This window comes from Streptomyces sp. NPDC050636, from assembly GCF_040654775.1.
Classification (GTDB): domain Bacteria; phylum Actinomycetota; class Actinomycetes; order Streptomycetales; family Streptomycetaceae; genus Streptomyces.
On the sequence record NZ_JBFAIP010000006.1, the window covers coordinates 57,436 to 112,715 of the forward strand.

General features: G+C 69.7%; 53 protein-coding genes (2 of these 53 only partly in view). 24 read left to right on the plus strand and 29 right to left on the minus strand.

Annotated features, from left to right (window positions below; genetic code table 11):
• From AB0I10_RS08790 to AB0I10_RS08805, 4 genes are all read left to right on the plus strand, one after another.
• Positions 1-1,979: the 3' end of a DUF6531 domain-containing protein gene (locus AB0I10_RS08790; protein WP_363151632.1), read on the plus strand. It extends 2,779 nt beyond the left edge of the window; the window shows 1,979 of its 4,758 coding nt (coding positions 2,780-4,758); its start codon lies beyond the left edge, outside the window; it ends in the stop codon at positions 1,977-1,979.
• A gap of 15 nt (positions 1,980-1,994) precedes the next feature.
• Complete coding sequence (locus AB0I10_RS08795) at positions 1,995-2,552, plus strand: hypothetical protein (RefSeq protein WP_363151772.1); 558 nt, start codon at positions 1,995-1,997, stop codon at positions 2,550-2,552.
• A gap of 1,077 nt (positions 2,553-3,629) precedes the next feature.
• Complete coding sequence (locus tag AB0I10_RS08800; protein WP_363151633.1) at positions 3,630-4,334, plus strand: hypothetical protein; 705 nt, start codon at positions 3,630-3,632, stop codon at positions 4,332-4,334.
• A 110-nt stretch (positions 4,335-4,444) separates the two neighbouring features.
• Positions 4,445-4,999: a GNAT family N-acetyltransferase gene (locus AB0I10_RS08805; RefSeq protein ID WP_363151634.1), complete on the plus strand. Its 555-nt coding sequence runs from the start codon at positions 4,445-4,447 to the stop codon at positions 4,997-4,999.
• A 21-nt stretch (positions 5,000-5,020) separates the two neighbouring features.
• Here AB0I10_RS08805 and AB0I10_RS08810 read toward each other — a convergent pair whose 3' ends face one another.
• From AB0I10_RS08810 to AB0I10_RS08820, 3 genes are all read right to left on the minus strand, one after another.
• The gene (locus AB0I10_RS08810) at positions 5,021-5,878 is read right to left on the minus strand and encodes a GNAT family N-acetyltransferase (protein WP_363151635.1); all 858 of its coding nucleotides are present in this window, start codon (positions 5,876-5,878) and stop codon (positions 5,021-5,023) included.
• A gap of 172 nt (positions 5,879-6,050) precedes the next feature.
• Entirely contained in the window at positions 6,051-6,347 is a 297-nt protein-coding gene (locus AB0I10_RS08815) for a hypothetical protein (RefSeq protein WP_363151636.1), read from the minus strand.
• Positions 6,344-6,562 carry a hypothetical protein gene (locus AB0I10_RS08820; protein WP_363151637.1) on the minus strand — a complete coding sequence of 73 codons (219 nt, stop codon included), beginning with the start codon at positions 6,560-6,562 and terminating at the stop codon, positions 6,344-6,346. The genes AB0I10_RS08815 and AB0I10_RS08820 overlap by 4 nt, the downstream gene beginning before the upstream one ends.
• A gap of 165 nt (positions 6,563-6,727) precedes the next feature.
• On the opposite strand from AB0I10_RS08820, the gene AB0I10_RS08825 reads away from it, so the two are divergent.
• Positions 6,728-6,940 carry a winged helix-turn-helix domain-containing protein gene (locus AB0I10_RS08825; RefSeq protein ID WP_363151638.1) on the plus strand — a complete coding sequence of 71 codons (213 nt, stop codon included), beginning with the start codon at positions 6,728-6,730 and terminating at the stop codon, positions 6,938-6,940.
• Between the two features lie 6 nt (positions 6,941-6,946).
• On the opposite strand, the gene AB0I10_RS08830 is transcribed toward AB0I10_RS08825, so the two are convergent.
• A complete protein-coding gene (locus tag AB0I10_RS08830; RefSeq protein WP_363151639.1) occupies positions 6,947-8,473 on the minus strand; it encodes a PLP-dependent aminotransferase family protein in 1,527 nt (508 codons plus the stop codon).
• A 146-nt stretch (positions 8,474-8,619) separates the two neighbouring features.
• Here AB0I10_RS08830 and AB0I10_RS08835 point away from each other — a divergent pair, with 146 nt between their 5' ends.
• The 3 genes from AB0I10_RS08835 to AB0I10_RS08845 are packed head-to-tail and all read left to right on the plus strand — an operon-like array spanning position 8,620 to position 10,262.
• Positions 8,620-9,051, plus strand: coding sequence for a carboxymuconolactone decarboxylase family protein (locus AB0I10_RS08835; protein WP_363151640.1), 432 nt, complete (start codon positions 8,620-8,622; stop codon positions 9,049-9,051).
• A 3-nt stretch (positions 9,052-9,054) separates the two neighbouring features.
• On the plus strand, positions 9,055-9,504 hold the full coding sequence (locus AB0I10_RS08840; protein WP_363151641.1) for a carboxymuconolactone decarboxylase family protein: 450 nt from the start codon (positions 9,055-9,057) through the stop codon (positions 9,502-9,504).
• Positions 9,501-10,262 carry an isocitrate lyase/phosphoenolpyruvate mutase family protein gene (locus AB0I10_RS08845; RefSeq protein ID WP_363151642.1) on the plus strand — a complete coding sequence of 254 codons (762 nt, stop codon included), beginning with the start codon at positions 9,501-9,503 and terminating at the stop codon, positions 10,260-10,262. The genes AB0I10_RS08840 and AB0I10_RS08845 overlap by 4 nt, the downstream gene beginning before the upstream one ends.
• 136 nt (positions 10,263-10,398) lie before the next feature.
• On the opposite strand, the gene AB0I10_RS08850 is transcribed toward AB0I10_RS08845, so the two are convergent.
• Positions 10,399-10,884 (minus strand): carboxymuconolactone decarboxylase family protein, encoded by a 486-nt coding sequence (locus AB0I10_RS08850; RefSeq protein WP_363151643.1) that lies wholly within the window; start codon positions 10,882-10,884, stop codon positions 10,399-10,401.
• Positions 10,885-10,930: 46 nt separating this feature from the next.
• On the opposite strand from AB0I10_RS08850, the gene AB0I10_RS08855 reads away from it, so the two are divergent.
• The gene (locus AB0I10_RS08855) at positions 10,931-12,385 is read left to right on the plus strand and encodes a PLP-dependent aminotransferase family protein (RefSeq protein ID WP_363151644.1); all 1,455 of its coding nucleotides are present in this window, start codon (positions 10,931-10,933) and stop codon (positions 12,383-12,385) included.
• Positions 12,386-12,440: 55 nt separating this feature from the next.
• On the opposite strand, the gene AB0I10_RS08860 is transcribed toward AB0I10_RS08855, so the two are convergent.
• The 6 genes from AB0I10_RS08860 to AB0I10_RS08885 form a co-directional block, all read right to left on the minus strand.
• Positions 12,441-13,610, minus strand: coding sequence for a hypothetical protein (locus tag AB0I10_RS08860; RefSeq protein WP_363151645.1), 1,170 nt, complete (start codon positions 13,608-13,610; stop codon positions 12,441-12,443).
• Between the two features lie 271 nt (positions 13,611-13,881).
• Positions 13,882-14,859 (minus strand): ABC transporter substrate-binding protein, encoded by a 978-nt coding sequence (locus tag AB0I10_RS08865; protein ID WP_363151646.1) that lies wholly within the window; start codon positions 14,857-14,859, stop codon positions 13,882-13,884.
• A 58-nt stretch (positions 14,860-14,917) separates the two neighbouring features.
• The gene (locus AB0I10_RS08870) at positions 14,918-16,987 is read right to left on the minus strand and encodes an ABC transporter permease subunit (protein WP_363151647.1); all 2,070 of its coding nucleotides are present in this window, start codon (positions 16,985-16,987) and stop codon (positions 14,918-14,920) included.
• Entirely contained in the window at positions 16,984-18,204 is a 1,221-nt protein-coding gene (locus AB0I10_RS08875; protein ID WP_363151648.1) for a glycine betaine/L-proline ABC transporter ATP-binding protein, read from the minus strand. Before AB0I10_RS08875 ends, AB0I10_RS08870 begins: the two co-directional genes overlap by 4 nt.
• Positions 18,204-19,745 carry a GMC oxidoreductase gene (locus AB0I10_RS08880; RefSeq protein WP_363151649.1) on the minus strand — a complete coding sequence of 514 codons (1,542 nt, stop codon included), beginning with the start codon at positions 19,743-19,745 and terminating at the stop codon, positions 18,204-18,206. The genes AB0I10_RS08875 and AB0I10_RS08880 overlap by 1 nt, the downstream gene beginning before the upstream one ends.
• Positions 19,746-19,819: 74 nt before the next feature.
• Entirely contained in the window at positions 19,820-21,295 is a 1,476-nt protein-coding gene (locus AB0I10_RS08885; RefSeq protein ID WP_363151762.1) for an aldehyde dehydrogenase family protein, read from the minus strand.
• Between the two features lie 241 nt (positions 21,296-21,536).
• On the opposite strand from AB0I10_RS08885, the gene AB0I10_RS08890 reads away from it, so the two are divergent.
• Together AB0I10_RS08890 and AB0I10_RS08895 are read left to right on the plus strand one after the other, a co-directional pair.
• Positions 21,537-22,331, plus strand: coding sequence for a hypothetical protein (locus AB0I10_RS08890; RefSeq protein ID WP_363151650.1), 795 nt, complete (start codon positions 21,537-21,539; stop codon positions 22,329-22,331).
• 176 nt (positions 22,332-22,507) lie between these two features.
• Positions 22,508-23,089, plus strand: a complete 582-nt coding sequence (locus AB0I10_RS08895) for a Uma2 family endonuclease (protein WP_363151763.1) — start codon at positions 22,508-22,510, stop codon at positions 23,087-23,089.
• Positions 23,090-23,173: 84 nt separating this feature from the next.
• Here AB0I10_RS08895 and AB0I10_RS08900 read toward each other — a convergent pair whose 3' ends face one another.
• Positions 23,174-24,295 (minus strand): DUF5954 family protein, encoded by a 1,122-nt coding sequence (locus AB0I10_RS08900; RefSeq protein WP_363151764.1) that lies wholly within the window; start codon positions 24,293-24,295, stop codon positions 23,174-23,176.
• Entirely contained in the window at positions 24,285-24,695 is a 411-nt protein-coding gene (locus AB0I10_RS08905) for a DUF6415 family natural product biosynthesis protein (RefSeq protein ID WP_363151651.1), read from the minus strand. Before AB0I10_RS08905 ends, AB0I10_RS08900 begins: the two co-directional genes overlap by 11 nt.
• A gap of 102 nt (positions 24,696-24,797) precedes the next feature.
• On the opposite strand from AB0I10_RS08905, the gene AB0I10_RS08910 reads away from it, so the two are divergent.
• Genes AB0I10_RS08910 through AB0I10_RS08920 form a run of 3 tightly spaced genes read left to right on the plus strand, consistent with a single transcriptional unit; the run spans position 24,798 to position 26,123 of the window.
• Positions 24,798-25,622 (plus strand): helix-turn-helix transcriptional regulator, encoded by an 825-nt coding sequence (locus AB0I10_RS08910; RefSeq protein WP_363151652.1) that lies wholly within the window; start codon positions 24,798-24,800, stop codon positions 25,620-25,622.
• Positions 25,619-25,861 carry a DUF397 domain-containing protein gene (locus AB0I10_RS08915; RefSeq protein ID WP_363151653.1) on the plus strand — a complete coding sequence of 81 codons (243 nt, stop codon included), beginning with the start codon at positions 25,619-25,621 and terminating at the stop codon, positions 25,859-25,861. Before AB0I10_RS08910 ends, AB0I10_RS08915 begins: the two co-directional genes overlap by 4 nt.
• Before the next feature lie 52 nt (positions 25,862-25,913).
• Positions 25,914-26,123 (plus strand): DUF5988 family protein, encoded by a 210-nt coding sequence (locus AB0I10_RS08920; RefSeq protein ID WP_363151654.1) that lies wholly within the window; start codon positions 25,914-25,916, stop codon positions 26,121-26,123.
• Positions 26,124-26,183: 60 nt separating this feature from the next.
• On the opposite strand, the gene AB0I10_RS08925 is transcribed toward AB0I10_RS08920, so the two are convergent.
• The 5 genes from AB0I10_RS08925 to AB0I10_RS08945 all read right to left on the minus strand — a co-directional run bounded on the left by AB0I10_RS08925 (position 26,184) and on the right by AB0I10_RS08945 (position 32,357).
• Positions 26,184-27,071 (minus strand): hypothetical protein, encoded by an 888-nt coding sequence (locus AB0I10_RS08925; RefSeq protein ID WP_363151655.1) that lies wholly within the window; start codon positions 27,069-27,071, stop codon positions 26,184-26,186.
• Between the two features lie 2 nt (positions 27,072-27,073).
• On the minus strand, positions 27,074-27,448 hold the full coding sequence (locus AB0I10_RS08930; RefSeq protein ID WP_363151656.1) for a hypothetical protein: 375 nt from the start codon (positions 27,446-27,448) through the stop codon (positions 27,074-27,076).
• A complete protein-coding gene (locus AB0I10_RS08935) occupies positions 27,435-29,348 on the minus strand; it encodes a hypothetical protein (RefSeq protein WP_363151657.1) in 1,914 nt (637 codons plus the stop codon). Before AB0I10_RS08935 ends, AB0I10_RS08930 begins: the two co-directional genes overlap by 14 nt.
• Before the next feature lie 248 nt (positions 29,349-29,596).
• Complete coding sequence (locus AB0I10_RS08940) at positions 29,597-30,586, minus strand: malate dehydrogenase (RefSeq protein WP_363151658.1); 990 nt, start codon at positions 30,584-30,586, stop codon at positions 29,597-29,599.
• 85 nt (positions 30,587-30,671) lie between these two features.
• Positions 30,672-32,357 (minus strand): IS200/IS605 family accessory protein TnpB-related protein, encoded by a 1,686-nt coding sequence (locus AB0I10_RS08945; RefSeq protein ID WP_363151659.1) that lies wholly within the window; start codon positions 32,355-32,357, stop codon positions 30,672-30,674.
• Between the two features lie 497 nt (positions 32,358-32,854).
• Between AB0I10_RS08945 and AB0I10_RS08950 the strand changes: the two genes are divergently transcribed.
• Complete coding sequence (locus AB0I10_RS08950) at positions 32,855-33,127, plus strand: DUF1876 domain-containing protein (RefSeq protein WP_363151660.1); 273 nt, start codon at positions 32,855-32,857, stop codon at positions 33,125-33,127.
• A gap of 54 nt (positions 33,128-33,181) precedes the next feature.
• Here AB0I10_RS08950 and AB0I10_RS08955 read toward each other — a convergent pair whose 3' ends face one another.
• The 3 genes from AB0I10_RS08955 to AB0I10_RS08965 all read right to left on the minus strand — a co-directional run bounded on the left by AB0I10_RS08955 (position 33,182) and on the right by AB0I10_RS08965 (position 36,076).
• Positions 33,182-34,240 (minus strand): DUF2690 domain-containing protein, encoded by a 1,059-nt coding sequence (locus AB0I10_RS08955; RefSeq protein WP_363151661.1) that lies wholly within the window; start codon positions 34,238-34,240, stop codon positions 33,182-33,184.
• A gap of 250 nt (positions 34,241-34,490) precedes the next feature.
• Positions 34,491-35,312, minus strand: a complete 822-nt coding sequence (locus AB0I10_RS08960) for a DUF2690 domain-containing protein (protein ID WP_363151662.1) — start codon at positions 35,310-35,312, stop codon at positions 34,491-34,493.
• The gene (locus tag AB0I10_RS08965; RefSeq protein ID WP_363151663.1) at positions 35,309-36,076 is read right to left on the minus strand and encodes a helix-turn-helix domain-containing protein; all 768 of its coding nucleotides are present in this window, start codon (positions 36,074-36,076) and stop codon (positions 35,309-35,311) included. Before AB0I10_RS08965 ends, AB0I10_RS08960 begins: the two co-directional genes overlap by 4 nt.
• Before the next feature lie 332 nt (positions 36,077-36,408).
• Here AB0I10_RS08965 and AB0I10_RS08970 point away from each other — a divergent pair, with 332 nt between their 5' ends.
• On the plus strand, positions 36,409-36,816 hold the full coding sequence (locus AB0I10_RS08970) for a peptidase inhibitor family I36 protein (RefSeq protein WP_363151664.1): 408 nt from the start codon (positions 36,409-36,411) through the stop codon (positions 36,814-36,816).
• 74 nt (positions 36,817-36,890) lie between these two features.
• On the opposite strand, the gene AB0I10_RS08975 is transcribed toward AB0I10_RS08970, so the two are convergent.
• The 3 genes from AB0I10_RS08975 to AB0I10_RS08985 form a co-directional block, all read right to left on the minus strand.
• A complete protein-coding gene (locus tag AB0I10_RS08975) occupies positions 36,891-38,108 on the minus strand; it encodes an NADP-dependent isocitrate dehydrogenase (RefSeq protein ID WP_363151665.1) in 1,218 nt (405 codons plus the stop codon).
• A 193-nt stretch (positions 38,109-38,301) separates the two neighbouring features.
• Complete coding sequence (locus AB0I10_RS08980) at positions 38,302-38,739, minus strand: DUF3017 domain-containing protein (RefSeq protein WP_363151666.1); 438 nt, start codon at positions 38,737-38,739, stop codon at positions 38,302-38,304.
• Between the two features lie 55 nt (positions 38,740-38,794).
• Positions 38,795-39,649 carry a bifunctional methylenetetrahydrofolate dehydrogenase/methenyltetrahydrofolate cyclohydrolase gene (locus AB0I10_RS08985; protein WP_363151667.1) on the minus strand — a complete coding sequence of 285 codons (855 nt, stop codon included), beginning with the start codon at positions 39,647-39,649 and terminating at the stop codon, positions 38,795-38,797.
• Positions 39,650-39,893: 244 nt separating this feature from the next.
• On the opposite strand from AB0I10_RS08985, the gene AB0I10_RS08990 reads away from it, so the two are divergent.
• From AB0I10_RS08990 to AB0I10_RS09010, 5 genes are all read left to right on the plus strand, one after another.
• Positions 39,894-40,640 carry an RDD family protein gene (locus AB0I10_RS08990; RefSeq protein WP_363151668.1) on the plus strand — a complete coding sequence of 249 codons (747 nt, stop codon included), beginning with the start codon at positions 39,894-39,896 and terminating at the stop codon, positions 40,638-40,640.
• 190 nt (positions 40,641-40,830) lie between these two features.
• Positions 40,831-41,391: a hypothetical protein gene (locus AB0I10_RS08995; RefSeq protein WP_363151669.1), complete on the plus strand. Its 561-nt coding sequence runs from the start codon at positions 40,831-40,833 to the stop codon at positions 41,389-41,391.
• Positions 41,392-41,644: 253 nt separating this feature from the next.
• Positions 41,645-42,391 (plus strand): FHA domain-containing protein, encoded by a 747-nt coding sequence (locus AB0I10_RS09000; protein WP_363151670.1) that lies wholly within the window; start codon positions 41,645-41,647, stop codon positions 42,389-42,391.
• Positions 42,391-43,986, plus strand: a complete 1,596-nt coding sequence (locus AB0I10_RS09005; RefSeq protein WP_363151671.1) for a protein kinase — start codon at positions 42,391-42,393, stop codon at positions 43,984-43,986. The genes AB0I10_RS09000 and AB0I10_RS09005 overlap by 1 nt, the downstream gene beginning before the upstream one ends.
• A gap of 98 nt (positions 43,987-44,084) precedes the next feature.
• Positions 44,085-44,471 carry a peptidase inhibitor family I36 protein gene (locus tag AB0I10_RS09010; RefSeq protein WP_363151672.1) on the plus strand — a complete coding sequence of 129 codons (387 nt, stop codon included), beginning with the start codon at positions 44,085-44,087 and terminating at the stop codon, positions 44,469-44,471.
• 61 nt (positions 44,472-44,532) lie between these two features.
• On the opposite strand, the gene purH is transcribed toward AB0I10_RS09010, so the two are convergent.
• Together purH and purN are read right to left on the minus strand one after the other, a co-directional pair.
• The gene (gene purH, locus AB0I10_RS09015; RefSeq protein WP_363151673.1) at positions 44,533-46,098 is read right to left on the minus strand and encodes a bifunctional phosphoribosylaminoimidazolecarboxamide formyltransferase/IMP cyclohydrolase; all 1,566 of its coding nucleotides are present in this window, start codon (positions 46,096-46,098) and stop codon (positions 44,533-44,535) included.
• On the minus strand, positions 46,095-46,697 hold the full coding sequence (gene purN / locus AB0I10_RS09020; RefSeq protein ID WP_363151765.1) for a phosphoribosylglycinamide formyltransferase: 603 nt from the start codon (positions 46,695-46,697) through the stop codon (positions 46,095-46,097). Before purN ends, purH begins: the two co-directional genes overlap by 4 nt.
• Positions 46,698-47,150: 453 nt before the next feature.
• On the opposite strand from purN, the gene AB0I10_RS09025 reads away from it, so the two are divergent.
• Positions 47,151-48,020: a hypothetical protein gene (locus AB0I10_RS09025; protein WP_363151766.1), complete on the plus strand. Its 870-nt coding sequence runs from the start codon at positions 47,151-47,153 to the stop codon at positions 48,018-48,020.
• 50 nt (positions 48,021-48,070) lie between these two features.
• Here AB0I10_RS09025 and AB0I10_RS09030 read toward each other — a convergent pair whose 3' ends face one another.
• Positions 48,071-49,831, minus strand: a complete 1,761-nt coding sequence (locus tag AB0I10_RS09030; RefSeq protein ID WP_363151674.1) for a DUF6350 family protein — start codon at positions 49,829-49,831, stop codon at positions 48,071-48,073.
• Between the two features lie 169 nt (positions 49,832-50,000).
• On the opposite strand from AB0I10_RS09030, the gene AB0I10_RS09035 reads away from it, so the two are divergent.
• Complete coding sequence (locus AB0I10_RS09035) at positions 50,001-51,104, plus strand: hypothetical protein (protein WP_363151675.1); 1,104 nt, start codon at positions 50,001-50,003, stop codon at positions 51,102-51,104.
• Positions 51,105-51,255: 151 nt separating this feature from the next.
• On the opposite strand, the gene sucD is transcribed toward AB0I10_RS09035, so the two are convergent.
• Together sucD and sucC are read right to left on the minus strand one after the other, a co-directional pair.
• Complete coding sequence (gene sucD / locus AB0I10_RS09040; RefSeq protein WP_363151676.1) at positions 51,256-52,140, minus strand: succinate--CoA ligase subunit alpha; 885 nt, start codon at positions 52,138-52,140, stop codon at positions 51,256-51,258.
• 20 nt (positions 52,141-52,160) lie between these two features.
• Entirely contained in the window at positions 52,161-53,339 is a 1,179-nt protein-coding gene (gene sucC, locus AB0I10_RS09045) for an ADP-forming succinate--CoA ligase subunit beta (protein WP_363151677.1), read from the minus strand.
• Positions 53,340-54,013: 674 nt separating this feature from the next.
• On the opposite strand from sucC, the gene AB0I10_RS09050 reads away from it, so the two are divergent.
• Positions 54,014-55,280: the 5' portion of a phage tail sheath C-terminal domain-containing protein gene (locus AB0I10_RS09050; protein ID WP_363151678.1), read on the plus strand. The gene runs 581 nt beyond the window's last position; 1,267 of the gene's 1,848 nt are visible here — the first part of the coding sequence; the start codon lies at positions 54,014-54,016; its stop codon lies off the right edge, out of view.

A 55,280-nucleotide genomic window follows, 5' to 3' on the forward strand; every position in this document is an offset into this window, starting at 1 on the left:
TCGTCCACGACACCGAACTCAAGCTCATGAAGGTGACGAATCCCCAGGGACTGACCTGGCGGTATGAGTACGATGCGGCCGGCCGTCTGATCTCCGAGACGGACTTCGACAACCGCACCCAGACGTACACGCACGACGCGGCGGGCCGACTGACCTCACGCACCACAGCACTTGGCCACACGATCCGATTCACCCACGACGCGCTGGGCCGCAGAGCCACCAAGGACGTTGACGGCGAAGTCACCAATTTCATCTACGACGCCGCCGGGCATCTGGCTCAAATAGCCGGTCCGGACAGCCAACTCACCTACAGTCGCGATGAGTTGGGCAGGGCCGTTGCTGAGACGGTGAACGGCCGCACCACCACATTCTCCTACGACGCACTCGGCCGCCGCATATCCCGCACCACCCCCGGGGGCGCGGTGAGCCAATGGACTTACGACGCGGCCGGGCGGAGTACCAGTCTTGACGCCTCTGGCCGCACCCTATCCTTCACACACGACGCGGCTGGCCAGGAACTCTCCCGCAGCCTCGGCGGCATCACCTTCGCCCACGCCTTCGACGCACTCGGCCGCGTCACTGAGCAGCACGTCAGCTCGGCCGCAGAAACCATCCAGCACCGCGCATACACCTACCGCGCCGACGGCTACCTCACGGGCATAGATGATCACCTCAACGGGGTTCGCCGCTTCGAGCTCGACACCGCCGGCCGGGTCACCACCGTCTCTGCCCACAACTGGACCGAGACCTACGCCTACGACGCGGCTGGAAACCAGACCCACGCCACCTGGCCCGACCGCCACCCCACCCCCGAAGCCCGAGGCGAGCGCACCTACACCGGCACCCGCATCGACCGCGCCGGCGGCATCCGCTACGAATACGACGCAGCTGGCCGCACCACCCTGCGCCAGAAAACCCGCCTGTCCCGTAAGCCAGACACCTGGCACTACACCTGGGACGCCGAAGACCGCCTGATCGCCTGCATCACCCCCGACGGCACGACGTGGCGCTACACCTACGACTCCCGCGGCCGCCGCACTGCTAAGCAACGCCTCACCCCGGACGGCCAAAGCATCGCTGAACAGGTGGTCTTCACCTGGGACGGCACCACCCTTTGTGAACAGACCACGTTCGTCCACGGCGACTCTTCGCAAGCGACGATCACCTGGGACCACCAGGGCCTTACGCCCCTGACCCAGCGCGAACGCCGCACCACAGCCCACGCCCCGCAACACGAGATCGATCAGCGCTTCTTCGCCATCGTCACCGACCTCGTCGGCACCCCTACCGAACTCCTCGACGAACAAGGCGCCATCGCCGCCCGCACCCGCACCACCCTGTGGGGCACCACTACCTGGAATGCAGGCGCCGCCGCCTACACCCCCCTTCGCTTCCCCGGTCAATACTTCGACCCTGAAACCGGGCTTCACTACAATTTCCATCGCTACTACGATCCGGAAACCGCCCGATACGCCACCCCCGATCCGCTCGGCCTCGCCCCTGCTCCCAATCCAGCGACCTACGTCCACAATCCGAAAATCTGGAGCGACCCGCTCGGCCTCGCCCCCGAATGCACAGTTACGGTATATCGGAAGCAGGATACTTCAATTCCGGAAACCATGCGTCTCACAGTCGACGAAAACGGAGACGTCTCACTTTCCGGGAGTGGCGCCCTCTACCTCAACATGACGGGCGACATCTCCCATACCGAAGCATTCAAGGGAAACCAGATCATCGCATTCGATGTCCCCAAGTCCTTCGTCGACGAAATCGACCGTGATTCCCTGCCTCAACGTAAACCCAGCTGGTGGGAAGGTAGCGCCCGAGACTGGAACCGAGCGCTCAAGGTTGCCCCTGATAAGTCTGACGGCCCAGGACTGTTCGGCCTTCCGGATAACACCAAACACGGAAAGAACTACTTCGACGCTCTCATGAACGCAGCCATACCGGGTTCCGGTAGAGTGATCGATGCCAGTTAACGTGAAGGGGAACTCATGAGCCGCTACGACCTGACGAATGAACTATCACGTTTGGGAGCACGCACGACGCAGGAACCAATCAACCTGCTGGGACTTCTGATCGTGACCCCTGCATCCAACTCTGCAGAATACACAGCACGCTTGCGGAGCCTCCTTTCCGAAGCCGTCGAAATCTCCCGTCAAGCAGATTTCGACGAGGAAAACGTCGTACCTGATTCCCTCCCATCCTGGTTTTTGGCTCTCACCAATGGGCATCCGGAAGGCGTCGATGACGATCCCGTCGGCAGTGAAGGGAAAAACCGGTATCTCGCAGCGCGGGACAATCGCCCATGGGAGGCTGTGGAGTGGATCTACACCTTCGACCCAGAACTGCGTTCCTGGTCTTGGTGGGACGCCACCGTCAGCGATCAGGGAAATATCGGAATCTGGGTCGACACCAAGGGGGAGCCGCGCGTTCCCATGGAAGAGCTGTGGTGGGCTATGTACTTGGCAGGCGCGCGAAACGTCGAGCCCATGACATTGGAGTACGCCGAAGTCTGGCGTCAGCAGGTGAGCCTCTCAGTGGAGACTTAGACCGTGCCACACGTGGTGGGGTAAGCGTTGAGCAGAACACGTCTAATGAGGCCGTGCTCGCGGCCATCGCCTATGTGTTGGTGAGTGGCTGCGCCTGCCCTGCTTTGCCACCCTGCTCAGAGATATCGAGGTCCACCACCCGCAGACGAGCGAAAAGGGAGCAGTAAGGCATGCCGAGCGACCTGCTCCAAGGAATCTTGGACAAGATCTCTGCCGCTGGCTTCAGATTTCATGAACTGGTGGGCGAAGTAAGGAGCCAAGAGAAGCGACTCTTGGAAGCATGGGGCGTGATTAACGGAGAGGACCCGTCGGATTGCAGGGATGCAGTTCAACATTTCCCGCAGGCGTAAATTAAGGTGGGATTTATCGCTTACGTAGATCACCAGCACATCAAAGAGTGGTTAAGGGAGCACGATGGCGAAATCTTGAGCGTGCAATACTCAGACATCTTGAATGAGCATCTGAATTCACTCCCTTGGGGTTCGAGCAAGATCCGATGGGGGATGATCCACCATGTCAAGTTGAAAATTCCGCAATCCCCCGACGCCGAGTTCATTCAGGAGTGCCTAGAGACTCCAATGGGCTCACATTCGCATGCGTTGATCATGTACAACGGGTCCGAGAAATCCATCCTGTGCCGCTCAGAGGATGCTCTTCGCGATATCGACCTGCTGTATCTTCGGGCCCCCGGGCCGAGGTACTTTTGCGGTGTCGACATGACCGGCAACAGAATTGCGGTGTGCGCGAGAGATTTTGCAGAATATGACATTACTGGGCTCACATTTCGCGCTTCAGGAGACTGAAGTCATCCCTCCCCCCGGTGGCTGCGGTCGGCGCTGATGGCGCTGGTCGAGCCGGATGTACGGCGTGACCCGACTGTCGTGCCTGCGGTGGACGGTGAAATGAAGCAACAGCCGCTCCGGCCGTCCTCATCGTTGACCGAGGACTTAGGAACAGCGATGGCAACCCCGTAGTTATCATCCGAGGGCCCCAAATGATTCACGGCTACCACATGAGGGAATACGACATCCTCCAATACACGACTGGCGACAATCCGAATTGGAGTAGTCCGACACCGTGACGGAAAACGTACGTCCTGGTTACGAGTCATTCAACTACGACAAGAGCGAACGACTCATCTATCCGAAACCCGTTCCTGCCGGTCTGCGCGACATGCATCCGGCGATCCTGGCATCTGACTGGCCCGTCAGAGTCGCAACCCGGAGGTCGACGACTTCGGCGCTCGACCTCTTGTGCAGATGGCATTCACTGCGCGGGCTTGCCTTTGTCAACGCCCTGTCGCTGTCTACCATCTCCGCAGAAATGCGTCGGGACATGGACGTCCACCCAGGTGTCACAGCAACCACTGGATCCGATTTTCGCGAACGACTCGACCGGCTGGAGCGTGAAGCTAGGAATATCCCTGACGAGCTCCTGGAGGACATTGCCCGCAGCTGCACTCCGCTGCTCGCAAATAGCCCTCATTCCGCGTTCATTGTCGCTACCGGACTGACCAAAGATTCCCTTCCATCAACGAATGACGCAATTTTCCGCTCCGCAGCCCTGAGTGGGTCATGGGAAGGCGCCCCGGTGCTCCGCCCGGGTCTCGCCCTGGCATGGGCCGTGAACGAATTCACCAGGAAATGGGTATCTTGGGCAGAGCCTGGCAATCTGAACGACCGTTCAAACAGCCTAGGCATCGGCAGCCATCCCGCCGCAGATCGACCTCAGCTCGAAGACGCGCCTGAGTGGCTGACCTCTCTTCTCTCCTTGAAAGGTTGAATAAGGGGACCGGCCCTGCGATAAGGCCGTGGAAAACCCCTTAGGCGTCGCGGTGTACGGCCCCTTAGGGTGACGGAACAGGAGACGTTGCATCGTTCGAAGGGTCGCTTATGACCGCAGGCACTCAAGGCAGTGAAGGCAGCCCGGAGTTCGCCGCACTGCCCTCTGGTATGACGCTGCGCCATCCGGCCGGATCCGACCACCCGCGACTCCAAGCGGCCCTGGCCGACTGGTGGGGCGGCCAGGGCGGCGCGGCCGGGGCACTCCAACGCCAGCTCCTCGTACCCCGGTTGTTCCTCCAGCACTTCGCCGAGACGAGCTATCTCGTCGAGCGCGCCGACGGAACCCTCCACGCCTTCCTCATCGGGTTCCTGTCCCAGACGGACCCGAAGGCCGCGTATATCCACTTCGTCGGCGTGTGCCCCGAAGGCCAGCGCGGTGGCCTGGGACGCACTCTCTACCACCGCTTCTTCCACACCGTCCGCGCCCTCGGCCGCACCCAGGTCCGCTGCATCACCAGCCCCACAAACCTCAACTCCATTGCGTACCACACCCGTATGGGCTTCCGGATGGAGCCGGGCGACCAGGTGGAGGGCGGCGTGCCGGTGCAACGCGATTACGACGGGCCGGGGTTGGACCGGGTGTCGTTCGTGCGGGAGCTGTGACGGGACGTCAGTTGAAGGGCTTCAGTAGAAGACCGACGGAAGGTACGCCCCGGCAGGCTCGTTGTAGAGCCCGATGGTCATCAGGCTCATCAGCTCCGACACCTTGAGGCCGTTCCGCAGAGCCCATTGGAGCAGGGCGCTGTCGCGTGCGGGGACGAGGATGCCGGGGCCGCCGAAGGCCGGAGCCGAGGCGATCAGCGCCCTGATGTCCTCGGTGGTGTCGCCGACCGCGTGTGCGAAGAAGGACAGGTCCGTGGCGTAGCCGGTGATCCGGTCGTCGTGCACCGTTACGCGTGCCGTGCCCGTCTTGAGGGCGTCGGCGAGCTCCCCGCCGCGGTCGATCCCGTGCACCCTCCGGCACACCTCGTTGCAGGCCGCCAGGTCCGCATCCGTCGCCGGTCGCACCTCGTACCCGGACACCGTCTCGCCGATCGGCGGTCCCTGAAGGCAGGCCATGGTTTCGCGGAACTCGAACCCGAGGCCGGCGTAGAGCGCGAACGACCGGGAGTGGTAGCCGCTTTGCAGCAGCCGGATGCCGGGTGCGTGCCGTTCGTCCGCCCGCTGCATGACGTCCAGCATCAGGCGACGTCCGATGCCGCCGTTCTGGGCGCCGGGGGCCACGGTGACCGGCCCGACGCCGACGACGGGCGACCGTTCGTCGAGGAAGTTGCTGCCCATGATCTCGCCGTCGCGCTCGGCGACGACGCTGTAGATGCCGGGGTGGTTCAGCATCATCTCGACCATTCCCGTGGCCGCGTCCGGGCCAGGGACGGAGGAGGGGAATCCGTGCTCGCGGGCGATTCCGGCGAAGGCCTCGAAGCAGATCCTGCCGCAGTCCGCCGCATCGTCCGCCCGTCCTGGGCGCAGTACGAGATCCACGATCGCCGCTCCCTCCTGGCCGGACGTCCGCCGAGGGCTCTCCTTCCATGAAACGCGCGGGACGCCCCCGGGGCAATCCGGCCGACCGCGCGGGCGCGGCCCGACGGTTACGCGGCACGGGCGGCGCCTCCGGCCCTGCACAAGCCCGGTTACGCGCCGTCAGTCAGGGTCGTCAGCCAGTGTCGTCCGGTTGCGCCGGGATGCTCGCGCCCCGGGCTTCAGCGACCCTCAGTGTGTCTGTGAGGCACTCGATCAGTCTGATCGCCGCGAAACGCACCTCGTCGGGCGCGGCGGCCCTCGTGCCGCCTAGCAGTTCGCGTGCGAGCCGGACGACTGTCTGTGCCGCGTCGAGCTGCCCCTGCTCCACCTCATCTGCCAGCCGGGACAGCAGGGAATGACTGTCGTCCGCCGAGAGGAACGCGGGTTTGCCCTCCGGGCCGTCCCACGGAAGGCGACGAAGGCCGGTCACCAGCCCGCTCCTTCCGCAGTGAGGACGTACGGACGGACCGTTGCCGTCGCGTCCCCGTCGAAGATCTGGATCACCGGCTGTGTCGTCCGTACGAGCCTGCGGACGGGGGCAGCCTCGGGCCAAGTCGGCAGAGGTGCTGTCGGCGGGGTGTCGGCACGGTGCTTCCCGTGCGCGGGGAAGAGCAGCCTTGCCACTAACTCGAATAGCATTCGCATGTCGGTCGCTCCTTACAGCGATCGGCGTTGGCCCCGGGAACCGATAGCGCGGTTCCCGGGGCCTTTCCATGACACAGCCACCATAGGCCACTACATACCGCTGTAGGTAGCCCCATGTCGCCACCTGCGGATGCTGGGGGTAGTGCACGGCCGTATGTTCGGGCTATGGAAATCGGCTACGTCTACATGCGAGTTGCTGACGCCGTGGAAGCGGAGATCAAGTCGGGTCAGCTGCCGAAGGGTGCACGCCTGCCGAATGAGCGGGACATGGGCAGTCAGTACGGGGTTGCCCCCGGAACCGCTCGCCGCGCCGTGGCGGAGCTGAGGGAGCGGGGCCTTGTGGTCACGCTGCCCAACAAGGGGACGTTCGTTCTCTGAAGCCGGTCAGCGCGGGTCGGGCTCAGCCGGCGGCAACGCCCGCAGCAACGCATCCAGCACGCTCGCGAACGAGTGCTCCGGTGGCGTCCCGTACGCCACCACCAGCGCATCGCGCGGTACCGCCGTCCCCGCCGGGTCCGTGAACATGGTCAGGCCCTGGACGGCCAGGCCCTGCCAGCGGGCGGCCTGGACGATGGACTGTTCGGTGCCGGGCGGGAGTTCGAGGATGGCGTGCAGGCCGGCCGCGATGCCGGAGATGCGGACGTGCGGGGCGTGTTCGGACAGGGCCGCCACCAGTTGGTCGCGGCGGCGCCGGTAGCGCAGGCGCATACCGCGCAGATGGCGGTCGTACGCGCCGGAGGACAGGAACTCGGCGAGGGTGAGCTGGTCCAGCGAGCCGGACTGCCATTCGCCGGTGCGTTTGACGGCGAGGACACGGTCGACGAGGCGGTCCGGGAGGACCATCCAGGCCAGGCGTAGCGCGGGAGCGAGGCTCTTGCTGGCGGTGCCCATGTAGACGACGTGGTCGGGGTCCAGGCCCTGGAGGGCGCCGACCGGCTGACGGTCGTAGCGGAGCTCGCCGTCGTAGTCGTCCTCCAGGATGAAACCCCCGGTGGCGCGCGCCCAGTTGACGGCGGCGGCGCGCCGGTCGGGGTGCAGCGGGACGCCGGTCGGGAACTGGTGGGCGGGGGTGAGCAGGGCCGCGCGTACGTCGTCGAGGGCGGTCAACTCCCCCGTGTCGGCGCCGTGTTCGTCGACCGGGAGGGGGACGGTGCGGAGGCCGGCGCGGGTGATGACGTTGCGGTGGAAGTCGAGGCCGTACGACTCGACGGCCAGCTGGCCGTCGCCCTGGCGCCAGACCTCACCGGGGCGGCGGGGGTTCCGGGAACCGTGCGCGGTGCGTCCCCGGCCCGCTCCCTGCCATCCCGTCGGGCCGCCGTCTTCCCCGCGCAGCGCCCGGCTGAGCAGCCCCAGTCCCTGCATGAACCCAGCGCAGACGACGATGCGGTCCGGGTCGGCGCGTACGCCACGGGCGCGGGCGAGGTAGTCGGCGAGGACGGTGCGCAGTTCGGGGCGGCCCGCGGGAGTGCCGTAGCCGAACGCCTCGTTGGGGGCGGCGGTCAGCGCGCGGCGGGCGGCAGCCAGCCAGGCGGTGCGCGGGAAGGAGGAGACGTCGGGGGTGCCGGGGGTGAGGTCGAAGCGCGGCCGGTCGGGGCGGCGGGCCCGGTCGGGGGCGCGCCGGGCCGACGGAGTGGCTCGCGGCAACGTCCGCTCCGCGACGTGGGTGCCGGAGCCCTGGCGGGCGCTCAGCCAGCCCTCCGCGACCAGCTCGGCGTATGCGTCGGCGACGGTGTTACGGGCGATGCCGAGGTCGGCGGCGAGCGAGCGGGAGGACGGCAGACGGGTGCCGGGAGCCAGCCGCCCGGTCCGTACGGCCTCGCGCAGCGCGTGCATCAGGGCGGCCCGCAGACCGCCCGGGCCGGTGAGGTCCAGGTGCAGATCACGCCCGAAAGTGGCCCAGGAATTGTCCATGGAAGTGGACCATACAGCTGTGCCACTGGCGCCGTAGCGTCGTAGCCATGACGACGGAGACACCAAATACGGCAGCGAATGCGGCAGCGAATGCGGCCGCAGGCACGGCAACAGGTACGGCAGCAGGTGCGGCACATGGTCCGCGGATGCACTGGGCGAAGCTCGCGCCCGAGGTTTTCAAGGCCATGATCGCACTGGAGGTGGCGGCGAAGCGAGGGCTCGACCCGACGCTGGTCGAGCTGGTCAAGATCCGTGCGTCGCAGGTCAACCACTGCGCGTTCTGTATCGATATGCATATCAAGGACGCGCGGAAGGCGGGTGAGACGGAGGAGCGGGTCTATCTCCTCAACGCCTGGGAGGAAGCGACCGGCTTCTACACGGAGAAGGAGCAGGCCGCCCTCGCCCTCACCGAGGCGATCACCGTCCTGACGGATGGCTTTGTTCCCGACGACGTGTACGAGCGCGCCGCCGCCCACTTCGAAGAAGCCGAACTGGCCCAGTTGATCGCCCTGATCACCACCATCAACGCCTGGAACCGCTTCGGTGTGAGCACCCGCATGGCTCCGGGGCAGGACTGACCGATGACCCATCGTATGAAGTTCTGGGGCCAGCAGCGCACGTTCTATGAGGCCCAGCTCCGGCTGACGTTGGCCGCCAAGAAGGGCCTGGGCGACCCGGTCCTGAGCGAGCTGGTCGTGCTGCGCGCCTCGCAGCTCAACCGGTGCGCGTTCTGCATCGATATGCACGTCAACAATCTGCACGAGGCGGGCGTGGCGCAGCAGCGGATCGATCTGCTGCCGGCCTGGGAGGAGGCGGGCGCCCTCTACTCAGAGCGTGAGCAGGCGGCCCTCGCCCTCACCGAAGCCGTCACCCTCCTCACCGAAGGGTCCGTCCCCGACGCGGTCTACGAACGCGCCGCCGCCCACTTCGACGAACGCGAACTGGCCCACCTCATAGCGGTGATCGTCGCGATCAACAATTGGAACCGGGTCAATGTCACCGTCCGCCAGCCTCCGGGGCAGTTGCTGTGACCCCGGCCGAGGCGCTGCGCGCCCTGCACCACGGCCCGGAACTGCCGCTGGTCCTGCCGGGCCCCTGGGACGCGGCCAGTGCGAAGGTGTTCGCGGACGCGGGGTTTCCGGCGCTGGCCACCCCCAGCGCGGGCGTGGCCGCGTCGCTCGGTTACGAGGACGGGCAGACGCCGCCCGATGAGATGTTCGCGGCCGTCGCGCGGATCGTGCGGGCCGTGGATGTGCCCGTCACGGCGGATGTGGAGGCCGGATACGGGCTGTCCGCAAAGGAGTTGGTGGGGCGGCTCGCGGACGCCGGGGCGGTGGGCTGCAACCTGGAGGACTCCGACCATGCGTCCGGCGCCCTCCGGGATGCGCAGGAGCAGGCGGACTGGCTGGCGCGGGTACGGGCCGAGGCGGGCGACGCGCTGGTGATCAACGCCCGGATCGATACGTTCCTGCGGGGTGTCGAGGGCGTGAAGGGCGTCGAGGGCGTGGAGAGCGTGGAGGAGGCGGTGCGTCGCGGTCGGCTGTACGCCGAGGCGGGCGCCGACTGCGTCTATCCGATCCTCGCCCCGCCTCCGCTGCTGGCCGAACTGGCCGCCGGTATCGGCCTCCCGGTCAACGCCGTGGTGACGTCGGGCGGCCCCTCACCGCGTGAGCTGGGCGCCCTGGGTGCGTCCCGGGTCACCTTCGGGCCGGGGTTGCAGCGTCAAGCGATGACGGCGGTCGCGGGACTGGCGGAGCGCATACGGGACGGGCTGCGCGCGGAGGGGTGACGGGCGGGCCGGAGATGAGCGAGGTGGAGGGGCGGAGACGAGCAAGTCGGGGGCCGGAGCGGGCCGGGGGCGCGCAGGGGACGCCCCGGATCCGCAACCGGTCGCCCCTCGCCCCCGTCCCCGGTTCCCGGTTCCCTCACCGCTCGTCCGTCCCCGGCACCTTCCCCGTGCTGATCGCGATCCGGTTCCAGGTGTTGATCATGAAGATCAGGGCCAGCAGCCGGGCCAGCTCCGGCTCGTCGAAGTGCCGGGCGGCCCGCTGGTACACCGCGTCCGGGACGCCGCCGTGCGACACCAGCGTCACGGCCTCGGTGAGCGCCAGCGCCGCCCGCTCCTTCGCGCTGAAGAAGTGCGCCGCCTCCTCCCAGACGGCGACCATGTGCAGCCGCTCCTCGCTCTCGCCCGCCTTGCGGGCATCGGTGGTGTGCATGTGCAGGCAGTACGCGCACTTGTTGAGCTGGGAGGAGCGGATCTGGACCAGTTCGACCAGGGCGGGGTCGAGTCCCTCGCGGGCGGCGGCGTCGAACCCTATGAGGGCCTTGAAAGCCTTGGGGGCGGCCTTGGCGAAGTTCACCCGGGGGCTGCGGACCGCTGCGTCGTTGCTGTGCGTTTCGTTCGTCATGCCTTGAATCTATGAGCACAGGCGACCGGCTGTAGGGTGCATTTCCATGCCAGAATCATGGGTCAATCAGGCCAACCAGATCGATCAGGTCCATCTCGCGGAGAGCCTGGGCGCCGATCTGCATCTGGACCTGACCGGCCCCGGCAGCCGCCGCGCCGTCCTCATCCGGGCGCTGCGGGACGCCGTACGGAGCGGCCGGCTGGCCCCCGGCACCCGTCTGCCGGCCTACCGCTCGCTCGCCGCCGACCTCGGCATCGCGCGCAACACCGTCGCCGACGCGTACGCGGAGCTGGTCGCCGAGGGCTGGCTCAGCGCGCGCCAAGGCTCCGGCACCCTGGTCGCCTACCGTGCCGAGCCGCTCGCGCCCGCCCGCGCGCCCGCCCGCCGCGCCCCGGCGAGTCGCCCCGCGTACAGCCTGCTCCAGGGCCAGCCGGACGCCACATCCTTCCCGCGCACCGCCTGGCTCGCCGCCGCCCGTCGTGCGCTGTCCGCCGCCCCGAACGATGCCTTCGGCCCCGGCGACCCGCGCGGCCGCCCCGAGCTGCGCCAGGCCCTCGCCGACTACCTGGCCCGCACGCGTGGCGTACGCACCGACCCCGAACGCATCGTCGTCTGCTCGGGCTTCGCCCATGCGCTGCGGCTGCTGTTCCCCGCCGTACTGCCGGGCCCACTCGCCGTCGAGTCGTACGGCCTCCCCTTCCACCGCTCCCTCCTGGCCACGGCGGGCATCCGGAGCCACCCGGTCAGGGTGGACGAACTGGGCGCGGATTCACGTGAGTTGGCTTCCCTCAGCGGCGTACGGGCGGCGCTCCTCACCCCCGCCCACCAGTTCCCCACCGGCGTCCCCCTGCACCCCGACCGCCGCGCTCAGACCATCAACTGGGCGCGATCCACGGGGAGTTATGTTCTAGAGGACGATTACGACGGCGAGTTCCGCTACGACCGCAAACCGGTCGGCGCCCTCCAGGGCCTGGACCCGGAACACGTCATCCACCTGGGCTCGGTCAGCAAGAGCCTGTCCCCCGCCCTCCGCCTGGGCTGGATGGTGCTGCCCGACCGCCTGGTGGACGCCGTACTGGAGGCGAAGGGCGAACGGGAGGCGTGGGCGGGCGTCACGGACCAGCTGACCCTGGCGGACTTCATCGCCTCCGGCTCGTACGACCGGCACATCCGCCGTATGCGCCAGCGTTACCGCCGACGCCGCGACCAGCTCGTCGAAGCGGTCGCCGGGCACGCCCCCCACCTCCACGTCACCGGCATCGCCGCCGGCCTGCACGCGGTGCTCCAACTCCCGGACGGCGCCACCCGGTCCGACGAAAGCGCCGCCCTGCGCGCCGCCCGCTGGCAGGGCCTGGCCCTGGACACGCTCTCCGAGTACCGCCATCCGGACGCCACCATGCCGCCCCGACACGGCCTGGTCATCGGCTATGCGACGCCGCCCGAGCACACGTACCCCGGCGCCCTGGAAGCCTTGTGCCGGGCGCTGCCGCTGGGGGCGTAGGAACGCCGAACGGGCGGCCCCGCAAGGGACCGCCCCTCCGCACGAGGGTGCCGGCCTACTGCCCCGCGAACTTCCGGCTGATCCCGTTGAACACGCGCTCCGCCTCCGGCCCCAGGTGCGGCCCCGCCAGCCAGGTGTGCGCATTCGAGCTGATCGACGAGTTGGACACCAGCGTCAGCTTGCCACCGCGGTTGACGAACCAGCCGCCGCCCGACGTACCGCCGGTCATCGTGCAGCCGATGCGGTGCATGGCGGGCGTGCCCTGCTGCATCGTGAGGCGGCCGGGGCGGGCGGGGCAGTTCATCATCCGGGCGCCGTCGTACGGCGGCGCCGCGGGGTACCCGAAGGCGTCCAGCGAGCTGATGCCGTCGGCGGACGGGGCGTTGAACCAGACCTGGGCGGCGGCCCCCACCGTCTCCTGGAGCGACTTGCCACTGCCGTTCTCCGGCTTCACATGCAGCACCGCGAAGTCGTACGCGGAGCCGCCGTTGCCGGTCTCCTCGCTGCCCATGTTGAGCCACTCACCGGAGGTGGTGATCCAGTCGGCCCAGAACCGGCCGTACGGCGTGACCTGCTGCGCCGGTGTCTGCCCGACCTGGCTCATCGGCACACCGTTGTCGTTGTACGACGGCACGAAGACGATGTTCCGCATCCAGCCGCCCTGCTTGCCGGAGTGCACACAGTGGCCCGCCGTCCACACCAGGCTGGACTTGCCCGGGTGCGCCGGGTCCTCGACGACCGTGCCGGAGCAGACCCGCGGGCCGTCCGGGCTGTCGAAGAAGATCTTCCCGACCGGCGCCATGTGCCGGTGGTACGGCCGGGCGACCTGCTCGGCGGTGACCGGGCGCGGCTCCGGGTCGGTGGCGTCGTACTCGCTGCCGAAGCCGGTGGCCTTCACGCTGACGTCGGGGGCGGCCTTGGCCTTCGCCAGCCGGTCCGACTTCCAGTGGTCCTCGATGATCGGGTTGGCGAAGTCCTGCGCCTTGCGGGCCCAGTTGTCCCAGTCCTGCCAGCCGCCGTCCTTCCACTTCTTCAGGTCGTCGATGCTGGTCGGTACGCCCTTCGGAAGCTTGAGCCCCCCGGCGCCCCCGCCCTTCTCTTCGGCGACGGAACTGTCCGGCGCCGCCGAGGCGTTGTCGTCGCTGGGACCGCAGGCGGTGGCGGTGACCGCGAGCAGGGCGGCGACCGCGGCGGCCGCAGCGGTGGAACGGCGTATGAATGGCATGGAGCGGAGTCCCCCAGGTGCGTGCCCGTTAGGTGTCATGCCCCCCGTCGGGGGCGCGTCCTACTATGCCGTCACAGCACGCCTGGTGGACGGCCAGGGCGCAGCGGGAGTGCAGAGTGCGCCTTGAGAACGCGCCCGGGGCGCGGGTCCGTATCCCCCAACGGACCCGCGCCCCGGGCGCGGTTCACCAAAAAGCCGCTGACTCGTCAAAGCCGCTGGCTCGTCAAAGCCGCTGGCTCGTCAAAGCCGCTGACTCGTCAAAAACCGGCGGCTACTTCTTCGGCAGCCACGCCTGCCACGTCGACTTGTTGTCGGCGATCCACTTCTTCGCGGCTTCCTCGCCGGACATCTTGTCCTTGGCGATGTACTTGGCGACCTCGTTCTGCTGCTCGGTCGTCCACTTGAAGTTCTTCAGGAACTTGGCAGCGTCGCCGCCGTCCTTGGCGAAGTCGGCGTTGAAGTACTTCTGGAGCGGAGTGTTGGCGTAGCCGCACTCCGTCTTCTCCTTGGGCTCGTTGCAGCCCTCCTTGAACTCGGGGAACTTCACCTCCACGAGGTCAACGTCGTTGTTCAGCCACTGCGGCTCCCAGAAGTACGTGACGAAGGGCTGCTTGTTCTTGTACTTCTGCTGGATCTCCTTGATCTGGGCGGCCTCGTTGCCGGTCTCCTTGATCTTGAAGTCCAGCTTGAGGTTCTTGATGAGGTACTCGTCGTACGTGGTGTACGACGGGGCCGCACCGAGGAACTCGCCCTTGTCGCCGGACTCGGAGGTCTTGAATTCCTTGGCCAGCTTGTTCAGGCCCTCGACGGTCTTCGCCTCGGGGTGGGCGTCGGCGTAGTACTTCGGGATGAACCAGCCGATGTGGCCGGTGACGCCCAGGTCGCCGCCCTTGACGACGCTCTTCTTCTGGTCCAGGTACAGCTTCTGCTTCTCCGGCTGGCCGTCCCAGTCCTCCAGGATGGCGTCGGCCTTGCCGTTGTTCAGGGCGTCCCAGCCGATGGGCTCGTCCATGGTCTTGAGCTCGACCTTCTTGACGCCCACCTCCTCCTCCAGGAGGGCCTTGACGACCTCGGCGTTGGCCTGCGCGCCGACCCAGGACGGGACGGCGATGGTGACCTTGTCGGAGCCGCCCGCGGAGCCGCCGGTCTTGGCGGCGCCGCAGCCGGTGAGGGCCAGGAGGCCGAGGGTGCCGACGCCCGCAGCGACGACAGCACCGATCCGCTTGTTTCTGAGCTTGGTGCGCTTCATCTCGTTCAAGTCCCTTACTTGGCAGGTGGGTTGAGCGGGGGTTCGAGGGGGGGTGGGGTCAGAAAGGGGCTACCGGGTTGGCAGGCTTGAGGTCCCCGCGCGCCCGGGCGCTGCGCTTGACGGCGGCCGCGGGCTGCGAGATCCGGTCGAGCAGGACGCCCAGGCAGACGATGGCGACACCGGCCGTCATGCCGAGCGCCAGGTCGCCCTTGGCCAGGCCCTTCACGACGTCGACGCCGAGCGCGCCGCCGCCGACCATGCCCGCGATGACGACCATGGACAGGACCAGGACGACGCCCTGGTTCACGGCGAGCAGCAGCGACGGGCGGGCCAGGGGCAGCTGCACCTGGCGGAGCTGCTGACCGGTGGAGGCGCCGAGCGAGCGGGCGGCCTCCAGGGCCGCCGGGTCGATCTGACGGATGCCCTGGTTGGTGATGCGGACGACCGCGGGCAGAGCATAGAGCACAGCCGCCGCGATACCCGCCGTACGACCACCGCTGAGCAGCGCGATCATCGGGATCAGGTACACGAACTGCGGCATGGTCTGCAGGGTGTCGAGCACCGGCCGGAGGGCCCGGTCGACCCAGTCGACGCGGGCAGCGAGCACGCCGACCGCGAAGCCGAGCAGCAGGGTCACGGCCAGGGCCGCGATGACCTGCGACAGGGTGTCCGTGGAGCGGGTCCACAGCCCCATGCCGCCGATCAGGCCGAGCGCGAGCACCGCGGTGACCGCGGCCTTCCAGCGGCCCACCAGGTAGGCGAGCACACCGGCGACGAGCAGGATCGCCCACCAGGGGGTGGCCTGCAGGGCGTCGCGCACCGGGTTGATGACGTACTCGGCGAAACCGTTGGCCCACGTCAGGGTGCCACCCAGGACCGGGATGCCGGAGCCGAGCTCGCGCTCGATCCAGCCGACCGCGGAGTTCACCGGCTCGGAGATGGAGACGACCCAGTTGTCGGGCCACTCCAGCTTGCCGAGGGCGGTGCCGACCGCGGTGGCGGCGGCGGTCGCGGCTGCGACGACGGCCCAGGTCAGCCACGGCTTGGTCCGCCGGGCGGCGGCCGCCGGGGCGTCCAGGCGCTCGCCGACCGCGGCGGTGGTGCGGTCCAGCCAGATGGCGATCAGGACGATCGCGATGCCCGCGGTCAGGGACTGCCCGGCGTCCAGGATGGACAGGGACCGGTAGATCTCCTCACCGAGGCCGCCCGCGCCGATCATCGAGGCGAGCACGACCATCGACAGGCACATCATGATCGTCTGGTTGAGGCCGAGCAGCATCTGCTTGCGGGCCAGCGGGAGCCGGGCCGTGAAGAGCTGCTGCCGGAAGGTCGCGCCGAGGGACTGGGAGGCCTCCAGGGCCGCCGCGTCCGCGCCGCGCAGGCCGAGCGAGGTGAGCCGGGCCATCGGCGGAGCCGCGTAGATCACGGTGGTGACGAAGGCGGCGGGGGTGCCGACGTCGAAGATCAGCACGAACGGCAGCAGATAGGAGAAGGCCGGCAGGACCTGCATCGTGTCGAAGACCGGGCGCAGGATCCGCTCACCGCGGTCGGAGAGGCCGGAGATCATGCCGAGCACCACGCCCACCAGGGCGGCGGCGGCGACACAGACGACCATCAGGCCTACGGTCTCCATCGCGGGTTCCCACATGCCGAGCAGGCCGATCAGGCCGAAGGCGCCGAGCGCGGTTCCCGCGGTACGCAGGGCGCGGCGCTGCAGCCCGGCACCGCCCGCCGCCCAGGCGACGAGCACGGCGGCGACGGTCACGCCGATGAAGCCGAGGCTCTCCAGGCCCAGGACCACCGAGTCGACCGCGGACTGCGCGGTGTTGCTGATGTGCAGCAGGAAGTAGAGGAAGAGCGGGTGCGTGTCGCGGTTGTCGACCAGCCACTCGTTCAGGTCGGTGAGCGGCGTACGCAGGTCGAAGGTGAGGCCCTTCGGCCAGACGCCGCTGCCGTCGGCGAGCGCGGCGATGACCGCCACGAGCAGGGCGGCGACCAGGACCATGGCCCTGGGGTTGCCTGCCAGGCGGGCCCAGAAGCCCGGGGCCGCGGGCGGCGCCTCGGCCTCCGGCTTCTGTACCCGCTCCCGCTTGTCGAGGACGGGGGTCTCCGTAGGGGCGGCACTCATACTGCGGCCGCCTTCTGCTCGGGGGTATCGGCTTCGTCGTCGACACCCGCCACCACGGACAGGAGCCGGGCGTGGTCGACGACGCCGAGGGTGCGGCCGCCCTCGACGACGCGGCAGTGCTCGCCGCTGCGGACGACAGCCTCGATGGCGTCGGCCACCAGGGTGTCCGGGGCGAGCGCGGCACCGGAGTCGGCCTCGCCGTCCACGGCCGGGCGCATCGCGCGGCGCACCGAGACGACCTGCTCGCGCGGGACGTCCCGGACGAAGTCGCGTACGTAGTCGTCAGCCGGGTTGGCGACGATCTCCTCGGGGGTGCCGAGCTGCACGATCTCGCCGCCGCGCATCAGCATGATGCGGTCGCCCAGGCGCAGCGCCTCGGCGAGGTCGTGGGTGATGAAGACCATGGTGCGGCCCTCTTCGCGGTGCAGGCGGATGACCTCCTCCTGCATGTCCCGGCGGATCAGCGGGTCGAGGGCGCTGAACGGCTCGTCGAAGAGCAGCACTTCGGGGTCGACGGCGAGGGCGCGGGCGAGGCCCACGCGCTGCTGCTGACCACCGGAGAGCTGGGTCGGGCGGCGGTGCTCCATGCCGGCGAGGCCGACCTTCTCGACGATCTCCTGGGCCTTGGCGCGGCGCCCGGCCTTGCCGACGCCCTGGATCTCCAGGCCGTACGCGACGTTGTCGAGGACCGAACGGTGCGGCAGGAGGCCGAAGTGCTGGAAGACCATGGCGGCGCGATGCCTGCGGAGCTCGCGCAGCTTGTCCTTGTCCAAGGCGAGCACGTCCTCGCCGTCGAAGGATATGGAGCCGCCGGTCGGCTCGATCAGCCGGGTCAGACAGCGGACGAGGGTGGACTTGCCGGAGCCGGACAGGCCCATGACGACGAAGACCTCGCCCTTGTGGACGTCGAAGGAGACATCGCGGACGGCGGCGGTGCAGCCGGTCCGCTCGCGCAGCTCCTGCGCGGAGAGCCCGGCGAGCGACGTGTCGCGGGGGACGCGGTCGGCCTTCGGACCGAAGACCTTCCACAGGTTGCGGACGGAGAAGGCGACGTCACGGTCGTCGGACGAACCGTCCGACGGGGACGCGGCGGGAGCGGTCGCGGCCGCGTCGGTCTTCGTCATATCGGCCTTGTCCGCGTCGGTCTTCGTCACGTCGGTGGCCTCGGACATCTCGGTCTCGGTGTTTCCGGATGCGCCGGCGGAGGTGTTAGCCATTACGCATCACCTCCCTTGGTAGGTGCTTCCTGGAGCAGTTCGGCGCACTTCTCCCCCACCATGAGGACGCCGAGCATGGGGTTGACGGCCGGCATCGTCGGGAAGACAGAGGCATCCGCGATACGGATGCCCGCCAGACCACGGATCTTCAACTGCGGGTCCACGACGGCGAGTTCGTCGTTCTTGGCGCCCATCTTGCAGGTGCCCGCAGGGTGGTAGACGGTGTGCGCGGCCTTGCGCACCAGCTCGCTGATCTCCGCGTCGTCGGTGACCTCGGGGCCGGGGAAGACCTCGCGCTTGAGCCACTTGGCGAACGGCTCGGCCTGCGCGACCTTGCGCGCCAGCTTGATGCCGTCGACGAGCGTCTGCCCGTCGTAGTCGCCCTCGTCCTCGAAGTACCGGAAGTCCAGCGCGGGCTTGACCTCGGGGTCGGCCGAGGTGAGGTAAAGGCGGCCGCGGGAGCGGGACTTGGGGATGTTCGGGGTCATCGACACACCGTGCTCGGGGCGCTCGTAGCCCAGCCGCTCCGGGTTGTCGGTGAACGGGATCTGGTAGAAGTGGAACATCAGGTCGGGGCCCTTGTGCTCCGGGTCCCGCTTGACGAACAGACCCGCGTCGGAGTCCATCGCGGAGTTGTCCGGGATCGGCCCGTCGGTCTCCCAGACGATGACGGACTCGGGGTGGTCGATCAGGTTCTCGCCGACGCCCGGCAGGTCGAGCACGCACTCGATGCCCAGCGCTTCGAGGTCCTTCTTCGGGCCGATGCCGGAGTGCATCAGCAGCCGCGGAGTGTCGACGGCGCCGGCGCAGACCAGCACCTCACACGCGGCCTCGACGAGAACCTCCGCGCCGTCCTTCGTACGGACGTGCACGCCCTTGGCGCGCTCGCCGTCCAGCTCCAGCCGGTACGCCCAGGTCTCCAGCATCAGCGTGAGGTTCGGGCGGTCCCCGGCCTCCATGTGCGGGTGGAGGTAGGCGACGGAAGCGGACGACCGCTTGTTGTTCTCCGGGTGGTAGGAGAGGTCGAAGAAGCCGACGCCCTCCTCGAAGGGCTGGTCGTTGAAGCCGACGACCTCGGGCACGCCCAGCGCGCTCTTGGTCGCCTCGATCCAGTCCGTCGCGATCTGGTTCTGGTCCTTCTTCGCCACCCGCACGATGTTGTTGCGCAGCTTGCCGAAGTAGGGGTCCATCTCCTTGGCACCCCAGCCGGTGGCACCCGCCGCCGCCCACTCGTCCCAGTCGGACGGCAGCGGCTTGAAGGAGATCAGGGTGTTGTGCGAGGAGCAGCCACCGAGGACCTTGGCGCGGCTGTGCAGGATGTGCGAGTTGCCGCGCGGCTGCTCGGTGGTCGTGTACTCGTAGTCCAGCTCGCCGCCGAGCAGGCCGAGCCAGCGGCGCAGCGTCAGAACCTCATCGCGGTCGATGTCGGACGGGCCGCCCTCGATGACGGCGACGGTGACGTTCGGGTCCTCGGTGAGCCGGGAGGCGATCACCGAACCGGCGGTGCCACCACCGACAACTACGTAGTCGTACACAGGCATGGGGTTGTGCTCCTTCTGCGATGTTCGTGCGTTCCCGCGTGGCGCCGGGAACGCGTGGTGCCGGGACGGACGGGCTAGCCCGCGAACCACCGAACCGGTTCGGGCCGGAGGTTCTCGTAAACGTGCTTGCTCTCCCGGTACTCGTCCAGACCCGTGGGCCCCAATTCCCGGCCGATTCCGGACTTGCCGAAGCCGCCCCACTCCGCCTGCGGAAGGTAGGGGTGGAAGTCGTTGATCCAGACCGTGCCGTGCCGCAGCCGGGCGGCGACCCGGCGCGCACGGGCGGTGTCGGCGGACCACACCGCACCGGCCAGCCCGTACTCGGTGTCATTGGCCAGCGCCACGGCCTCGTCCTCGGTCGTGAACGTCTCGACCGTCAGGATCGGACCGAAGGTCTCCTCCCGGACGACCTTCATCTCGCGGTGGCAGCCGTCCAGCACGGTCGGCGAGTAGAAGTAGCCGGTGGCCGGGCGCACGTCCGACGGCTTGGGACGCGAGCCACCGGAACGCAGCTGCGCGCCCTCGGCCAGCGCGGAGGCCACATACGCCTCCACCTTCTCCAGCTGCTGCTGCGATACGAGCGGACCACACTCCACACCGTCCTCGGTGCCCCGCCCGAGCTTGATCTTCTCGGCGCGGCGGGCGAGCTCGGCGACGAAGCGGTCCCGCACCGACTCCTCGATGATCAGCCGGGCACCGGCCGAGCAGACCTGCCCGCTGTGGATGAAGGCCGCGTTCAGGGCCTGGTCGACGGCGGTGTCAAAGCCCTCGTCGGTGGCGCAGGCATCCGCGAACACCACATTCGGGTTCTTGCCGCCCAGCTCCAGCGCGATCTTCTTCGCTCCGGAGACCGCCGCCGCGCCCGCCTTCGTACCGCTGGCGAGACCGCCGGTGAAGGAGAACAGATCCACATCCGGGTGCTCGGCCAGCCGCTGGCCCACCGGCAGGCCCGCACCGGTGACGATGTTGGCGACACCGGCCGGCAGCCCGGCCTCCACCAGCAGCTTGATCAGGTGCACCGTCGACAGCGGTGTGACCTCGCTGGGCTTGATCACGAAGGTGTTTCCGGTCGCGAGGGCGGGCGCGATCTTCCAGCTGGCCTGGAGCAGCGGGTAGTTCCAGGGCGTGATCATCGCGCAGACGCCGACCGGCTCATGCACGACCACGCTGTGGATGTCGGGCGACCCGGCGTCGACGACCCGCCCGCCGCTCTCGTTCATCACCAGATCGGCGAAGTAGCGGAAGGCGTCGGTCACGCAGTCGACATCGATCCGCCCCTCCTCCAGCGTCTTGCCGGTGTCCCGGCTCTCGATCAGCCCGATCTCCTCGCGGTCCCGCTGGAGCAGATCGGCGACGCGGCGCAGCAGGGCCGCACGGTCGGCGACGGCCGTACGGGGCCAGGCGCCCGCGCCACCGTCGAAGGCACGACGGGCGGCCTCGACCGCCGCATCGGCATCCTCGGCACCGCCCTCGGACACCACCTGGAGCGTCGTCGCGTCGGCGGGGTCGAGGACCTCCCGCGTGGCGCCGGATGCGGCGGAACGCCACACCCCGTCTACGTGAATGGTGTTTGCCGCCACGTCGTTACTGCCTTCCGCTTACCGATTCGTTTGCACTGGTTCAACCACTGGTTCAACCAGCAACAGGGACCCCTCCCCTAAAGCCCCCTACCTATGCCCAAACCTTCATCGAAAGTGACCCGACTCACTGAATGTGCGGCTGGAAGTCCGAGTACGTACCTTTAGAGCCGTATGTCCCTTTGGCGTGTCCCCCAGGACCGGAGGTGCCGAGATGGCCGGCGGACACCGCACCGCACTCGCGGTCACGGCCCTGAGCTGCACAGCACTCCTCGCAGGGACCGCCGGTACGGGTTCCACTTCGGCCGACCCCGACGGCCAGGGCGACCTGGCGAAGAAGTCGGCCCAGCAGATATCCGACATCTCACGCCGCGAACTCCTGGCCGCGAAATCCCTGCGGCTCCGCACTCAGACCAGCGTCAGCCCCACCAAGCTCGATCTCACCCTCGACCGCGCCGGTAACTGCACGGGCGTCATCAGCAAAGGCGCATCCGGCCGCGTGGAAATAGTCAAGCGCGGCAAACAGGTCTGGATACGGCCCGACGCCGCCTACTGGAAGACCCAGCTCCCCGGCCGCGAGGGCATCGACGCCGCCAAGAGGTTCAAGGGCCGCTTTCTGCACGGCACCACCGCCGACGCCGTCCTCAAGCGGATCTCCGCCGCCTGCGACCTGACCGCCTTCCAGAAGTCCGCCGCCGGCCCGGACCACCCGCCGACCCCGCCGCCCGGCAGCCCCACACCCCGCGCCCCCGCCCTCAGCAAGGGCAAGCCGACCGCCCACGAAGGCGCGCGCGTCCTCCCCCTCATCAAGAAGTCCGGCCCGGCGACCCAGACCCTCTACGTAGCGATCAAGGGCAAGCACTACCCCGTCAAGCTCACGACCACGGTCGGCCGCGAGTCCAGCACGCTCCTGCTGAGCAACTACGACAAGCCGGTCCCGGCCAGGACGCCGCCCGCCGGGAAGACGGTGGACATCTCGGTGCTGGAGCAGCGCTTGCAGGGTGCGTGACTTACACACGCGCCCGTGCACACGTGTCCGTACAAACGAGATGTACGGACACGAGCACGTGGCATACGCGCATACGTATCGTTGAGCCATGCGGCTGCCCGCACCGCGCGGCAGCGGGGAGGAGCGGCACTATGACCATCAGCCTTGAGCGGACCGAAACGATCGAGACCGACGGGATGGAGATGGCGGAGCCCACTGAGCACGAGCAGAGCTTGGACGAGCTGGACGACCTGTTCGCACGGCTGGAGCGGATGCCTGTCCCCGAGGGATACAAGGTCGAGATCGTCAAGGGGACCATCTACATGACGCCGCAGCGGAGCATCCACTGGCAGACCATCCGCCGGATCGTGCGGGCGCTCGAAGACAAGTACGGCATGGACGTCCTGGCCATGTCGGACGTCCGGATCGACTTTCCAGGCGGCGACAACGGCTTCTGCCCGGACGTCGCCAAATTCGCCGACGGCGCCGAGGAGGACGCGCGGCACGGCTGGCGCTACCAAGACGTCGAGTTCATCGCCGAGGTCATCTCCAAGGGCACCGCCGCCAACGACTACGGCCCGAAGAAGGACGCCTACGCCGCCGCCGAGGTCCCGGTCTATCTGATCGCCGACCCCTACACCGGCCGCTGCCGCGTCTTCACACACCCGCAGGACGGCGAGTACAAGGTGGACACCACGCTCGCCTACGGCGAGCCGATCGACCTCAAGGACACGGTCGTCGGACTGACCCTCTCGACCGACGAGTTCCCCCGGGACTAAGCGCGGGAATACCTCCCCGGGGCCTCCGCGTTGAGGCCCCGCAGGGGGCCTATGCATCCCCCAGGGCATCCGTTCGACCACCCCCTAGGGCCCTCGCCGCCCCCGCCGCTTCCCCTCCCGCCGCGCCTGCTCCTTCTCCACCAGCCGGGCGAACTCCTTCATCTCCTCCGAGGCCCCCAACTCCCCGCCGTCCTCACCCTCCTTGCGCCACAGCCCCTTCTCCCGCAGCTCCCGCGTGTGCACCTCCACCGGCGGATCGGGGTCGAAGTCGGACGCCCGCGGCCCCTCCGGACCGTCCGGCCCGACCCTCACCAGCCGCTCGACGCGCACCACCTTGAAGACATGCGCCCCGTCCGCCACCGCGACCTCGTTCCCCGGCCGCTCGTCCAGCAGGTTCGCGGCCCGTTCGTACGCGTCCCGGTCCGCCTGGTCGAGCTGGAGCGTCACCGGCGCCATCACCCGCAGCCACATGGTCAGCGCGTCCCGCGCCGCCTGCGGCGTATTGCAGGCCCCGGTATGCGGCTTCCACAGCGCCCCGCCGATCCGCTCCGCGATCATGAACCCGGCGGGCAGCAGCACCCCGCCCGGATGCGTCCGCGCCGCCCGCTGCGAGTCCCTGCGCACATCCGGCGGCACCATCCCCGCGGTACGCACGATCTGCAACAGGTCGAGCTTCAAGATCCCCTCGGACATCCCCGTGCCCACCGCCGGATCGATCACAAACCCACTGGTACGGCTGGGCAGCCGATACGCCTGACCGGGCTCCGCCGGATCCGGATCCGAAGGCCGCGGCGGCTCCGGCCCCTCCGCCCCCCGCCGAATGAACTGCTCCCCATGGATGACCCGATACCGGTCCCCCAGCACCGTCAGCTCATCCACCTTCTCCCAGTCCAGCCGCACCGCCGCCGCCATGCACTCGGCACGGCCCGCCTCGTCCCCCGACTCCTCGGCCTGATGCGCCAGCCGCCGGAACGTCGACGCCATGGTGTCCCTGGAGTCCTGCGGAGTGCTCTCCCCGAAGCTGATGACCTCCCAGCCACCCTGCTCGCGCTCTCGCGCATGCCCGAAAACCGCCGCCCCCGCCGCGAGAATCTCGGGATACGCCTCCCTGGCCCGCCACGCCTCCTCATCGGAGAACGCCGCCACCGGGCTGTCCTGTGCGACCACCTTGATGGTCTGGTACGCGGGTACCTGCTCACCTGTCATTGTGCTCACCCATCACCTGAAGCTGCCCGTAGTGGTGCACCAACGCCCGGCACACCCGGGCCAGTTGCTGCGCATACCGCAGCGCCGACATGAGCCCACTCCCAGCACCCGCGCCCGGTCCGGTCTTCCGCTGCGCCTCACGCACCCCGGCCAGCGCCGCACACCGCACGCTGTCGTCCTTCGGCAACGCCCAGGCCAGTTCCTCGACTTCGGGAATGAGCAGCGCGATATGCCCGCGCAAGAACAAGGTGACGTCCTCCAGTTCGTCATGCCGCGGCACGGGCGCGTCCTCGGCGAGCACCGTGTCGAGACTGCGCAGAATCGTTCGAATGTCGACCCCATACGAACCAATTTCCTCCTTTAGAAGGAAATTTCGATGAAGCGAGGCGTGCTGGTCCATGCCCCAACCATGCTGGCCACAGGCCCGCGAAGGCGAGCCTGACGACCCCTACAAAAAAGCCGTACGGGTCCGCCGCCATCGCGTACGAGAGGAAATAGCGCTATGTCCAGCGACGGCTACTACGACAACATCCCCGTGAGCCTGCGCATCCTGGGCCTCCAGACAAAGGCGTTACGAGAACTGGCCGGCCTCACGCAACGCCAACTGGGCGACAAGGCGGGCTTCTCCGAATCCCTGATTGGCAGCGTGGAATGCGGCCGCCGCCCGCTCAAGGAAGACCTCGCGCTGAAGTTGGAAGAGGTGTTCAAGGTCCCGGGCGTGTTCATGTCCGTCATCGAGGAGCAGTTGAAGGAGCCGCATCCGGTGTGGTTTCAGCCGTACGCGGACGCCGAAGCGGAGGCAGTCGCGCTGTCCGCCTACGACGCGCACCTGGTCAAAGGTCTGCTCCAGACCGAGGCGTACGCGCGGGCAGTACACATCGAGTACCACCCGGCCTTGGACGACGATGAGATCGAGCATCGCGTGACCGCCCGGCTGTCCCGACAAAAGCTCCTCACCCGCGTGCCTACCGCATCCCTGAGCTTCATCTTGGAGGAGGCCGTGTTGCGCCGTCCCATCGGCGGCCCGGAGGTGCTGCGCGAGCAGTTGCACCGCCTGCTGGAAATCGGCCGTATGCGGCATGTCCAGATCCAGGTGATGCCGACAGGCTGTTCAAGCCATGCGGGCCTCGCAGGCCCATTCACCCTGGTCGAGCCACCGGACCGGGAGATGTGCGCCTACCTCGAAGTCCAAAACACGGGACGTCTGCTAACTGACCGTCGCACGGTCAGCACGATCGCGCGGCGCTATGGAATCCTGCAAAGCCAGGCACTGAACCCCAAGGAATCTGCGGAGTTCATCCAGAAGTTGGCGATGGAGGATCGATGAGCAACTTGCGGTGGTTCAAGTCCAGCTACAGCGACGGGGGTGGCGGCGACTGCATCGAGGTCGCCTACAACTGGCAGAAGTCCAGCTACAGCGGCGGTGAAGGCGGCGAGTGCATCGAGGTAGCCACCTGCCCCAACACCATCCACGTCCGCGACTCCAAACACATATCCGGCCCGGTGCTCGACCTCACCCCCACCCAGTGGGCGGCGTTCGTCGAGTTCGCCGTGCTGTCCGCGTGACCCTCGGCGAGCCGTAGGCACGGGTCTCCGTCACCGGGAAGACAATTCGGGCATGGCTAACACAGCGACAAAAGCAGTGCTCGAAGGCGGTCCCGAGGACCTTCCGGAGCGGATCGTGCCGATCGATCGTCCCGGGGACGACGTGAAGGTCCCGTTTCGCAACGGCTATGAACACTTCAGAGCCACGCCCCGGGAGAAGGACACCGGCGAGGGGCCGCTGCCCGTCTACGAGTGGTGGGAGCGCACCGAGCTGCCGGGATAGCGGTCACTGCGGTCACTTCGGGCCCGACCGGCCCGATCGGCTTCCGGGCCGGTCGGGCCGTCAGCTGGTGGGGACGAAGGCATGCAGGGCGATGCGCTGGGTCTCTTCCTGTTGCGGCCAGTCGGCCGCCGGTCCCAGGACGAGTACCGCGAACCGGCGGCCGTCGGCGGCGGTGAAGACGCAGTCCACCACCTGGACGCGCTCGTCCAGGCGGTCGCTGTCATAGGAGTAGACCAGTTGGGCAGCGTCCGAGCTCAGGGTGGGGTCGTTGAGCGGTTCGAGGCTGATCTCTTCGTAGCCGGGGTTGCCCTGCAAGCCCTCTGACGCCTTCTCCAGCGATTCGCGCGGGGTGTAGTCGGGTTCGGTGATCTCGAAGATCTGCACCAGGCCGCGGTCGTCCGGCGCGGTGTAGAAGACGCCGGTCTTGCGGAGGCTGCGCGTCCAGCCGTCGGGCACCGCGGTGGTGAAGCCCTCTTCGTCGTCGACGAGGTGATAGCCGTCGGGGATCTCGGTGGCGGCGGACGGCGAGGACGGGGTTTGCGTGGTGGGTGAGGCGGGCGAGGTGGCGGTGATGCTTGCCGAGGCCGATGCGCGGTTGGTTGGCGGGCGGGCGGCGGCCGGGTCTTCGCTGTTGCGGCCCCACAGCAGATAGCCGCCGCCGAAGCCCGCCGCGATCACGGCCACCGCCGCGCCGGCGACCAGGGCCGTGGTCCGGCGGCGGCCGCCCGGGGAGGGGACGGGGGCGGGCTCGGGGGCGAGGCCCGGTCCGGCGTACGGGTCGTATGCGGGCGTGGACGGGGGTAACCCGTCCGGCGGAGGGGCCGGCGGCGCGGGTTCGAACGTCGGGCGGGGCGGCATCGGGCCCGTGTACGGGGCGGGCCGTGGGGTGCCGACCTTTTCCCAGGTCTGGGTTTCGCTGTTCCAGCGTGTTCCGCCGGTGTCCGCCATCGTCAGCCTCCCGCCAGGGCGGCGACCGCCTGGCCGACCGCGGCTCCGGAGGCCAGCAGCCCGACGACGGAGCCGGCGTCGGTGAGTGCGGTGCGCAGACGGGCCAGCCGGCCGGGTCCGGCGGCCCCGGTGTCGGTGATCTCCCCTTCGGTGTCGGCGAGTTCGGCGCTCAGGGCCGTGACCTCCGGGGTCTCCACCACTCTGGCCAGGTCGTCGCGCAGGGCGCGTACGGCGCGCAGCAGTTCCTCCTGCGCCGGGTCCGTCGTGGGTGCGCCGTTGCCCTCGTTGTTCGTCACCGTGTTGTTGTCACCGATGGCGAAGGCACCCTGGACGCTGCCGATGTGGATGCCCCTGCCGCGCTCGTCAGCCGTTGCCATTCTTGGCACTTCCCTTCGATGTGGAGCCCTGGTTGGTGGGATTGGGCTTGGGAGAGGGGGGCGGTTTGGGGGCGTTGTTGGTGATGGTGTTGTTGTCGCCGATGCCTACGGCGCCCTGGGCGGACTCGACGTAGACGCCGCCCTGGGCGACGTTGACGACCCGCTGCTCGAATTCGTCGGTCTGGTAGCCGGCGTCGTACAGCGCGGTGGTCACGCCGGCCGCGACCCGCTGCTGAATGGTCTTCAGATAGCGGGCGACGTCCATCTCCTGGAAGAGCGAGGCCTCGTCGAAGGAGCCCAGCTCGCGTACCGAGGCGCCGGGGCCGTCCGGCAGCGACCCTCCGTACCCTCCGGTGCCCAGGTGCCATGTCGACAGCAGGCCGCGCACCAGCGTGAGTACGGCATGCCCCGCGGAACGGGGGGTGCGGGCCAGCGCCCACACCGCCTTGCCGAAGTGGTTGTGGTGGCGGTAGTGGTGGGCGATCCGGTCGGCGTCCTGGAAGACCTGCCGCAGCGGCCACAGCACATGCGGCGCGACCTCCAGCATCAGCATCCCGCCCTGGGTGTGCACCCGCACGAAGACCGTGGTGACGATGCCCTCGTTCCAGCCGCCGACCCGGATACGCAGGAAGTGCCGCCGGGTCTCGCCGCCTTCCTCCACCGCACCGGCCCGGTGTTCCTCGAACGCCGAGGGTGCGTACGGCGCCATCGCGCGGGACTTCAGCCCCTCGGCCGGCAGGAAGACGCACTCGTCGATCTCCAGCGCGCGCAACCGGTCGCGTACTGCGGCCGCGGCCGCCGGTGAGCCGTGCGCCGACGGCACCCGCAGGTCCGCCACCAGGGGGATGATGCGGTCCAAGATGGCCCTGTTGTCCAGCGGCTCGACCTCGCGGTCCGTCCGGGGCCGCAACTCCACCGACAGGGACCAGGTCCTGAACGCGCGGCCGGCGCCGCAGAACGGGTTGGCGGCCCGGTACATCACCAGCGGGCCGTGCTGCTCGATCCGCACCCGGTCCCGCAGCCGCCGGAACCGGAAGCCTTCGGACCGCTCCGCGGGGTCGGACACGACGTCGGGGAAGCGTTCCTTGGACAGTTCGCGGGCCAGCGCGAGGGCGAACTGCCCGCGTTGGAGGCCCACCATCGCGGCCAGCAGCAGCGGCAGGACCAGGGCGACCCAGGCCCGCAGCAGCTCGGTGCCTTGGGCGGCGACGTCCGCGTAAGGGGTGTCGACCGAGGTGCTGCCCCACCCGTTGTCGCCGAAGGAGCCGAACGGGTCGAAGGAGTCGGAGTCGTAGGAATCGTAGGAGCCGTAGTCCGGCGGGCCGCCGCCCCAGGCGTCCAGCAGCAGCGAGAACGGCCAGGTCACGGCCAGGACGCCGACAGTGCCGCCGCTCACCGTGACCACCAACGACACGACGAACAGCAGCAGCGACAGCCGGCCGTACCAGCGCAGGATGAAGGAGAGGAAGCGGGCCAGCCACCGCGGGATGGGCACCCGGACGACGGCGCGGGAGAGGGCCATCATGACGACGGGGAAGAGGTAGAGCGCCGCCAGGCCCCCGGACAGGGGGATGGCCACGATCCAGAGCAGCAGGATCGCCGCGGCCCAGCCCAGTTGGAGCCGCCGGGCGCGGAGTGCGTGGGCGAGGACGCGGGCGGCGTCGATGCCCAGGGAGGGCGCGGCGAACCGCTCCTCGTGGACGTACAGCTCGTCGATGACGGCGTCGCGGAACCCGTCGTCCATGTAGGTGCCGGCGCACAGCAGCCGGGTGGCCTCGCTGGCGCCCGGCGGGGTCGGGGGTAACGGGCCGGGGACGTCGGCGGATTCCTCCGGTGCCTTGCGCAAACTCCGGTGACCGTCAGGGTCGCTCGGCTGCTGAGGCAGGTTCTTCTGCGTCATCGTTCTCCCCCGAAACACCAACACGTCATCAGCGCGGCCCAGTTGTGCGCGTGAGGCGCTGCGGACTGGCCGCTGTGCGGAAGCCGCAGCATAGGGGAGAACACCACTCCGTGTCAGGGGTTATGAACATGCGGTGACCGGAAGCGGTGGTGCTTCACAGCCAACGGCCGAGCCCGCACGATCCGGTGCGGATCGTGCGGGCTCGGGAAGGCTGTAACGCCGTCACAGACGGCGGTTCAGGGGGTGGCTCAGAGGAGGCCGAGACCGCGGACGGCGTCGCGCTCCTCCGCCAGCTCCTGCACCGACGCGTCGATGCGCTGGCGCGAGAAGTCGTTGATCTCCAGGCCCTGGACGATCTCGTACTTGCCGTCCTTGGTGGTGACGGGGAACGAGGAGATCAGGCCCTCCGGGACGCCGTAGGAGCCGTCCGAGGGGATACCCATGGAGGTCCAGTCGCCGTCGGCGGTGCCGTTGACCCAGGTGTGGACGTGGTCGATGGCGGCGTTGGCGGCCGAGGCGGCGGAGGACGCGCCACGGGCCTCGATGATCGCCGCGCCGCGCTTGGCGACGGTCGGGATGAAGGTGTCGGCCAGCCAGGCCTGGTCGTTGACGACCTCGGCGGCGTTCTTGCCGGCGACCTCGGCGTGGAAGATGTCCGGGTACTGGGTGGCGGAGTGGTTGCCCCAGATCGTGAGCTTGCGGATCTCGGAGACCGGGGTGCCGGTCTTCTGCGCGAGCTGCGTGACGGCGCGGTTGTGGTCCAGGCGGGTCATCGCGGTGAAGCGCTCGGCCGGTACGTCCGGCGCGGCGGCCTGTGCGATCAGCGCGTTGGTGTTGGCGGGGTTGCCGACGACCAGGACCTTGATGTCGTCCGCGGCGTGCGCGTTGATGGCGGCGCCCTGCGGCTTGAAGATGCCGCCGTTGGCCTCCAGCAGGTCGCCGCGCTCCATGCCCTTGGTACGGGGGCGGGCGCCGACGAGCAGGGCGACGTTCGCACCGTCGAAGGCCACGTTCGGGTCGTCCGAGATGTCGATGCCCTGGAGCAGCGGGAAGGCACAGTCGTCGAGCTCCATGGCGGTGCCCTCGGCGGCCTTCAGACCCTGGGGGATCTCCAGGAGGCGCAGCTTGACCGGCACGTCCGCGCCGAGCAGATGACCGGAAGCAATGCGGAAGAGGAGTGCGTAACCGATCTGGCCGGCGGCGCCGGTGACGGTGACATTGACGGGAGTGCGGGTCATGGCGATCTCCTGCGCGACGTTTTCTGGGGGCAAGCCCCAGACCACCAGGGGTGGCGGTGGGTGTCCCTGCCCATGTATCCAGGCCTCACCAAGGTGTCTTGGTATCGAGAGACCCGGGCGTCAGGCTATCGGACCGTTCCTGAAGACTGAACATGGGTTGCTCATGCTCAGCCGTGTGCCCCAAACGGTTATGGGCACACTGGTCCCCCGCATTCGCTCCGCATCCGGCGCCGACAGATCGTGTCCGTGGTCCGGGAATGAGGGGGCGGGTTCCCTCACGCCCAAGGACGCCCGGTCGGGCCTGGGCGGTCCGATGCCCCTGCTCATCGCTCCGGTGAGCGGGGGGCGGTGCCGTCCGTCGCCGGATCGGGTGTCCCTGGGCGCGTCGGCCGATCGCCACGGCTGCCGCGTCGTGGCGAGTGGTCTTGCGCTTGGTGCAGGAGAGGGGCTTCTGCCAGTGCTGGGCGCCCCATTTCGACGTATACGCCGGGTCGACGACGATGATCGCGATGCCTGTTTGGTCGGCCATCGAGGTCAGCCGGGCCCGCAGACGGGCCGTGGGCATGCCGGAGATGAGCCGCCGGAACCGCTTCCTACGGCCGTGTTTCTCGCGGGTCTTCCCCGCGGCGAAGTCCAGGTCTTCGATGGCGACGGCATTGACGCCGCACGTTATGGCCCAGTGCAGCAGCCGGGTGAGGGCGTGACGGACCTGGGCGTCACGGTGCTCGCGTGTGCCGGACAGGTCGTAGAAGAAGCGGCGCGGGGTGCCGACGGGGTTGCCGCAGGTGTCGAGGCGCCAGGCAGCGATGTGGTCGGCGTTGATGTCGACACCGATCACGCCGTGCGCGAGTGCGGCCTTGAACGGGATTGTCCTCGTCGGCTGGTACTGCCAGGAGGCGGTGATGTACCAGCGCCCGCGTGCGGTGTCGTAGTGGACGCGGTACGCCACGGCCCGGTCGGCCTCCACCCGGTCGGCCCACTCCGTGCCCCGGTGCGGGAACCTGATCTTGGCGGCGAGCACGTACCGGCCGTGTTTGGCGTTCGCGTATACGGCCAGCGGGGCGGGGAGCTTGATGCTCACCTCACCCTCGGGGCTGACGCGGATCGTCTCGTTCCCGTATCGCTTCCCGGACTCGCCATCGGCCTGGCAGAACCAGCGTCCGGCCTCCCAACGCTTGCGCCACTCGACCTCGGTGAGCTGGGCGGCTTCGAGGTTGTGCCGGGTGCGGGCAAGCCGTTTGCCACCACGGGCGACATGCACACAGCCGGCCTCGCGGTCCGCCCGCTCGTGCTCCAGCCGGCCGTGAAGCACATGGAGGCGCCGCGTCTTCGCGTACCACTCCTGCCGGGACCGGTAGCCGCCCGGTGCCCGCTTGGAGCCCTTCTCCCCGACCGGGAGGCACAGTCGATGCGCGAGGGTACGGATGCCCGCTTCGAGGTTGTGGATGCGCGCAAGCTGGCCACGGCGGGCCAGCGCCCACTGATCGTGCGACGCCTTGGTGATCGCCCCGGCCCAGCGCGCCGACGAGAGCGGCGTCAGCTCCCGCTTGCGCACCGCCCACGCATCGGCGGAGTGCTCCAGGCCGGCCGCGCACCGGGCCTTGAGGTCCTTCGAGGCGAGCGTGCCCAGATGCGCGCCGACCAGCCGCAGCACCTCCTCATCCCCAGCCGTCAGGTGCTTGAGGCGGCTACGGACCGCTACACCGGTCGGCCCGGACGCAACGAACGGCTCCGCCAGTTCTCTCACCCCGCCACCCCCGCCCGGCCACATCCGAAGATTCCGTCACCACATCCAACGAAGCCCGCCTGAAAAGGTCACACATTCGACATAAGAACATCCACTCCCATCCCGAAGGACGGGCGCCATGACCGACACGCGCCGCACGTCAACACCACCAGCACTCGCTCCCGCTCACCAGAACACACCAGAGCACATTCCAGCGACGGCAGTTCCAGACCCCCACCCGGCACAGGTGACGGGCCGGTGTGGAACACCTCACCGGGTGTCGCATTCGCCGGGGATGCCCACGCGGACAGGTGGGCGGCCGCCCGCATGGAGGGGGAGTGCGGGCGGCCGCCGGGTGGTGCGATACCCGTGGGGGGGGGTACAGGTCGCATGCCCGGGATCCGGCCGGGCAATCCCCTCCGTTTCTCGCGCCCTTCCGGGACGGCGAATCCCGGCCAGGAGGGGCCGCCGGTCGGGCACGTCATGCGCGGGCGGGGAAGCGGAGGCACCCTGGTAACAGCGATTCCGGAGAGGTGATCGTCATGTTGAAGGCCGCTGTCGGATGGCATGTCGAGATGGAATTCGAGGAGGACACCCACCGCACCCGCGCGGCCGCCCTCGTACGGCTCCCTGACGGGAGCGAGGTGCGGTCCCACGGATACGCCAGCCGCCACCCCGCCGATTCGAACCAGCCGAGGGTCGGCGAAGAGGTAGCGGGAGCCAGAGCGCTGAACGAACTGGCGATGAAGTTGCTGACCAAGGCACACGACGAGATCGACGACGCGTCCGGCCGGACGTCGTATCCGCTGACCTGAACCAGATCCGTCAGACACCCACAGGGCTTGCTCGTCCAGGTAGGACTTGCTCGTCTAGGGCGTTGCCCGCGTGGTCGGGACGGGCTGCGCGCAGCCCTTCCGGCCGGCGACGGTCGTCCCGCAGGCGGACACCTTCGACGGGTCGCCGGTCACCTCGACCATCGGGGTGTACGCGTCGCCGTCCGCCCCGGCACGCGCCGTCGCGCTGCGGTCGCCCGCGCTGATCGTGGCCTGGTCGCCCTGGGCCGCGGTGGTGATCCGTGCCCAGGCGGCGCGGCAGACCTTGCTGTAGCGGACCTCGATCAGCGCGCCGCCCGCCATGCCCCGGGACGGGCTGACGGCGTGCCCCCCGCCGCAGCCCATCTCCTCCGGGTCCTTTCCGGCGCAGTCGGCACCGGAGCACTTCACCCCGGCGGGCAGCACCGGCTTCTCGCTCGGCGTCGCCGACGCCTTGGGCACCGCCTTCTTTTCGTCGCCGAACGGATTCAGCAGCAGCACGGCGGCGACGGCGACCAGCACCGCGCCCACCGCCCCGACGGTGACCATCAGTGCCGAGCGGCGGCGCCGCGCGGGCTCCGGGGCCGGCGCGGGAGCGGGAGCGGCCGGTGAAGCCGGCTGGGAGGTCGCCACCAGCCCGGGGAAGTCCGCGGTGGACGGCGCCTCCCCACTTCGCTGGTGCGGCGGCTGCGGGGCGGTGGCGACCGGAGCGCCCGCGCTCCTGCCGGACTTCGCCGCGGCCTTCCAGGCCGGCTTCGCGTCGTCCGGCGCCGGGCCGAACTCCCCCAGCGCGGCCCGCGCCTGCGCCACCTGTATCGCCTCCATGGTGGCGTCATGCCGCATCTCCGAGCGGCTCCAGGCCCGCTCGGCCAGCTCCCAGAGCGTGGTGAGATGTCCCGGGTTCGTGCCGGTCACCTCGGCCAGCGCGACCACCGCGCGCTGCGGCGGCAGCAAACGGCCGTTGAGATAGCGCTCCCACGACGTCTTACTGAAGCCCGTTCGGTCCGCGACGGTGGCCACGCTCAGTCCGCTGCGCTCCACAAGCCTGCGCAGCTGACTGGCGAACTCCCGCACCTGCGGATCGAGTTCTTCCGGCAGCGCCCTCCAGCGAGGCATTTCGTTCCCCTATCCCCCCGTATGCGCACATGTACCTAGTGCCGTGTTCATCCGGGTTTCTTCCGGTCCGCGCCCCCCGCTGCGGCCCGGTCCCCTAGTGGCTACCCCCAGAGATGGCATGGGCAAGGATGCCAGTTCCCGAGTCGGCGGGCACGCGGGAGCATTCGGGGACAGTCGCTCACCCGCGTACGCCCCTCACGCACGCCCCACTTTCCCGCCGCGCTCCCGGCATCCCGCCCGACCAGCAGGGTCACTGCCGCGCGAAGCACTCCCTGGCCCCGCCGCCCGCCGGGTGGAGGCACAGCCGTATGCCCTCGGGCCCGCGGGCCGCCGCCATCGGTGTGACGAGATAGCCCTCGGCGTCGAACCGGTCCGCCACCGTCGCCGACCGCGGCTCGGCCCCCGGCACCCACACCTCGATCCGGTCCCCGATCCGTCCGTTGTGGAGGCGCCCCCAGGCCGCACCGCACCCCCTGCTGTAGCGGACCTGGACATGCGCGCCGCCCGCGGCGGTCCGCTCCACGACCGACGCCACCAAGCCCTCGGCCCCGCAGGACATCGACCGCGGGTCCTTGCCGTCGCACGCCATCCCCTGGCAGCCGGTCACCGCGGAAGAGGCCGGTCCGGGACCCCTGCCGTCGTCCCCCTCCCCCGCCCAGAACACCAGCGCCGCGGCGGCCGCCGCCGCACAGACGCAGACCCCGGCCGCCACGGGCACCATCCAGCGCGGCATCCGCCACACCGAACGGCCCGTTGCGGGAACGGCGGTGCCGCCTCCCGCGTCCTGCGCGGCTCCCGACCGGCCCCGCCCGCTCCAGGCCGCGTCCGCCAGCTCCCACAGCGCCACCAGCCGTCCGGGCGGCTCCCCCGCCAGCCGGCACAGCGCCTCGACCGCGTCCCGCGGCGGCAGCTTCTTCCCGTTGAGATAACGCTCCCAGGAGGACTTGCTGTACGGGGTCCTGGCGGCCAGTGCGGCCAGGCTCAGCCCCGTACGCGCCCTCAACTCCCGCATGCCCTCGGCGAGCCGGGCGCACTCCACCGTCCCGCACAGCTCGCTGCCGCTCCCGCTCACCGGCGCAGCACCTTCCATGTGTCGGGGCCGACGATCCCGTCCGGGGGCAGCCCGGTCCGGTCCTGTAAGCGCTTGACGGCGCGCATGGTGTTCTCGCCGACGATGCCGTCCACCGGCCCCGGGTCGTACCCCTGGCGGTGCAGCAGACACTGCGCTTCGACGACCTCCCAGCCGGCCGCGCCGTTGCCCAGGATCGCGCTGCCGGTACGGCTGCGCCCGGCGTACAGGGCGCCTCCCGTGCGCTCGACACGGCAGCCGAAAGTCTGCCCCGGCCGGTGCGTGAACGTCGGCGCGGCACCCGGGCTCCGGCCGGCCGCGGTGACCCCCGCGCCGCGCCCGGAGCCGGTGTCGTCCTGCCATGGGCGGACGACCAACAGCGCAGTACAGGCCACGACGAGCACGGCCAGCGCGCCCAGCACCATCGGCCCGGCCCGCACGCCCCGGCGGCCGTCCGCAGGAGCGGCGTCCACCGCCTCCTCCCGCTGCTGCGGCCGCTCCGCGCCCCACGCCTGCGCCGCGACCTCGTGCAGCGCCAGCAGCCGGGTCGGATCGGCGCCGCAGACCCGCGCCAGGGCCTCCACCGCACCACGCGGCGGCAGCTGCCTGCCGTTGAGATAGCGCTCCCACGACGACTTGCTGTACGAGGTCTTGACGGCGAGCGAGGCCAGGCTCAGCCCGCTGTGGTCCTTCAACCTCCGAAGATGGACGACCAGTTGACTGACCCGGTGGTCAAGCGATCCGGGCAGCTCTTTCCAACGCGACATGTTCCACCCCACACGCGTTCGTTCTCCCCCGAGGCGACGCGCCCCCTGTGCCGCCGATGATGGCGCGCACGCGACCCCCGGTTCCGCTCATTACGGTTTTTTACCCCTACCGCGACGGATCCGGACATGTGTACCGGCGTTTTCCTCGTCCCACCACGGCGTCCGCAGCGGCGACGTCCCCGCAGGTCAGAGCCTGGGACGTCCCAGAAGGTCCCCAGCGGGGCGGTTTCGCTGGCCGGTCACCGCCGACACGGAGCACAGTCGGTGGCGCAACACCGGGCGGCGCGGTCCACCCCGCGCCGCCTCCACCACTTACGGGGAGGAACCACAGCATGAACGCTCGCAGGCGCATCGCCCTCACCACGGCCGCCGCGGCCGTCACCGGAGGCCTGGCACTGGCCCCGTCCGCCGGCGCGGCCACCGCCCCCACACACACCGAGCAGGCCTCGGTGACCGTGCAGGGAGCGCCGGCCAACTGTCCCAAGGGCTACCTCTGCGTCTACCCGAAGGCGAACTACAAGGGCACTCCGAAGAAGGTCGCGCAGAACAACCGCAACCTCAAGCCCTACGGCGGCGCCTTCAACTACCCGCTGTCCGCCTACAACAACGGCCGCCAGTGCAAGGTGACGGTCTACGAGAAGCCCAACTACAAGGGCGGGCACGCGACGCTGAACCGCGGCACCGGCTGGACGTACATCGGCTCCAACCTCATGACCATCTACTCGAACAAGTGGTGCTGACGCGCGCCCACGCACAGCGGCGGCCCGTCCTCCCTCGGGGGAGAGGACGGGCCGCCGTCGTCACGGGCGTCAGGTCAGTCGGCCATCTTCTTCTGCAGGTTGCCGTCCAGCGCGTCCAGGAACTGCTCGGTGGTGAGCCACGGCTGCTCGGGGCCGATGAGCAGCGCCAGGTCCTTGGTCATCTGGCCGCCCTCGACGGTCTCGACGCAGACCTGCTCCAGCCTCTCCGCGAACCGGGTGACCTCGGGGGTGTCGTCCAGCTTGCCGCGGTGGGCGAGACCGCGGGTCCAGGCGAAGATCGAGGCGATCGGGTTGGTGGAGGTCGCCCTGCCCTGCTGGTGCTGGCGGTAGTGGCGAGTGACGGTGCCGTGCGCGGCCTCGGCCTCGATGGTCCGGCCGTCGGGCGTCATCAGGACGGAGGTCATCAGGCCGAGCGAGCCGAAGCCCTGCGCGACGATGTGGGACTGGACGTCGCCGTCGTAGTTCTTGCACGCCCAGAGGTAGCCGCCCTCCCACTTCAGCGCCGCGGCGACCATGTCGTCGATCAGACGGTGCTCGTAGGTCAGGCCGTGGGCGTCGAACTCGGCCTTGAACTCGGCGTCGAAGACCTCCTGGAAGATCTCCTTGAAGCGGCCGTCGTACTTCTTGAGGATCGTGTTCTTCGTGGACAGGTAGACCGGGTAGTTCCGGTCCAGGCCGTACCGGAACGCGGCGCGCGCGAAGTCGCGGATCGAGTCGTCGTGGTTGTACATCGCCAGCGCGACACCGGCGCCCGGGAATTCGTGGACCTCCAGCTCGATCGGTTCGCTGCCGTCCTTCGGGGTGAAGGCCATGGTGAGGGTGCCCGCGCCGGGGACCCTGAGGTCGGTGGCGCGGTACTGGTCGCCGAAGGCGTGGCGGCCGACGACGATCGGCTTGGTCCAGCCGGGGACGAGCCGCGGCACGTTCGCCATGAGGATCGGCTCGCGGAAGATCACGCCACCGAGGATGTTGCGGATGGTGCCGTTCGGCGAGCGGTACATCGCCTTGAGGTTGAACTCCTCCACGCGCGCCTCGTCCGGCGTGATCGTGGCGCACTTCACACCGACGCCGTGCTGCTTGATGGCGTGCGCGGCGTCGACCGTGACCTGGTCGTGCGTCGCGTCGCGGTGCTCGATGCCGAGGTCGAAGTACTTCAGTTCGACATCGAGGTACGGGAGGATCAGCTTGTCCTTGATGAAGGACCAGATGATGCGGGTCATCTCGTCGCCGTCGAGCTCGACGACGGGGTTGGCTACCTTGATCTTGGCCATCAGGTGGTACGTCCCTCTCGCGCTTCGGCTCGGTCGGCGAGATCCCGTGCGCGGGCCCACACAGGACGGCACACTTGGGACTCGTCGATACATCCCGCCATCAAGCTACTCGAAGCGGACATCCCACCCGGAGATTCAGCCTGTGGGTCCGGTCCGTGGGTCCGGCCCCCAAGGCCTCAGGGCCCGAAAGGCGTCAGGGCTCGGAGCGCACGGTGAAGTGCACGATGTCGTCGAGGAACGGGATGTGCAGCCACGGCTTGGGCTGCACCATCAGCGACAGGATCACGATCACGAAGCCGAGCAGCCCGTAGAGCGCCATGTCGGTGAAGCGGGAGCGGACCGCCAGCATCCCCACCGACGGCAGGGCCCACCGCAGCACCGCGCCCGCCAGCATGGAGAGCCCGATCACCATCGCCCCGATACGGAACACATCCAGCGCGACGAGCAGCAGTCCGACCGCGACACCGCCCATGACGGTGAGCAGCGGCCACTGCCGGGCCGGTGCGGGATAGCCGCCGGAGGCGGCCCGTCCGCCGCCTTCCGGCCGGGCCGTGTCCCGCGTCAGCTGCGGAAAGCGGCGCGAGGAACGCTGCGGCTCGGACGCTCCGTCCGAATGCGCTTCGGCACCCATGGCTGGCAACTCAGTCCCTTCCGTATCCCGTACGTCTCCCGGTGCGCCGCCCGGCTCAGCCGGCCGCGCGCTCGGCGGCCTCGACGACATTGACCAGCAGCTGGGCGCGGGTCATCGGGCCGACGCCACCCGGGTTCGGGGAGATCCAGCCGGCCACCTCGGCGACATCCGGGTGGACATCGCCGGCGATCTTGCCGTTCTCGTCGCGGCTGACACCGACATCGAGGACGGCCGCGCCCGGCTTGACGTCCTCGGCCCTGATGATGTGCCGCACACCGGCCGCCGACACGATGATGTCAGCCCGCTTGAGGTGCGCGGAGAGATCGCGGGTGCCGGTGTGGCACTGGGTCACGGTCGCGTTCTCGGACTTACGGGTGAGCAGCAGCGGAATCGAGCGGCCGACGGTGATGCCGCGGCCGACGACCACGATGTGCGCGCCCTTGATCTCGACGCCGTGGCCGCGGAGCAGCTGGATGATGCCGTACGGGGTGCACGGCAGCGGGCCCTCGACGCCCAGCACCAGCTTGCCCAGGCTCATCGGGTGCAGCCCGTCGGCGTCCTTGGCCGGGTCCATCAGCTCCAGGACCCGGTTGGTGTCGATGCCCTTGGGGAGCGGGAGTTGGACGATGTACCCGGTGCAGGCGGGGTTCTCGTTGAGCTCCCGTACGACCGCCTCGATCTCCTCCTGGGTGGCCGTGTCCGGCAGTTCACGCTGAATCGAGGCGATGCCGACCTGTGCGCAGTCGCGGTGCTTGCCGTTGACGTACCAGCGGCTGCCGGGGTCGTCGCCGACCAGGAGGGTGCCGAGGCCGGGCTGCACACCCTTGGCCTTCAGCGCCTCGACGCGGGTGATGAGCTCGGACTTGATCGCGGCGGCGGTGGCCTTGCCATCCAGAATCTGGGCAGTCATGGTGCCATCCTCGCGGATGGGGGCGTCCCGGTTCCAATCAGGGCGCGCGATACTCGGTTGTCACTGGGCTGTCCGGAATTGATCATTGCACTTGCACAACGCCTTGCCGCCCTGACTGGACAGAGTTAATGCGCACCTAGAAGGATTGTCGGTCGAGTGCCGCAGGCATCGTCGGGGGCGGGCCAGTGAAACTGTTTTTCCTCCGAGTCACGGCTGCGTCGTCCCCAACGGAGGAAAGAACCACATGAGCTTCGGCGACCCGAACAACCCGTACGGCCAGCCGCCGCAGGCGCCGCAGGGCCCGTACGGCCAGCAGCCCCCCGTGCCGCCGCAGGCACAGCCGGGCTACGGCTACCCGCAGCAGGCGCCGCCGCAGCAGCAGCCCTACGGCTACCCGCAGCAGCAGCAACAGCCCGCGGGCTACGCCTACCCGCAGCAGCCCGGCCCGTACGGTCAGCCCGGCCAGCCCGGTATGCCGGGGGCGCCGGCGTACGCGAGCTGGGGCGCGCGAGTCGGTGCCTACCTGATCGACTACCTCATCGTCGGCCTGCTCCCGACTATCGTTTTCCTGGTGGCCTATATCTCGGCATTCGCCGCGGCAACCACGGCCGCCGACGTGGACACCTCGCACTGCGGAACCGACTACTCGTGCATCTCCGACGCCTACGACTCGGCGAACTCGACCAACGCCGGCATCGGCATCGGGCTCCTCATCGTCATGATCCTGGTCGGCCTGCTCAGCACGGGCCTCTTCATCTGGATGCTGGTCAAGGAAGGCAACACCGGCCAGACCCCGGGCAAGAAGGCCATGGGCATCCGGGTCGTCCGCGAGATGAACGGCCAGCCGCTCGGCTTCGGTCTGGCCCTCGGCCGCAAGCTCTGCCACGCCCTGGACTCGCCGTGCGCTCTCGGCTACCTGTGGCCGCTGTGGGACGAGAAGAACCAGACGTTCGCCGACAAGGTCGTCGCCACGGTGGTCGTCAAGGCATAACGCGTCGGTTTCCCGTCCGCCGGCCCTGAAGCCGGCCGGACACCCCATGTCCCGAAGGCCCCCTCGCAACCGCGCGATCGGGGCCTTCGCGGCGCTGTAGGGGAGGTGGGGAGCGGCCCGGCGAGGCCGTTGGCTACCGTCCTCCTACGACACTCTGAAATCCGGTCATGAAGCCCGAAGGACACCGCTCGTGAGCTATCCGAACCAGAATCCCTACGGTCCGCCGCCGGGCCAGCAGCCCGGCTACGGCTATCCCCAGCAGCAGCCTCCGTCGCCGTACGGCGCCTACCCGGGCGGCGGGATGATGCCCGGAGGGCCCGCGCCCTATCCGACCGTCATGCCGGGCGGTGTGAAGGCCGCGCGCGCGATGCTGTTCGTGCTCGCCGGCCTGAACCTGATCGGCCTGATCTTCGCCGTGTGGGGCCTGGGCAGCGTCAGCAAGGCGTCGAAGAACACCTCGGAGTACGCCAGTTCCGACAGCATCACGGCGATGAACGTCGGCAAGGGCCTGCTGATCGCCATCATCGTGCTGATCGTGCTCTTCTCCGCGGCCGCCATCATGCTGGCCGTCCAGTTCGCGAACGGCGGCTCCGGCGTCCGCGTCGGCGCCATCATCTTCGGTGTCGCCAACACCCTGGTCAGTTTCATGACGTTCCCCTTCGGTCTGGTCCACACCGTCCTCGGGATCCTGGTCATCGTCTTCGTGTCCAAGGACGACGGGTCCGCCTGGTTCAACCGGCCGCGTTACTGACGGCCACGGGCGTACGTACCCGGGCCGGCCGGCACAGGGCTCTCACCGCACACCGCGGTGAGGGCCCTCGCCGTTTCGGCACCTCGGCGGCCCCGGCGACATCAACGGTCCGCCACACATCCAAAGGTCCGCCACACATTCAACGGCCCGTCACAAAAGCAACAGTCCGTCACCAAATCAGCCCGAACGGCAGTCTTTGATCACTGTCCGCCGCTAACCTGCCCCTGGTTTTCCTCGGGGGAAGGAACGGCACATGTACAGCATCATCGTGGTGCCCGCCGACTGTGCGGGACCCGCCGACCAGATCCGCCTCGCACCAGGCGAATCCCTTGCGTTCGGCCGCAGTCCGGGGCCCTTGGCGTCCTCCCGGCCCGGTCGCCATCTGACGATCCCGCACCGCGGGGTGTCCCGTACGGCCGGTGAGCTCACCGCCACCGGGGCCTTCTGGACGCTGAGCAACCTGAGCCGGGGCCGGACGTACGTGGTCGAGAACCCGGAAGGCGCGGGCGAGCACATCAAGATCGCTCCGGGGCGGGTCGACGCCCCGGTCCCGTTCGAGTTCTCGCGGGTCGTGCTGCCCGCGGGCGACGAACTGCTCGGCTTCGAAGTGTGGGCCCCGCGCCACGACTACAGGGACACCGACGACAGCGCTGACGGCGCCGCCACCGCACCCGCCTTCCCACTGGACCGGTCCAAGCGCTACTTCCTGGTCCTGGCCGCCCTGTGCGAGCCCCGCCTGCGCGGCGAACCGTACTCGCCGCTGCCCACCGCCGACCAGATCATCGACCGGCTGCGCCCGGTGTGGCCCGGGGCGGGCCGGGCCGCCGTCCAGTGGAACATCGACTACCTGGCGGTCAAACTGCGCCTCAAGCAGCCGCCGGAAGCGGCGGACTGCGGCCGACGGCTGAACGGCAAGAAGGAGACCCTGGTCTCCCTCGCCCTGCGGTTCGACCTGGTCAGCGAGTACGACCTCGGCGTCCTCGAAGAGGTGCCGGTCTGATGGCCGAGGACCTCCCCACCCTCCCGGTCCCGGCCGGCTACCGCATCGGCCGCTGGGAAGTCCGCGAACCGATCGCCTCCGGAGCGTTCGGCAGTGTCTACGCGGCCCGCGCGACGGACTCCGACGGCGGCCTCCCCACGGAAGCCGCACTGAAGATCCTGCCCACCGGCACCCGCACACCGCGTCAGCTGAGCCACCTCCAGGAGCTGGCCCGCCGCGAACTGGACGTACACCGCAGGCTGCAACGGCCGCGCATCATCCGGATGTTCGAGGCGCTGACCATCGACGACCCCGGGCAGCCGGGGCTGGACGGCGCCACCGTCCTGGTACTGGAACGCGCCGAGGGCTCCGTCGAGCAGTTACTCCGCCGCGCGGGGCCGGGCCCGCTGCCGGGGGCGCCCGCCCTGCTCGCCCAGGTCTGCGAGGGGCTGGCGCAGATCCACCACGCGGGCTGGGTGCACGGCGACTTGAAGCCGGGCAACATCCTGCTGATGCCTGGCGGCACTTCCCGAGCTACCGCTGGGGGGACCCCCACCCGGACGGAGTCCGGGGGAATCTCTGTCCGGCTGGGCGACTTCAACCTCGCCTCCGAGATGCAGGGCACCCACGCCTACGCACCGGCCTTCGCAACACCCGACTACACCCCGCCCGAACTGCTCTGGTCGGAGATCACCGAACAGGGCCAGCAGATCCGGCCCACGGCCGACATCTGGGCGTTCGGCATCCTCGCCCATCTCCTGCTCACCGGGGTGCTGCCGCTGCCCGGCGGCACCCCGGCCGCCCGCCGGGACGCGCTGCTGCGGTACGCACGCGGCGAGGACATGCTGCGGCTCTCACCCGAACTCCCCGCAGCATGGCGGGAGATCGTCGCCGACTGCCTCGCCCCGACGCACACGGCGCGGGCCCCGCACACCACAGCCGCCCTGCTCCGGCGCGTCGAGGCCGCCGCGGGGGCCGGGCCCTCGCCCCGGCTCCCCCGGCTGCGGCCGCGGCGCGTCCGGCGCCGTATGTGGGTGGCGGGCGCCGCCGCCATGGCCCTGCTCGCCGCCGGCGGCGGCGCGCTCGCCCTGCGCGGCACCCCGCCGGACCCGCCCGACCCGGCGACCTACGGCGCCGCCGAACTCCGCACGGACCAAGGCGTCCCGGTCGCATACCGCAAGATGATCGTCGACTCCTCCCACCAGTGCGAGAGCAAGGACGTCACCGCGGCGCTGATCGCCGCCATGCTCAAGACCGAGTCCGGCTTCGACCCGGACCTCTCCGATCCGGCGAAGGACGAGTACGGCATCGCCCGCTGGACGCCGTCCGTCCTCTACTACTGGCTGCCCGAGGCCCAGCAGCCGGCCGGCGGTGAGCGCGCGATGAAACCGCCCTTCCCGCCGGCCCTGTCCATCCGGGCGATGGGCCGCTATCTGTGCGAGATCTCCCGCACCCTGTCCAGGGACGTCGAGCGCGACCGCGAACTGGCCGTGGCGGCCTCGTACCGCACCTCCGTGAAGATCGTCAACGCAGCCGGCGGTGTACGGGCGAAGGAACGCCCCTACACCGCCGAGGTCGCCCGGCACCTCAAGGAGTACACGCCGAACGGCGGTTGAGCACCCTGAGAGGTCCGAGGTTCCCCCGTCAGCCGGGGCCCGTGATGGTGAGTACATGCCATCACGGGGGTGGCAGACACACGGAAGGAATCACGACCATGATGCGCAGGATCGCGATGATGGGGGCGACCGGGGCGGTCGCGCTGGGGACACTCGCCACGGTCCCGGCCGCGGCGGCCCAGCCTGATGCCGAGGCCCTGGCGGCGAAGAAGTGCTCCAAGGGGTACGTCTGCTTCTACACCGGCTCCAACCGCACCGGCGAGCGGTGCTCCACCAAGAACACGATCGACCACTGGGGCTCGCACCGCTGCCGCACCTCCATGTTCCGCTCGTTCATCAACAACGGGTACGCGGGCCACAAGGACGACGTGCGGGCGTACACCAGGAAGAACCACGGCGGTTTCGCCTACATCATCCCCAACAAGGCCAAGGGCAACTTCCGGGGCGCCACCGCCATCCGCTCCGTCCAGTGGTTCAACCGCTGAGCCGCTGACCGCACCCGCACACCGCACAAGAGCGGCGAGGCGGGCGCCTCGCCGTGCGCGCTCAGTGGAAGAAGTGCCGCGTCCCCGTGAGGTACATCGTCACGCCCGCCTTCTTCGCGGCCTCGACGACCAGCTCGTCACGGACCGAACCGCCCGGCTGGACGATGGCCTTCACGCCGGCCTCGATCAGGACCTCCGCGCCGTCCGGGAAGGGGAAGAAGGCGTCGGAGGCGGCGTAGGCACCGCGCGCCCGCTCCTCGCCCGCGCGCTCGACGGCCAGCTTGCAGGAGTCGACGCGGTTGACCTGCCCCATGCCGACGCCGACCGAAGCACCGTCCTTGGCGAGCAGGATCGCGTTGGACTTCACCGCGCGGCACGCCTTCCAGGTGAAGGACAGCTCGGCCAGCTCCTCGGCCGAGAGCGCCTCGCCGGTGGCGAGGGTCCAGTTGGCCGGGTCGTCGCCGTCGGCCTGGAGCCGGTCGGTGACCTGGAGCAGCGCGCCGCCGTCGATGGCCTTGACCTCGACGGCATCCGACGGGGCGTCGGCGCAGCGGAGCACCCGGATGTTCTTCTTCTTGGTGAGCGCCTCCACGGCGCCCTCCTCGTAGTCCGGCGCCACGATGACCTCGGTGAAGATCTCCGCGACCTGCTCGGCCATTTCCTTGGAGACCGGCCGGTTCACGGCGATCACACCGCCGAACGCGGACAGCGGGTCGCAGGCGTGGGCCTTGCGGTGCGCCTCGGCGACATCCGCGCCGATCGCGATACCGCACGGGTTGGCGTGCTTGATGATCGCGACGCAGGGCTCGGTGTGGTCGTACGCGGCACGGCGCGCGGCGTCCGTGTCCGTGTAGTTGTTGTACGACATCTCCTTGCCGTGCAGCTGCTCGGCCTCGGCGAGGCCGCCCTTGCCATTGACGTACAGCGCGGCGCCCTGGTGCGGGTTCTCGCCGTAGCGCAGCACGTTCTTGCGCTCGTAGGTGGCGCCGAGGAAGTCCGGGAAGCCGCTCTCGTCGGCCGCCGCGTACTCATCGGCGAACCACGAGGCCACCGCCACGTCGTACGCCGCCGTGTGCTGGAAGGCCGCCGCGGCGAACCGCTTGCGCAGACCCAGCGTGAAGCCGCCCTCCTTGACCGCCTGGAGGACCGCGGCGTACGTGTCCGGGTTCGTGACGACCGCGACCGACGGGTGGTTCTTGGCGGCGGCGCGCACCATGGTCGGGCCGCCGATGTCGATCTGCTCCACGCACTCGTCGGGCGTCGCACCGGAGGCGACGGTCTCCTTGAACGGGTACAGGTTCACGACCACCAGGTCGAACGGCTCGACACCGAGGTCGGCCAGCTGCTTCTGGTGGTCGGCCAGCCGCAGGTCGGCGAGGATGCCGGCGTGCACCTTGGGGTGCAGGGTCTTGACCCGGCCGTCGAGGCACTCCGGGAAGCCGGTGAGCTCCTCGACCTTGGTGACCGGCACCCCGGCCGCGGCGATCTTCGCTGCCGTCGACCCGGTCGAGACGAGCTGGACGCCCGCCTCGTGCAGCCCCTGCGCCAGCTCCTCCAGCCCGGACTTGTCATAGACGCTGACCAGCGCGCGGCGGATGGGCCGCTGCGTACCTTCGGTGGCGGTCACGAGATACGTACCTTTCGTCCCTCAATGCGGTAGCCGTGCCGGGCCAGACGCCCCACGACCTCGACGAGCAGCGATCGCTCGACTTCCTTGATGCGCTCATGCAGCGCGGATTCGTCGTCCTCGTCCCGGACCTCGACCACGCCCTGGGCGATGATCGGGCCGGTGTCGACGCCGTCGTCGACGAAGTGGACGGTGCATCCGGTGACCTTCGCGCCGTACGCGAGCGCATCGCGTACGCCGTGGGCACCGGGAAAACTGGGCAGCAGCGCCGGGTGGGTATTGACGGTCCGGCCGCCGAAGCGGGCGAGGAATTCCTTCCCCAGGATCTTCATGAAGCCTGCCGAGACCACCAGATCGGGCTCGTACGCGGCGGTCGCCCCGGTGAGCGCCGCGTCCCAGGCCGCCCGGCTGTCGTGGTCCTTGACCCGGCAGACGAAGGTCGGCAGACCGGCCCGCTCGGCGCGCTCAAGTCCCGCGATGCCGGCCCGGTCGGCGCCCACGGCCACGATCTCGGCACCGTAGGCCGCCGCCCCTTCGTCGGCGATGGCATCGAGAAGCGCCTGCAGGTTCGTCCCGGAACCGGAGACGAGCACGACGATGCGGACGGGTGGCGAAGAGGGGGAAGAGGCCGGGCGGGACGGGGGGAGAGACGCCGGGCGGGACGGAGGGAGAGAAGGGGCCACGGTGGGGGTCTTTCTCGCGGGGTGCTGCTGTTCTGCGGATGGCTTACGACTGTCTAGCGGTGTGTTGCGCCGGGCCGGTGCGTGCCGTTGGCGATTTGTACGGTCGTACGAAGCCATGGGTCGCGTGAATACGGGGAACCCTACGAAGGCGCCGACCGTCAGCAACGATACCGGCACACCGCGCGGCCCCCACGGGACGGGGGCGAGCGCGGGAGGTAGCGTCGGGCGTGAGAACGCATGCAGTTCGTGGTGATCGACCGCCTGGCCCACCGGCTGGACGGCCGGCCAAGACAAGGGGAAGACACACTCCAGATGCCGGTCCGACGCCGCCGCGCGGCCCTCCTCCTCCTGCCCGTGACCGCCCCGGGGATGGTCCTGCTGGCGCGTGAGAACAAGCCGTCGCCCTCCTCCGCGGACTCCCCTTCCCCTGAGTCCGCCGGGTCCCCCTCTCCTGAGTCCAAGGATTCCGCCGGAGCCAAGGGGTCTAAGGGATCCAAGGGCGGTTCTTCCCCCGACCGGGACAACCCCTTCGCGCCCCCGCCGGCCGACGCCCCCGACCAGGAGTGGCGGCCGCGCCACCCCGCGCCGCACGGCCAGGGCCAGAACGGCGATCAGGACCAGCCCGCGCAGGACGAGCCGACCCCGGCCTGGGGCAGCCAGTGGAGCAGCCGCCAGCCGGGCCGGCAGAGCGGCGGATTCGGCACCCGGCAGGGCGGCCGCGGGCAGCAGGGCGGCGGCCAGGGGGGTCCCGGCGGACCGGGCGGACCGGGCGGTCTGCGCTGGGACCCGACCGACCCCGCCCAGCGCCGCGCCCGCTACGCGCTGCTCGGCGGCATGTGGTCGTTCTTCTTCGTGCTCTTCAGCCTGCCGGAGATCGCTCTGCTGCTGGGCGCGCTGGCGATCTACTGGAGCATCAGCTCGCTGCGCGCCAAGCCGAATCCCGCGAAGGCGTCCGCGGCGGCGACGACCGCGGCGATGGAGGGCCGCCCCGCACCGAACGGCGCCGTCCCGGGCGCTCCGCCCGCGCCGTACTCCACCCGGCCGCAGACGACCGCGGCCATCGCGGGGCTGGTGACCGCCACGCTGGCCCTGATGATGGTGGCCGCGACCTTCACCCTGCAGGTCGTCTACCGCGACTACTTCACCTGCGTGGACGACGCCCTGACCGAGCAGGCCGGCAAGTCCTGCGACAACCTCCTCCCGAAGCAGCTGCGACCGCTGCTCGGCGCCCAGGAGTAGGCCTCGGCCCGCCGACACCCTTACGCGGCATCGTTGCCCGCCGGACGCCCTTACGCGGCATCGGGCTCATCTGGAGCATTCCGGGCATCCGGTTCCGGGGTGTCGTCCGCCGGGGCACGCAGATCGGCCCAGTGGGCGACGCGGGAGTTCTCGTCATGCCAGGGGTCGTGGGGGTGCACGGTCCTGGCGAGTCCGTACGGGTCGTTGGGCGACGCTCCAAGGGGGCCGGGGGATGCCGGGGATGAGGAGGTGTCCCGTACCGCCGCAGCGGCAGGCGAGGGGTTCCGTGCCGCCCCGGCGGGTGAAGGCTTCCGTACCGCCCCGGCGGACGAGGGGGTCCGCACCGCTCGGGCAGGCGAGGGTTTGCGTACCGGCGCGGCCGCCGGCTTCGGGCGGCGCTGCGGGAAGACGAACCGGCTGCCACGGTCCGTCGACGCCTCGCCGGTGCGGGCCGCGCGCAGGCGGCCGACCCGCAGTCCGAGTGCCGCCGGGACGCCGATCAGCGCCGTCCAGCCCGCCGCCGCAAGGCCCGTGAGCCACCAGCTGGGGCCGAAGTCGGCGAGTGCGCCGCTGCCCAGCGCGCCGCCGGAGAGCGCCGCGAGCGCGGCCATCGCCGCGCCGCAGACGCCGGCTCCCAGGCCGGCCACGGATGCGGTCGTCCGCCAGCTGGAGGACAGGCCCGCGGGCCGGGCCGCGTACCGGGCGAGCAACGCACCCGCGGCCACCGGCACCACGGCCACCGCCCAGGTCAGCGGGCGGCCCGCGCCCGCGTCCGGCAGCCCGGTCAGCAGCGGGAAGTGCGGCAGCTGCGGATAGCCGGACGCGCCCAGCGGCCCGACCGTGCTGCCCGCGCCGACCGTGAAGCCCGGCCCCAGCCCGTACGCGGCCCCCCAGACGGCCGCATTGGGGAACAGCGCCAGGCACAGCAGCACCACCGTGCAGCAGCCCGCCCAGTCCGGTGCGAGCTGGCGCAGTTCCCGGTGGATCTCGCCGGCGTGCAGGGCGAGCGCGAGGAGGATGAGGAGCGCGCCGGAGGCGAGCAGCGCGAGAGTGGCGGCGCCGGCGGCACGGAGCACGATGGCCGGCCGGGCGCCCTGGAGCACGTGGCGGGCCTTGTCCCGGTGGTCGGCCAGCAGCCGGCGGGCCGAGGAGGGAAGCAGGCCGGCGGCCGCGTGCCCGAGGTTGTGCCAGGTCGTGACGGTCAGGGTCGCGGCCGCGGTGACCGTCACCCACAGCAGGGCGCTGAGCGGCGCGGCGGTCACCGGGCCGGTCGTGGTGTAGAGGATCGCACCGCTCGCGACCAGGACATAGCCGGTCAGCAGCGCGCCGAGCAGGGCGCGCCGGGCGCGGCGCACCACCGCTTCCGCCGTGCTTGCCGCGTCGAGCACGGGGCCGGATTCCGTCCCGATCTCCGGCCCGATCTCCGTCCCGTCCCCGGAGTCGGGGTGGTCGGCCGCCGTCGCCAGGGTGTGCCTGGCCGCCCGGTGCAGCAGCCAGACGGGAAGCACGGCGAGCAGCATCGGGGTCACGCCGACCGGGGCCGGGGTGCCGGACAGCGTCGCGTTCCGTACGAGGTCGCCGCCGTGCGCGAGCAGCCACAGGTCGGCGGAGAGTTGCAGGGCCGGGGACGGGTCGCCGCCCGGGTGGAGCGAGGCGACCCAGATCAGCAGTACGGCGACCGTGAACGCCCCGAGGCCGAGGCAGGCCGCCATCACCCCGCCGATGAAGGCGGCGCCGATCGCGGAGTAGCGCCGGGCGGCGGTTCGGCCGTGCGAGGAGAACGTCGGGCCACGATCAGTCAACTGGCTCACAGCGCCATGCTGCCAATAACACCCGTTTCGTCCATGTATGGGCGATTGTCCGACGTGTCGCACAGTATGTGCTTATAGGAGTTTTCACACTGGGTCGGAGTTCCTCGGCCCTCCCCCATGCGTGAAGCGCATGGGAGGTGCCCCCATCGCCCGCCGTGGAGAGGCAGACATGACGCAGGGCAAGCAGCGGAAGCAACGCAAACAGCGAAAGGAGCGGAAGGAGCGGAAGGAGCGGAAGACCCGACCGCCGCGCCGGCGACCCGAGCGCGCCGCCACGAAGCCGGACCCGGCACCCGCCCCGCTCCCCGACTCCCCGTCAGACGAGCCGGCGGAGCTCCCCCTCCCCGCCGCAACCGCCACCCGCTCCCAAGCCGCCACCGCCGCCTTCGACGCCCTCTACGACCGGCACGCCGCCGCACTGACCCGGCAGGCGTATCTGCTCACCGGGCTGCCCCAGCGCGCGCAGCAGGCCGTCGAGCGGGCGTTCCAACTGGCCTGGCGGCAGTGGCCGGAGGTGGCCATGGCGCCGGACCCGGCGGCCTGGGTGCGGGCGGCCACGTACGAGGAGGCGCTGTCGCCGTGGCACCGGCTGCGCCCCTGGCAGCGGGATGCCGAGAAGCCGACGCCCGAGGCGCCCGCGCCGGCGCCCGCCGATCCCGCGGACCGTGCCCTCCTGGAGGCGCTGCTGGGGCTGCCCGCCCCGTATCGCCGCATGTTGCTGCTGCACGACGGGGTCGGGCTCGGGCTCTGCGAGACGGCGGCCGAAGTGGAGGCGAGTACCACCGCGGCGGCCCGGCGGCTGACCCATGCGCGGGAGACGGTCGCCATGCGGCTGCCCGAGCTGGGGCTCGACATGCAGCCGCCCGCACGGAAGGGCGAGATCCTGTATGCCGGATTCGCCGCACTGGCCGCCGCGCACCCGGTGGCCCCGCCGCCCCCGCGGAGCGTACGGACCGCCAGCGAGCGCGGTACCCGGTGGACCACCCGCGCGGCGTTCGGGCTGACCGGCCTGGTCGCCGCGGCGACCGCGGTCTCGCTGGTCACGGCGCCCCGGAGCCACGCCCCGCCGCCGGAGAAGCGCGCCGCGACCGCGCCGGCTTCGCCGGGCGCCCCGGCCTCCCCCGGCACACAGGCCGGACTGCACGGCGTGTCCGCGTCGGACGCTCCCGCGGCCCCGCAGGGCGGTCACCCGCGCGCGGGCACCCCGGAGTCCGGGCCCGTACCGCACGTGCCCCTGCCCCCGGAAGCCCGCCTCACCCCGGCCTTCCCTTAGGCGAGTAAGTCCTATGCCCCTTCTGCCCCGTCCGGCGCTGCGCCCGCACCGCCCGCACAACGGCCGCGGGCCCGTACCCACCAAGGGGTACGGGCCCGCGGCCGTTTGCGCCGGAGGGATCCGGCAGATCCGGCAGATCCGGGACGTGCGGTCAGCCGTTGAGGATCTCGCGCGCCAGAACGGCGGTCTCCGACGGGGTCTTGCCGACCTTGACGCCGGCGGCCTCCAGGGCCTCCTTCTTCGCCTGGGCGGTGCCGGAGGAGCCGGAGACGATGGCGCCGGCGTGGCCCATGGTCTTGCCCTCGGGCGCGGTGAAGCCCGCGACGTAGCCGACGACCGGCTTGGTGACGTTGGCCTTGATGAAGTCGGCCGCACGCTCCTCGGCGTCGCCGCCGATCTCACCGATCATCACGATCAGGTCGGTGTCGGGGTCCGCCTCGAACGCCGCGAGGGCGTCGATGTGCGTGGTGCCGATGACCGGGTCGCCACCGATGCCGACGGCCGACGAGAAGCCGATGTCACGCAGCTCGTACATCATCTGGTAGGTCAGCGTGCCCGACTTGGACACCAGACCGATACGGCCGGGCTTGGTGATGTCGCCCGGGATGATGCCGGCGTTGGACTGGCCCGGCGTGATGAGGCCGGGGCAGTTCGGGCCGATGATGCGGGTCTTGTTGCCCTTGGACTTCGCGTACGCCCAGAAGGCGGCGGAGTCGTGCACCGCGATGCCCTCGGTGATGACGACCGCGAGGGGGATCTCGGCGTCGATGGCCTCGACGACGGCGGCCTTGGCGAAGGCCGGCGGCACGAAGAGGACGGACACGTTGGCGCCGGTCTCCCGCATCGCCTCGGCGACCGAGCCGAAGACCGGGACCTCGGTGCCGTCGAAGTCGACGGACGTGCCGGCCTTGCGCGGGTTCACGCCGCCGACGATGTTGGTGCCGTCACCGAGCATCAGCTTGGTGTGCTTCATGCCGGTGGCGCCGGTCATCCCCTGGACGATGACCTTGCTGTCCTTGGTGAGGAAGATAGCCATGGTGTTGGAGTCCTCGTCCCTTACTTGGCCGCGGCCAGCTCGGCGGCCTTGTCGGCCGCGCCATCCATGGTGTCCACGCGCTGCACCAGCGGGTGGTTCGCGTCCGAGAGGATCCTGCGACCCAGCTCCGCGTTGTTGCCGTCAAGGCGCACGACCAGGGGCTTGTTGACGTCCTCGCCCTTGGACTTCAGCAGCTCCAGGGCCTGGACGATGCCGTTGGCGACCTCGTCACAGGCGGTGATGCCGCCGAAGACATTGACGAACACGGACTTGACGTCCGGGTCGCCGAGGATGATCTCCAGGCCGTTCGCCATGACCTCGGCGGAGGCGCCGCCACCGATGTCGAGGAAGTTGGCGGGCTTGACGTTGCCGTGGTTCTCGCCGGCGTAGGCGACGACGTCCAGGGTGCTCATGACGAGACCCGCGCCGTTGCCGATGATGCCGACCTCGCCGTCGAGCTTGACGTAGTTGAGGCCCTTGGCCTTGGCCGCGGCCTCGAGCGGGTTGGCCGCGTCCTTGTCCTCAAGGGCCTCGTGGTCGGCCTGGCGGAAGTCGGCGTTCTCGTCGAGCGAGACCTTGCCGTCCAGGGCCAGAATGCGGCCGTCCTTGGTCTTCACCAGCGGGTTGACCTCGACGAGGAGCGCGTCCTCGGCGACGAAGGTGTCCCACAGGGTCACCATGGCCTCGGCGACACCCTCGGCCACGTCGGCCGGGAACTTCGCCTGGGCCACGATCTCGCGGGCCTTGACGATGTCCACGCCGTCGACGGCGTTGACCGGGACCTTCGCGAGGGCCTCGGGAGTCTTCTCCGCGACCTCCTCGATGTCCATGCCGCCCTGCACCGACGCCATGGCCAGGAAGGTGCGGTTGGTGCGGTCGAGGAGGTACGAGACGTAGTACTCCGCCTCGATCTCCGGGGACAGCTCGGCGATCATCACCTTGTGGACCGTGTGGCCCTTGATGTCCATGCCGAGGATGTCGGTCGAACGGGCGACAGCCTCGTCCGGGTCGGCCGCCAGCTTCACGCCGCCGGCCTTGCCGCGGCCGCCAACCTTCACCTGCGCCTTGACGACCGACTTGCCGCCCAGCCGCTCGGTGGCCTCGCGCGCCGCCTCAGGCGTGTCAATGACTTCACCGGCCAGCACCGGTACACCGTGCTTGGCGAAGAGGTCCCTCGCCTGGTACTCGAACAGGTCCACGCGCGTCCGTCCCTTGTCTACTCAGAATCGCCGTAGTAATCGCGGTTCGTTCTCTGCGATGGGCGTGCCGCGAAGGGCAACGTGACGGCGCTGTCACAGGGGAGGCGTAGCACGGAGTCCGGATACGCGGCATGTCCGTCCGGCAGGTTATCGCCGCAGCACCGAGGTCCCTAAATCACAGATCACACTCCGGCGGTGATTACGGTCACAGATCTTTTGGCCATCATCCGAGCCGGTGCGCCGTCGGTTCGGAATCGACGCGCCATCGGCTTCCGCGCCGACGGGCCGCCGGTCGGCCCTTGGCCGGAATTCGACGGTGGCCGTGCCGGACCGTCGTGGCAGGTGTCACCCGGCGTGCGACGCACCCCCGGCGCACCTGCGTGCAGGCTGTCCTGAAAGCCCCCTTGACCCCCCAACTACCCGAGAAGCAGACTGCGTTGAGCACTTACGCATACATACGCATCAGGAGTCACAAGCTTCGGGCTTGATCCCGTGCAGGTCGGTCGGCAGATCGCTCCGCACCGGGTGCAGACGGGGGAACTTGATGGGTAGCGGGGGGATGCGCGACCGCGGGCAGGGGGCGGCCGTGGGCTCATCCGCACCTGCCACCCTTCTCCCCCCTTTCTCGATTTCTTGGTGTCCTCACATCGGTGCCTGAAGGGATTGGAGGGGGAATGCCGACACATACGACCTATCCCGGCGTCTATGTCGAAGAGCTTCCCAGCAGCATCCGCAGCATCACCACCGTCACGACATCCGTGACCGCGTTCGTCGGCCACACCCGGCGCGGCCCGCTCAATCAGCCCGTACGGATCACCAGCTTCGCCGACTTCGAGCGCCGCTTCGGCGGCCTGACCTCGCAGAGCCCGGTCGGCTACGCCGTCCACCAGTTCTTCGGCAACGGCGGCACCGTCGCCGTGATCGTCCGGGTCGCCAAGGCCGGCAGCGGCAAGGCCGCCTGCGTCACCCTGGAGTCCACCGAGGGCCACAGCCAGTGCCCCGTACTGGAGGTGCACGCCAAGGAGCCCGGCGCCTGGGGCTCGAACCTCCGGGTCGCCGTAGACCACGACACCCCCTGCCCTGACGACACCTTCAACCTCCAGGTCCTGGACTCCCACGGCACGGCCCGTGAGGCGTACTCCGGCCTGTCCATGGATCCCGGCCACGGCCGCTACGCCGAAACGGTGATCAACGCGGGCTCCTCGCTGATCCGTGTCTCGGTCGTCGGCGAGGGCCGGCCGGACCCGTCCGGCACCGTCTCCAAGGCGTTCCACCACGAACTCCCCGACCTGAACGTCGATCTGACCGTCAAGATCGGCGAGGTGGAGCGCGAGTTCACGCTCCACGACCCGGACTGCGACGGCGAGCCGCCGTGCAACGTCACCGAGCTGGCGCTGCTCCTGGAGCACAAGCTGCGCGCGCTCCCGGACGCCCCGGGCAAGCACGCCTTCGCCGGCGTCGAGGTCACCGCCTTCGGCCGCCGCATCCAGGTCGTCGCCGGGTCCACCGACCCCGACGACGTGGTCCGCTTCGTCGGCGAGTGCGCCAACGACCTGGGCCTTGAGGCCTCCGTCAACCCGCCGGTCTTCCCGCTCAGCGGCGGCGAGGACGGCGATCCGCCCGGCCCGCGCGACATCATCGGCAGCGAGTCCCGCAAGAGCGGCCTGCAGGCACTGCGCGACGTCGACGATGTCAACCTCCTCTCGCTGCCGGAGCTGGCCTCGTACGAGTCCACCGACGACATGATCACGGTGCTCTCGGCGGCCGAGCGGCTGTGCAAGGAGCGGCGGATCTTCCTGCTCGTCGACGCGCCCGCCGCCTGGGGCAGCGTGGACGCCGCCCGCGCCGGCATCGCCGCCTTCGACCCGGTCCGCGGCAACCACTCCGGCCTGTACTTCCCGCACCTCCAGCTCACCGACCCGCTCACCGGCCGGCTGCGCT

Coding starts and splice junctions, on each gene's coding strand:
- AB0I10_RS08795 (WP_363151772.1), top strand. CDS start 1,995: ATGAGCCGCTACGACCTGACGAATGAACTATCACGTTTGGGAGCACGC.
- AB0I10_RS08805 (WP_363151634.1), top strand. CDS start 4,445: ATGACCGCAGGCACTCAAGGCAGTGAAGGCAGCCCGGAGTTCGCCGCA.
- AB0I10_RS08820 (WP_363151637.1), bottom strand. CDS start 6,562: ATGCGAATGCTATTCGAGTTAGTGGCAAGGCTGCTCTTCCCCGCGCAC.
- AB0I10_RS08825 (WP_363151638.1), top strand. CDS start 6,728: ATGGAAATCGGCTACGTCTACATGCGAGTTGCTGACGCCGTGGAAGCG.
- AB0I10_RS08830 (WP_363151639.1), bottom strand. CDS start 8,473: ATGGACAATTCCTGGGCCACTTTCGGGCGTGATCTGCACCTGGACCTC.
- AB0I10_RS08835 (WP_363151640.1), top strand. CDS start 8,620: ATGCACTGGGCGAAGCTCGCGCCCGAGGTTTTCAAGGCCATGATCGCA.
- AB0I10_RS08840 (WP_363151641.1), top strand. CDS start 9,055: ATGACCCATCGTATGAAGTTCTGGGGCCAGCAGCGCACGTTCTATGAG.
- AB0I10_RS08850 (WP_363151643.1), bottom strand. CDS start 10,884: ATGACGAACGAAACGCACAGCAACGACGCAGCGGTCCGCAGCCCCCGG.
- AB0I10_RS08855 (WP_363151644.1), top strand. CDS start 10,931: ATGCCAGAATCATGGGTCAATCAGGCCAACCAGATCGATCAGGTCCAT.
- AB0I10_RS08860 (WP_363151645.1), bottom strand. CDS start 13,610: ATGCCATTCATACGCCGTTCCACCGCTGCGGCCGCCGCGGTCGCCGCC.
- AB0I10_RS08865 (WP_363151646.1), bottom strand. CDS start 14,859: ATGAAGCGCACCAAGCTCAGAAACAAGCGGATCGGTGCTGTCGTCGCT.
- AB0I10_RS08870 (WP_363151647.1), bottom strand. CDS start 16,987: ATGAGTGCCGCCCCTACGGAGACCCCCGTCCTCGACAAGCGGGAGCGG.
- AB0I10_RS08875 (WP_363151648.1), bottom strand. CDS start 18,204: ATGGCTAACACCTCCGCCGGCGCATCCGGAAACACCGAGACCGAGATG.
- AB0I10_RS08880 (WP_363151649.1), bottom strand. CDS start 19,745: ATGCCTGTGTACGACTACGTAGTTGTCGGTGGTGGCACCGCCGGTTCG.
- AB0I10_RS08890 (WP_363151650.1), top strand. CDS start 21,537: ATGGCCGGCGGACACCGCACCGCACTCGCGGTCACGGCCCTGAGCTGC.
- AB0I10_RS08895 (WP_363151763.1), top strand. CDS start 22,508: ATGGAGATGGCGGAGCCCACTGAGCACGAGCAGAGCTTGGACGAGCTG.
- AB0I10_RS08900 (WP_363151764.1), bottom strand. CDS start 24,295: ATGACAGGTGAGCAGGTACCCGCGTACCAGACCATCAAGGTGGTCGCA.
- AB0I10_RS08905 (WP_363151651.1), bottom strand. CDS start 24,695: ATGGACCAGCACGCCTCGCTTCATCGAAATTTCCTTCTAAAGGAGGAA.
- AB0I10_RS08910 (WP_363151652.1), top strand. CDS start 24,798: ATGTCCAGCGACGGCTACTACGACAACATCCCCGTGAGCCTGCGCATC.
- AB0I10_RS08915 (WP_363151653.1), top strand. CDS start 25,619: ATGAGCAACTTGCGGTGGTTCAAGTCCAGCTACAGCGACGGGGGTGGC.
- AB0I10_RS08920 (WP_363151654.1), top strand. CDS start 25,914: ATGGCTAACACAGCGACAAAAGCAGTGCTCGAAGGCGGTCCCGAGGAC.
- AB0I10_RS08925 (WP_363151655.1), bottom strand. CDS start 27,071: ATGGCGGACACCGGCGGAACACGCTGGAACAGCGAAACCCAGACCTGG.
- AB0I10_RS08930 (WP_363151656.1), bottom strand. CDS start 27,448: ATGGCAACGGCTGACGAGCGCGGCAGGGGCATCCACATCGGCAGCGTC.
- AB0I10_RS08935 (WP_363151657.1), bottom strand. CDS start 29,348: ATGACGCAGAAGAACCTGCCTCAGCAGCCGAGCGACCCTGACGGTCAC.
- AB0I10_RS08940 (WP_363151658.1), bottom strand. CDS start 30,586: ATGACCCGCACTCCCGTCAATGTCACCGTCACCGGCGCCGCCGGCCAG.
- AB0I10_RS08945 (WP_363151659.1), bottom strand. CDS start 32,357: ATGTGGCCGGGCGGGGGTGGCGGGGTGAGAGAACTGGCGGAGCCGTTC.
- AB0I10_RS08950 (WP_363151660.1), top strand. CDS start 32,855: ATGTTGAAGGCCGCTGTCGGATGGCATGTCGAGATGGAATTCGAGGAG.
- AB0I10_RS08955 (WP_363151661.1), bottom strand. CDS start 34,240: ATGCCTCGCTGGAGGGCGCTGCCGGAAGAACTCGATCCGCAGGTGCGG.
- AB0I10_RS08965 (WP_363151663.1), bottom strand. CDS start 36,076: ATGTCGCGTTGGAAAGAGCTGCCCGGATCGCTTGACCACCGGGTCAGT.
- AB0I10_RS08970 (WP_363151664.1), top strand. CDS start 36,409: ATGAACGCTCGCAGGCGCATCGCCCTCACCACGGCCGCCGCGGCCGTC.
- AB0I10_RS08975 (WP_363151665.1), bottom strand. CDS start 38,108: ATGGCCAAGATCAAGGTAGCCAACCCCGTCGTCGAGCTCGACGGCGAC.
- AB0I10_RS08980 (WP_363151666.1), bottom strand. CDS start 38,739: ATGGGTGCCGAAGCGCATTCGGACGGAGCGTCCGAGCCGCAGCGTTCC.
- AB0I10_RS08985 (WP_363151667.1), bottom strand. CDS start 39,649: ATGACTGCCCAGATTCTGGATGGCAAGGCCACCGCCGCCGCGATCAAG.
- AB0I10_RS08990 (WP_363151668.1), top strand. CDS start 39,894: ATGAGCTTCGGCGACCCGAACAACCCGTACGGCCAGCCGCCGCAGGCG.
- AB0I10_RS09000 (WP_363151670.1), top strand. CDS start 41,645: ATGTACAGCATCATCGTGGTGCCCGCCGACTGTGCGGGACCCGCCGAC.
- AB0I10_RS09005 (WP_363151671.1), top strand. CDS start 42,391: ATGGCCGAGGACCTCCCCACCCTCCCGGTCCCGGCCGGCTACCGCATC.
- AB0I10_RS09010 (WP_363151672.1), top strand. CDS start 44,085: ATGATGCGCAGGATCGCGATGATGGGGGCGACCGGGGCGGTCGCGCTG.
- AB0I10_RS09025 (WP_363151766.1), top strand. CDS start 47,151: ATGGTCCTGCTGGCGCGTGAGAACAAGCCGTCGCCCTCCTCCGCGGAC.
- AB0I10_RS09035 (WP_363151675.1), top strand. CDS start 50,001: ATGACGCAGGGCAAGCAGCGGAAGCAACGCAAACAGCGAAAGGAGCGG.
- sucD (WP_363151676.1), bottom strand. CDS start 52,140: ATGGCTATCTTCCTCACCAAGGACAGCAAGGTCATCGTCCAGGGGATG.